30 protein-coding genes are annotated in these 43,788 nt (G+C 39.8%); 5 read left to right on the forward strand and 25 right to left on the reverse strand.

Annotation, left to right across the window (positions count from 1 at the left end):
* Positions 1–800: 800 nt before the first annotated feature.
* From RM368_RS28270 to hepC, 10 genes are all read right to left on the reverse strand, one after another.
* Positions 801–1,790, reverse strand: coding sequence for an adenosine kinase (locus RM368_RS28270; RefSeq protein ID WP_322697129.1), 990 nt, complete (start codon positions 1,788–1,790; stop codon positions 801–803).
* Between the two features lie 151 nt (positions 1,791–1,941).
* Positions 1,942–3,591 carry a GMC family oxidoreductase gene (locus RM368_RS28275; RefSeq protein WP_322697130.1) on the reverse strand — a complete coding sequence of 550 codons (1,650 nt, stop codon included), beginning with the start codon at positions 3,589–3,591 and terminating at the stop codon, positions 1,942–1,944.
* 137 nt (positions 3,592–3,728) lie between these two features.
* Positions 3,729–4,862 carry a glycosyltransferase family 4 protein gene (locus RM368_RS28280; protein WP_322697131.1) on the reverse strand — a complete coding sequence of 378 codons (1,134 nt, stop codon included), beginning with the start codon at positions 4,860–4,862 and terminating at the stop codon, positions 3,729–3,731.
* Between the two features lie 449 nt (positions 4,863–5,311).
* Positions 5,312–6,781: an O-antigen ligase domain-containing protein gene (locus tag RM368_RS28285; protein WP_322697132.1), complete on the reverse strand. Its 1,470-nt coding sequence runs from the start codon at positions 6,779–6,781 to the stop codon at positions 5,312–5,314.
* Positions 6,782–6,892: 111 nt separating this feature from the next.
* A complete protein-coding gene (locus RM368_RS28290) occupies positions 6,893–7,825 on the reverse strand; it encodes a glycosyltransferase family 2 protein (RefSeq protein WP_322697133.1) in 933 nt (310 codons plus the stop codon).
* Positions 7,743–8,945 carry a glycosyltransferase family 4 protein gene (locus RM368_RS28295; RefSeq protein ID WP_322697134.1) on the reverse strand — a complete coding sequence of 401 codons (1,203 nt, stop codon included), beginning with the start codon at positions 8,943–8,945 and terminating at the stop codon, positions 7,743–7,745. Before RM368_RS28295 ends, RM368_RS28290 begins: the two co-directional genes overlap by 83 nt.
* 232 nt (positions 8,946–9,177) lie before the next feature.
* Entirely contained in the window at positions 9,178–10,170 is a 993-nt protein-coding gene (locus RM368_RS28300; RefSeq protein WP_322697135.1) for a glycosyltransferase family 2 protein, read from the reverse strand.
* A gap of 62 nt (positions 10,171–10,232) precedes the next feature.
* Positions 10,233–11,393: a glycosyltransferase family 4 protein gene (locus RM368_RS28305; RefSeq protein ID WP_322697136.1), complete on the reverse strand. Its 1,161-nt coding sequence runs from the start codon at positions 11,391–11,393 to the stop codon at positions 10,233–10,235.
* Positions 11,394–11,721: 328 nt separating this feature from the next.
* Positions 11,722–13,572 (reverse strand): heterocyst formation ABC transporter subunit HepA, encoded by a 1,851-nt coding sequence (hepA, locus tag RM368_RS28310; protein ID WP_322697137.1) that lies wholly within the window; start codon positions 13,570–13,572, stop codon positions 11,722–11,724.
* Between the two features lie 114 nt (positions 13,573–13,686).
* Positions 13,687–14,406, reverse strand: a complete 720-nt coding sequence (hepC, locus tag RM368_RS28315) for a heterocyst development glycosyltransferase HepC (RefSeq protein ID WP_322697138.1) — start codon at positions 14,404–14,406, stop codon at positions 13,687–13,689.
* An 825-nt stretch (positions 14,407–15,231) separates the two neighbouring features.
* Here hepC and RM368_RS28320 point away from each other — a divergent pair.
* Positions 15,232–16,869 carry a DUF6745 domain-containing protein gene (locus RM368_RS28320; protein ID WP_322697139.1) on the forward strand — a complete coding sequence of 546 codons (1,638 nt, stop codon included), beginning with the start codon at positions 15,232–15,234 and terminating at the stop codon, positions 16,867–16,869.
* A gap of 191 nt (positions 16,870–17,060) precedes the next feature.
* Here the strand turns inward: RM368_RS28320 and RM368_RS28325 are convergent, their stop codons facing one another.
* The 14 genes from RM368_RS28325 to RM368_RS28390 form a co-directional block, all read right to left on the reverse strand.
* Complete coding sequence (locus RM368_RS28325; protein ID WP_322697140.1) at positions 17,061–19,289, reverse strand: polysaccharide biosynthesis tyrosine autokinase; 2,229 nt, start codon at positions 19,287–19,289, stop codon at positions 17,061–17,063.
* A 295-nt stretch (positions 19,290–19,584) separates the two neighbouring features.
* Positions 19,585–20,685, reverse strand: coding sequence for a glycosyltransferase (locus tag RM368_RS28330; RefSeq protein ID WP_322697141.1), 1,101 nt, complete (start codon positions 20,683–20,685; stop codon positions 19,585–19,587).
* Positions 20,686–20,983: 298 nt separating this feature from the next.
* Positions 20,984–22,297, reverse strand: coding sequence for an NAD(P)H-dependent oxidoreductase (locus RM368_RS28335; protein ID WP_322697142.1), 1,314 nt, complete (start codon positions 22,295–22,297; stop codon positions 20,984–20,986).
* A 358-nt stretch (positions 22,298–22,655) separates the two neighbouring features.
* Entirely contained in the window at positions 22,656–23,213 is a 558-nt protein-coding gene (gene rfbC, locus RM368_RS28340) for a dTDP-4-dehydrorhamnose 3,5-epimerase (RefSeq protein ID WP_322697143.1), read from the reverse strand.
* 90 nt (positions 23,214–23,303) lie between these two features.
* On the reverse strand, positions 23,304–24,149 hold the full coding sequence (locus tag RM368_RS28345) for a phytanoyl-CoA dioxygenase family protein (RefSeq protein WP_322697144.1): 846 nt from the start codon (positions 24,147–24,149) through the stop codon (positions 23,304–23,306).
* Positions 24,150–24,170: 21 nt separating this feature from the next.
* A complete protein-coding gene (locus RM368_RS28350) occupies positions 24,171–25,013 on the reverse strand; it encodes a phytanoyl-CoA dioxygenase (protein ID WP_322697145.1) in 843 nt (280 codons plus the stop codon).
* A gap of 50 nt (positions 25,014–25,063) precedes the next feature.
* Positions 25,064–26,071 carry a glycosyltransferase gene (locus tag RM368_RS28355; protein WP_322697146.1) on the reverse strand — a complete coding sequence of 336 codons (1,008 nt, stop codon included), beginning with the start codon at positions 26,069–26,071 and terminating at the stop codon, positions 25,064–25,066.
* Positions 26,072–26,176: 105 nt separating this feature from the next.
* A complete protein-coding gene (locus RM368_RS28360) occupies positions 26,177–27,169 on the reverse strand; it encodes a glycosyltransferase family 2 protein (protein WP_322697147.1) in 993 nt (330 codons plus the stop codon).
* A 218-nt stretch (positions 27,170–27,387) separates the two neighbouring features.
* A complete protein-coding gene (locus RM368_RS28365) occupies positions 27,388–28,416 on the reverse strand; it encodes an SDR family oxidoreductase (RefSeq protein WP_322697148.1) in 1,029 nt (342 codons plus the stop codon).
* Between the two features lie 666 nt (positions 28,417–29,082).
* The gene (gene lhgO / locus RM368_RS28370) at positions 29,083–30,297 is read right to left on the reverse strand and encodes an L-2-hydroxyglutarate oxidase (protein ID WP_322697149.1); all 1,215 of its coding nucleotides are present in this window, start codon (positions 30,295–30,297) and stop codon (positions 29,083–29,085) included.
* Positions 30,298–30,413: 116 nt separating this feature from the next.
* Complete coding sequence (gene rfbF / locus RM368_RS28375) at positions 30,414–31,187, reverse strand: glucose-1-phosphate cytidylyltransferase (protein ID WP_094351583.1); 774 nt, start codon at positions 31,185–31,187, stop codon at positions 30,414–30,416.
* Positions 31,188–31,514: 327 nt separating this feature from the next.
* Positions 31,515–33,680, reverse strand: a complete 2,166-nt coding sequence (locus RM368_RS28380; protein WP_322697150.1) for a tetratricopeptide repeat protein — start codon at positions 33,678–33,680, stop codon at positions 31,515–31,517.
* Between the two features lie 58 nt (positions 33,681–33,738).
* Positions 33,739–34,521 (reverse strand): PP2C family serine/threonine-protein phosphatase, encoded by a 783-nt coding sequence (locus RM368_RS28385; protein ID WP_322697151.1) that lies wholly within the window; start codon positions 34,519–34,521, stop codon positions 33,739–33,741.
* Positions 34,522–34,571: 50 nt separating this feature from the next.
* Entirely contained in the window at positions 34,572–35,246 is a 675-nt protein-coding gene (locus tag RM368_RS28390; protein WP_292862202.1) for a vWA domain-containing protein, read from the reverse strand.
* A 746-nt stretch (positions 35,247–35,992) separates the two neighbouring features.
* On the opposite strand from RM368_RS28390, the gene RM368_RS28395 reads away from it, so the two are divergent.
* Positions 35,993–37,378, forward strand: coding sequence for a response regulator (locus tag RM368_RS28395; protein ID WP_322697152.1), 1,386 nt, complete (start codon positions 35,993–35,995; stop codon positions 37,376–37,378).
* Between the two features lie 334 nt (positions 37,379–37,712).
* Here the strand turns inward: RM368_RS28395 and RM368_RS28400 are convergent, their stop codons facing one another.
* Positions 37,713–38,882, reverse strand: coding sequence for a hypothetical protein (locus RM368_RS28400; RefSeq protein ID WP_322697153.1), 1,170 nt, complete (start codon positions 38,880–38,882; stop codon positions 37,713–37,715).
* Positions 38,883–40,058: 1,176 nt separating this feature from the next.
* On the opposite strand from RM368_RS28400, the gene RM368_RS28405 reads away from it, so the two are divergent.
* The 3 genes from RM368_RS28405 (at position 40,059) to RM368_RS28415 (ending at position 43,720) form a co-directional block, all read left to right on the forward strand.
* The gene (locus RM368_RS28405) at positions 40,059–40,556 is read left to right on the forward strand and encodes a hypothetical protein (RefSeq protein WP_322697154.1); all 498 of its coding nucleotides are present in this window, start codon (positions 40,059–40,061) and stop codon (positions 40,554–40,556) included.
* Between the two features lie 324 nt (positions 40,557–40,880).
* Entirely contained in the window at positions 40,881–43,331 is a 2,451-nt protein-coding gene (gene pheT, locus RM368_RS28410) for a phenylalanine--tRNA ligase subunit beta (RefSeq protein WP_322697155.1), read from the forward strand.
* Positions 43,332–43,450: 119 nt separating this feature from the next.
* Entirely contained in the window at positions 43,451–43,720 is a 270-nt protein-coding gene (locus RM368_RS28415) for a YciI family protein (RefSeq protein WP_289799149.1), read from the forward strand.
* Positions 43,721–43,788: the final 68 nt, after the last annotated feature.

A 43,788-nucleotide genomic window follows, 5' to 3' on the forward strand; every position in this document is an offset into this window, starting at 1 on the left:
CTGACTCTATTACATCCCTACCTCACTTTAAAAGATGTTGGTAATGACAAGCTTTCAAGGGTAGGTTTTTTAGAATCTCGAAAATAGTTGAGAAAATTCTCAACTGTTTAACGTAGTTTGGTCGTTTCAGGATTTCAGCGTTGGCTAAAATAGTTAAAAAATGACCAAATACAAAATACCTACCCTTGTAATATCATGTCCGGTTGAAGACTTATCATTTAGAGGGCAGGGGGCAGGGGGCAGGGGGAAAGAGACTTTTGGGATTTTTGCACAGATACAGTAATCATAAGTGATTAGCCGGACATAATATAAGCCCTAATACCATTTCTTTGTGAGGCTGCGCTAAATTCTCTTGGCTTCTTTCTTTGCGTTCTTTGCGCCCTTTGCGGTTCGTTTCTTATTTAGTTTGGCGCATCTTCATACAGAATTGGTATAACCCCTTCTTTCCAAAGCTGCGGTGTATACACAAGTGTTGGTGCGGTGTATCTATCCCGCCTCGGAATAAATTCCGAGTCTCATAACCAAAGTCCTCTTTTAGAGGACTAAACTAAATTTCTTGTTTAGTCCTCTAAAAGAGGATTGTTAGCTATCAGCCCAGAACTTTAGTTCCGGGCGGGATATTTGCTCAGTGTGGGACTTTCACTTGAACAGAAATATTGGGTGGGTAGGATTTTTAGAGATGTGTGTACACCGTAGCTTTCAAGGGGGGGAAATAGTCTCTTAAAGCCCCCCAATACATCGGGGGGTTGGGGGGGTAATATCAAAATTTAATATGCTATACGATACTTTTCAAACATCCTCTAAGCAATAACTAATGCTTTTAACTCCTCAGTTTTTAATCTTGGCCCATAGCATGTAACAATCTTAGAAGCTGCGGCCGATGCTAATTTTCCGGCTTCTTCATAGCTCATACCTTGGGTAATTCCATAGAGGAAAGCTCCTGCATACATATCTCCTGCTCCGACTGTATCTACAGCTTTTACTTGAGGTGCAGCGATTTCGATTAATTTCTGACCGTCAAATACTACTGAACCCTTGGAACCGCGAGTAATGGCAAATTTCTTACTCAGGGTTTTTAGTTTGTCTACAGCTACTTGAAAATCTTCTGTATCTGCTAGTTCTAATGCTTCACTTTCATTAGCAAAAATCAAGTCTAAACCAGGTCCAATGATTTCTAATAAACCATCTTTAAAAAATTTCACCATGTTGTAATCAGATAGAGACATGGTAGTTTTTACTCCCGCTTTTTCAGCTATTTCTCTAGCCTTTATAGCTGCTTCTTTTCCTGTAGGAGAAGCCACTAAATATCCTTCTATATATAGATATTCTGAATCAGCGATCGCTGATGATACTAATTCTTGTGTAGAAAATTCTCCAGTAATTCCCAAAAATGTATTCATGGTGCGATCTGCATCGGGAGTTACTAACACCAAACATTTACCTGTAATTCCTGATTGGCGATCGCCATTTTTTAAGTTGGTATCTACCTGAGAGTTGACTAAATCTTCTATGTAAAAGTCTCCAAATTCATCATTAGCTACTTTGCAGGAATAAAAAGTTTTTCCTCCTAGTTGACTAATTGCCACTATTGTGTTTGCTGCTGACCCTCCACAACTCTTATGGCAATCAAGATTTTTGAGATTTTCCAAAATATGATTTTGACTGTCTTCATCTAGAAGTGTCATTACACCTTTATCAATTTTTAGCTTTTGTAGTAACTCTGAAGATACTTCGTATTCTATATCTACTAAAGCATTACCTACACCATAAACATCATATTTCTTGCCCATTGTTGATCTCCGAGAATAATTTCTATCTGACTTGAACAGAACTGATAATAACAGATAGGCAACTCCTGGTATAGTTGCTTTATACTGGAGTTTAAACTAAAAGCAAGCGATCGCTACATCTAAAACGTGACGATTTTACACAAAATTATACTTAGTGAGACAATTCAGCTTTCAGATGGTCAGCCAATCGAATTGCCAAGGCGATAATGGTCAGCGTCGGATTAGCATAGCCTCCTGTAGGGAAAACAGAGCTACCTGCTATAAATAAATTAGAGATGCCGTGAACTTGACAATTTGCATCGACTACTCCTTGTTTGGGATCGTGATGCATACGTGTTGTTCCCATATTATGATGGGTACTCAGCGAAGCAACTGGACGATCGCCATCCAATTCAATCTGCAACTCACCCAGTCCGGCGCTAGCAAACTCTTGTGCAAATACTAACTGCGATCGCTTGACACTGCAAATATCTATTTCGCTCCAATAATTCATTAATTTTGCTTGCGGACAACCCAGTTTATCTAGTTGATTACTGAGTGTTACCCGATTATTTGGATTTGGTGTTTGTTCAGTTTGGCTGAGAACTTCAAACTTTGTATATTTCTGTTCATTACCTTCACGCTCAGACCATCCTCCATGACTTAAATCAGGAAATAAATATTCTTTTTTAAGATTATATTTATACCAATCACTTACTAAATCATCAATATTAGTTATGACATTTTGCAAATGCTGAGAAATATTTTTAGGTAACTGTCTTTGTCGAACTGAAGAGAACAAAATTTTTGCAGAAGCCTTTGCCGCCGATCTATACCTTTCATCTCTGGGATATAACAATGCGGTCATATTTAGTAATTTATCGCGGCGCATTACTTGTTCCGTCAAAGCAAATTTTCCCATGACTGTGACATTATTCACCCGGCGTAAGTCATACAAAGCCATCGAATTAAAGATTTTGCGATTTTGAGGAACAAGCATACCACAACGGATAAATGGATGATCCATAAAGAATCTACCCACTAAATCATGTTGATTGCCTAATCCATTCTTTTGAATTTTGTTTGATAGTAATAACAAACGCGCGTTTTCAATCCCACCTGCGGCTAAAATAAATACTTTTGCAACAACCCAAAATTTATTACCAGATAAACAAGCAACTTGCACGCGGTTCACTGTTTGAGTTGTTTCGTCTGCCTCAATTTCTACCACATTGGCGTTGAGGAATGTAGTTATATTAGGAGATTGATTGATTTGATGGCGATATTCATTAGTGAAAATATCGCGCGGGCCAAACTGAAACATACTGGTAGTAACTCGGTCACTTGTGAAATGTATCCGAGGAGATTGAGCATTTTCCCAAGCCTCAGCTTCATAAGCAAAAGAACCGAGTTTACAGACTGCTTGAGCGCGCTCATAAAATGGATTGAGGTGAGATTTACTAAAAGGCCAACCACTGTATGGAACCCAATCTCGTTTTTCAAAATCTATTGCGTCTAATGGCACGTGCCTTAGACCAAGTTGATTTTTATTAATTTCAATATTCCAGACATTAGCCATGCCACCAAATTGACGATGACGCATATCTTGTAAGGGTGGAAAAGGATCTCCAACCGTTTCACCTTCACCAAAAGATGCAGTTTCTTGATTAAATTCCAAATCACCACTTTCTAGTAAGCACACTTGAAAGTCTTGCCCAATTAATTCTCGTGCAAGTGTAATTCCTGCTGGGCCAGCACCAACTATACAAACTTCCGTATTGATAATTTCATCTATTGGTAATTTGCGGCTATCAATCAACATTGATTTAATTCCTTTTGCATAAATATTTTTTATATTGGGCAGATGCATAGAGGGTATTAATTATGAGGTGTAAATGTGTTTGTAGTAAGGACTTTAGTCCGGAATTTTTCAGCACTAAAGTCCTTACTACAAACCTCTCAAAACTTTTGTGATAGAGGGCTAGGCATTACAGAACGAATTGCATTAATAAAATTTTGGGCATAATTCTGCGTTGAAAAATCGAGAGCGCGTTGTCTAGCAGCTATTCCTGCACTCTGGGCAAATTCTTGTTCGTCAAGATAGCGGAGAATTGCGATCGCTAATTTATCCGCATCGCCGTAAGGTGTTAATAGTCCATTCATGCCATCGGTAATAATCTCTGTCGGCCCGCCTGCACTACCAGCAATTACAGGTTTACCCAGCGCCATCGCCTCAATAATCACAATCCCAAAGGGTTCTTTATCTGATGCATGAACAAATACATCCATTGCCTGCACCCATTCCGGAATATTACGCTGTAGTCCAGCCATAATTACTTGGTCTTTCAAGCCCAAGGCAGTGATTTCACCTTTTAAGAAGTCCTCATAATCTGGTTCCAAATCGTGCTTACCGCCAACCACTAAACAATGAGCATCAGGATACTTCTGTAAAATTTTGGGCATTGCTTGCACCAATACGTGCATTCCCTTCCATCGTTGCAATCGTCCCACAATTCCAATCAAAGGCCCGTGTAAAGGTAAGCCTAATTTTCGCCGTGCTTCTTCAGGAGTTGGTAAAGCATTCGGCTCAAATCGGTCTAATGCGACACCAGGATAAACCAAAGGTGTTGGTCTGTGGGGCCAAATTTCTGCCTGTGCTTGCTTGCCATCTTGCGAAAGAGTGATAATTGCCCGCGCTGGAATTAAAGTTGCAATTCGTACCAACCAAGTTTGATCGCTAGGTACTTCTAGTTGATACCACACAGCAGGCAAGCCCGCCAACATTGCCGCCAAACCTCCAGATATATGCGTGATCCACATCCAATTGACAATTATATCTGCACGTTCGCGGCGTGCGATCGCAGCTATCCGCAAAACAGCGCCAATAAAACGGTGGATTTGGCGTAAACGTCCACTTTCTACAACTCGCGCATCAATACCGAGAGACTTTACTTGTTCCACCATCGGGCCGGATTCTAAAAATATTACCAGCCACTCAACACCAGCATTACGTCCCTGCTGCACCAAATCCCAAAGCATCATTTCACCACCGCCTCGTTGCTCGGCCAGTGGCATAACAATAATTACTTTCATAATCTATAACAGTCCTATTTAAGTTGTAAAATTTCTCGAAACAGAATTCAGGAATCAGGAGTCATACCAATTCAAAATTCAAAATTCAAAATTAAGAAAATGAGAATTAGCATAGGTTTTATGGTTTGCATCTGTATCATATTTTTTGTGAATTGATCTCAGAATGAATTCTTAGAGGATATCTGAAAAGTATCAAATATTTATTGATCCCCCCTAACCCCCTTAAAAAAGGGGGGAATAAGAGTCTTAAAGTCCCCCTTTTTAAGGGGGATTTAGGGGGATCTCCAAGGGTTAGATGTATATAAAATAAATTTTCAGACATCCTCTTAAGGAAAATTGGATAACGCAAAGTTAGCTAGTCTGCAAACGTCTGAATCCTCCACTCATTTATTCAGAATTCTGTTAGCGGTAGCGGGGCGTTTAGCCCATTCTCAATTGTGCATTCTTCTTCAAAAGATTCTCGATTTCTTAGAGAAGTTAGAAATATTGGAGAACATCTGAGGATTGCTATAGTACTTATGTCCTGCCATAGCCATAGCTAAAAATCCCCAAAGAATCATCCCTGATACGCTCAACATCCCGCTACCGATAACTAACTGTGAAGCAGAACTGATCCCAATGGCGCGGGCAGCACTGACAAAACTATCGAAACGACCTTCACCATAACTGCTAACAGTAATAATCAAAAAGATTAATCCACCCATATAAAATATGCCTCCAAACCAACCAAGGGTGAAAAACATATCTAAAATGCCGCTATCAATTACCACTACTTCAATTTGACCAGTTTTTTCGTTGACCTTCCAAATATTTCCTAAGCCGTTACCTAGACCATTAGAAAGGGCTAAACCAAGATTTCTATCGTAAGTTCCCGATCTATCTTTGAAGCTGCCATCTTCTTGAATGTTAGAAAAAGTTTCAAAACGCGCTGCTACTACTCCAGCAATTGGTTCGATAGTTGTCAATGGCACAACACAAATAGCCATAACCACAATTATGGTAATTAAGCGCATTTGAATTTTGGCTTTGACTGAACCCATAATCATAATTATTCCAAATAACCAGCCTCCCCAATTAGTACGTGCTTGTGTTAATAGAAAAGATAAGTAACCAACAGCTGAAGCCGGAAAAATTAAGCTTCCTGAACCGGTCAATAATAACAATAACCCAGCTTGCATAACAGAACCAAAGGGGCCGACTGAGTGTAATGTACTCCAGACGCGCATCCCGAAAGGTACAGGGTTTCCAGAACTCATGAATAATTTTGATTGGATGAGCCAGTACCTATCCCACTCAGGAGCTACCACAAATTGATATACACCATAAGTTCCTAAAATCAACACAGACCAGAGAAATGTTCGCTGAATATTCTGGCGATAGCTGGGATAATCTCGCCAGTTGATAAATAAGTGAAAAGCGAAAATAATTGGACTGAGCCAATCCAACAACCCGCGTGCTACAGGAATAGGTGGGTTGTAAATTAGACCGATGAGAAAACCATAAAAAACTCCGATAAAAGCCAAAACAAACGGCAAACCCCCTTGGCGAGAAGCGCGGGGAAAGTGTCGCAAAAATGTTGCTATAGTAATAAACACCACTAAGTAGGGTGCTATGAGCATTTGACGGCTAGCATCCCAGCCTACGCGATAATCAACTAAGCGAGTCGCTAAGGGTGTGAGAAACCAAATCCACCAGGTAAAGCCAATGTAGAGAATGGGATGCCGCAAGTATAAAAATAAGGCTACTACTAAAGCTGTCGCTGGGAAAATTAGGCGCAATCCGGCAGTAACACCACCAAAATAGCAAACTACAGTTAGTAATATAAAGCCTGCGATCGCCATCCAACCCTGTAGCGATCGCTCTTCGGGAGAATAGTTTTCTTGTAAAAAACTATTGAAAAGTATCTGCTTAGAATTCATTCAATTTTAGATGTACATATAAATAAGTTCAACTCGTTCCCAGGCTCTAGCCTGGGAATGAAGTCATTCGAGGCTCTGCCTCATTTTGAATTTTGAATACTTCGACTACGCTCAGTACAAGTTTTGAATTTTGAATTGTTTATATCCTTGCCAACGCCCACGCCAAGATGCTAATAACTTTTTCCCCGCCAACTGCCCTTGACTAGGTAAAAATCTCAGCCATTGTACCAAGCCCAAACTATCGCACGTACCCACGAATACTGCCCATAATAAAAATACAATCCGGCGGAAAAATGACAAATGCTCTAATAAAACTAAGGTTTCATTATGGACTAAATTAATAAAGGCAATTTCATTAAAGTTATTTCGCTGATCTTCATCAAAACGTTGGGCTGGATAATGATCTACAGCAACGTTAGGATCGTAAATTATCTTCCAACCAGCCCGCTTTAATGCCAGGGTGAATGCCATTTCAAAGTGTACTTGCGCTCCAGTACCGCGCATCCGCTCGTCAAAGCGCAGTTGTCCGATAGCTTGGGTACGAAAACTCATGTTCACGCCCTTGAGAATATCGACTTCGCGGGGTTCTCCCACTCCCAGGTGATGGTTGCCAATGACTCGCCCAAACCACTGCAACTGTCCCACTACTGGGCGGGATTCGTCTTCTAATTTGCTGCCGTGATATATCCAATCACGCCCTCCCAGTCCGCCGAGGCGACTATCAGAGGTAAAGTAAGCTGCAATCCGCTCTAACCAATCGGGATGAGGTGCGGCATCATCATCAGTAATGGAGACAATATCGCCCTCCACTGCTGCTAATCCGGCGTTGAGGGCTGCTACTACCCCTGGTTGTGTCACTTTCACGGGATGCAGTGGCAAGTTGTGCGCTGTGTATTGCGCCAGAAATTGCCAAGTTTCTGCATCCGTATCGCGGACAACCACGATCGCTTGATCGACTGGTTTAGTTTGCTCCTGTAGCGCCAAAAGGCAGCGTGAGAGGTCTTGTGGACGGCGATAAGTCGGTATCAGAACGGTGTTCCGCATTCTTGCTTAACTCCTCGAATAAATCCACATAAGTTTGTGCCATAGTAGTCCAGCTGTGTTGTTCTGCCACAGAACGAGCTGTTTGACTCATCTGTTGCATCAGGGCAGAATCGCTTACCAAGGACATCATCGCCACAGCCAAAGCATCGATATCATTTGAGTCGGTTAAGACGATGCCACATTCTGGTGTCACCAACTCTGCACCCCCGGTAGCTGTGGCAGTAATTACTGGTAGTCCTGAAGAAAGTGCTTCTAACAATACGAGGCTACAAGCTTCATATCGGGAAGGAAAAATAAATAAATCTACTGACCGCATAATTTCGGGGATATCGCGGCGAAATCCGACAAAATGCACGCGATTGTTTAACCCCAAGGATGCCGCTAGTTGTGGGAAGGGACTACCTTCGATATGACCTACCACCGCCAAATGTAAATTGGGAACTTTCACCAAGGCGTGTAGTACTGTATCTAAATTCTTTCTGGGTGTGCGAATATCTCCAGCAAACAAGGCTAGGGTGACATTCTCCGGTAAACCTAATTTTTGGCGATTGCTTTGGCCAGGGGTAAACTCTTCTAAGTCAACGCCATTAACAATTACTTTAATCCGAGAACGCGGTACACCAATGTTGACTAATTCTTGGGCTACCTTTTCAGATACAGCCACAACAACCTGTGCTTTTTGGAAAGCTTGTTTTTCCCAACGGGCATTAAAAGCCGTAAATAACCACTGGTAAAAACCATATAAATCGCGGCGGTTGCGAGAAATATGAACAGGCGATCGCAACCATGAACTGTGGACAAAATGTACAGCATTTACATCAGCCGCAGCCAGATTAATTGCTCCATTGACTTTAACTAAATCAATGTCAGAGCGATGTTTACGCAACCAATCTGCACTTTTTTGGGCAAATATGAAATTACGCACAAATTCTGTAGGATAGTCTTTGACTGGAATTTTAATCCAATTAACTTGGCTATTTTCTTCTAGTTCTGGTGCAACTTCACTAGCTAATAATGTCAATTGATGACCGCGACGAATTGCTTCCTTAGCAACCTCATAATTTACCCGTCCTTGACCATCACCTTTTTTGATTTTATGAGTAACAATACAAAGTTTCATCCACTATCTTCCTTAAGGATAAAAAGCTTCACGCAGAGACAGAGGTGCAGAGAAATAATTTAAAAATAATCTTCTTTTCTTCCCTTTGCGCTCTTTAGTCATTTGTCCGTTGTAGTCACAAATGACATAGACGCGCCAGCGGCTTCCCGCAGGTTAGGACAAATGACCAAGGACGACCATAACAAAAACTTTCACAATCTCATTTAGGATTGCTATAAGAGATATTGAGGGATTATTTCGATATTCCGATTAACTTAGTTGCGAGAAATTGCGGCGTAAAACTAAGACTAAGTGCTGCCATAGTTCGCACATTAAATTTTTGTTGATTCAGCGCTTGCCAAAAATAAGGACGTGCTGCGGCTATCTGTTCGCTTCGTAGCAAACCAATTCCCAAAGTAGTATTAGCTTCTAACCATTTCTGCTGAAAATGAGTTCTAAATTCCTGTAACCGAGGGTCTTCTATAAATACTTGATAGCAAAACATTTCGCTTTTTGCTTTGCGAATTTTTGCTTGTACATCTCGACTACCACTGAGCATAGTATCAGTTTGCTCATGGGCGCGATATCGCGTCAATTTTTCAGGACAATAGTAAGCGCCATAACCAGATATACAAAATAGATAGGTTAAATATAAATCCCACATTCCACCTACTTCTGAGGGAATACTATACCAATCCACCAAATTATTGCGAATCACGCAAGATGCAGCAGTAGGTATACTTTTATCTACTAACCCAATTTTGGAAAAAGGTTTATAAATTCCTTTTGCTAGTTTGTCTCGCTTGTAAGCGCGTGTGTTTTCTTCAGTACCAGCATGATTAATTATGCCATTAGCATCTATAATATATTGATCGCAAAAAGCAAGAATTAAATCAGAATTTGCTTCTAATGGTGGTACAAGCTTTGCTAAAAAGTCTTCATGCCAAATATCATCATCATGTAGACTAGCAACATATTTACCTTGCGCCATACTAAAGCCATACTGCTGATTAGCTAACATTCCCACATTTTGCGGATGCTGCCAAAATTTGATGCGTGAATCACCAAAAGATGCGACAATTGCTTGAGGATTTTCTGTACTACAATTATCAGAAATAATAATTTCAATATTTTGATAAGTTTGTTTTATTGCACTTGCGATCGCTTGCTTGAGATAGTCTGGTCGATTATAGGTGGGGATAACAACACTAACTAAAGGTTGTTGACATTCTTGATGTAATGACATATTTTTTCCTTGATATTTTCTAAGTAAAAGATGCACTATTTGATCTTTTTAACAAATTCAGCTTATTTAACTGGAGAGATACTACATAGTTTGTTCGCTTGGGAAGGGAATTCAGCTATTGTTTTTGCATAAATTGTGCGGAGATTATTTACATGAGCAGCCATTGTAAATTCCTTCATCAATAAAGTATGACCTTGCTCACCCATGTAGCGGCTTTTTTGATAATCTCTAGACAATTCATTAATAGCATCAGCCAGCTTTTGGATATTATTGCTGGGAACAAGAATACCCGTTTCTCTATCTCGTAAATGTTCTGGAATCCCCCCGACTGCACTACCAATTACAGGACGACAACGAGAGTATGCTTCCAAAGTTACAAGACCAGCAGGTTCAGGCCAAACACTAGGAAAGATGACTGCAAAACACTGTTGATAAAGCTTATCTAATTTATCTGAATCGCACCAACCATGCCAAGTGATTCGCTGATTCAATCCGAGTGTGCTTGCTAATTTTTCTAATCGCGGTCGTTCCCAACCTTCACCTGCAATATCAAGTTGAATTTTTGGGTCTGTATGTATTAAGGTTTTGAGTAGCCATTCCAGACCTTTATCAGAAACAATTCGTCCAGCAAACAAAATTCGATGATTTTGATGTACTTCCAAGCTTAGGGGTGAACTTGCTGTTTCTGGTATAGAGATTCCACAATGTAGTGTTATAACTTGTTCGGGGGATACACCGTTTTGAATTAACTCTTGTCGCACATATTCGCTATTTGCAATGAAAGTAATTTTTAGCCTTTTCAAGACATCTAAAAATTGATGAGTAGTTTGAAGTTCTCTAAGAGTTCTTAAAGGTCTACGGCTACCACATTTATCTGCTAATTTACCCCAGGTACATCCTAAGTAAGAAAAGTTGCGATCGCAGATTGTCCGTTGCTCTGCTAAATACTTTGTGCCACTAGGGCAGTAAAATGAGTGATTATGAACGCTGAAGATAGCAGGACATTCCCCTGTAAGCTGCAATAGCAAATCTGGACTGTGGATGTGCAACAGTTTGAACTGTTTTTGATCGATATTTTTAAGTGATTTTATCACGCGATCGCTAACATTATGTGGTCGATGTGCAAACAGAGAAGCTAAATAAGTTTCAACACCTCCACTCCCACCGACACCAAAACTTGAGCATTGATAGATTAGGTCTCGATCAAAGATTTCCTGGAACATATTTTCTATGATTTTTAAGTATATAGGACGAATTTTAATAACTTATCTATAGGAATAATAAATTTACAAAAACTTATTATTTTACTATTAGTTTGGCAAAATTATTAATACATACAGCAAATGGCAAGTAAGTTAGGTACAAAATTCAGGACTGATTTATCAGATATAAACAGTGTTTACCTCTGTCCTCCTGCCTCCTGGCTCCTGCCTCAAAACCCGTAACTTTGTACTTCATGCAAATGAAAATTGCTGTATTTAGTGATTAACGGCTGTAAAGATATACAGCCGATGAAGATGTTGTAATTACTTTGGTAATTAGATGTTCTTTCTAATCTGGCTGCCTTAGTTCATATTGCATTTGATGATATTTCCAAAGCTTCCCTTTTAGTTCCAATAGTTCTTGATACTTACCTTGCTCTACTATCCGTCCCTGTTCTAAAACTACAACTTTATCTGCTTTAGAAATAGTAGAAAGACGGTGAGCGATCGCAATTACTGTTTTACCCACAGATAGCTTTTCTAATGAATCTTGAATTAAGCGCTCAGATAGCGAATCTAAGGCGCTAGTTGCTTCATCCAAAATTAAAATTTCTGGGTTCCGCAGTAAAGCTCGTGCAATCGCAATTCGCTGTCTTTGTCCTCCAGATAATCTAACACCCCGATCTCCTAATTGGGTATCAAAACCTTCGGGCATTTCCAAAATAAATTCTAGTGCATTTGCTAGTTTAGCGGCTTCTTGAATTTCCTCATTCGTCGCTTCTGGAGTTCCGTAAGCAATATTCTGCCAAACATTAGTATTGAAAATAAAAGTATCCTGACTGACAACAGCTATTTTGCGACGGAGAGAGTTAATTTCAAACTGGCGTATATCCATTTCATCAATGTAAATATACCCATCTGTAGCATTATAAAAGCGGGGAATTAAATCAGCAAGAGTTGTTTTACCAGCACCAGATGCTCCGACTAATGCCGTCATTTTTCCCTTTTCAATTGTCAGGGTAATATTATGCAGCACTAGATTTTCATCATCATAACCAAAATCCACAGATACTAAATCTATTGATCTCTTTAATCCCTGAAACTTAACTCTGCCATTTTGAAAGTAATATTTTTCATCACTTGTCAACAGATTTTTAATATTGTCTGCTGAACCATGTAAAGTGCTAAGATATGCTCTCGTGCCATTAATATCTTGAACAAATGGAATAAAACGAAAGAGTACAAAGAAAAAGGTTAGCAAAGAAGCAACTTGTAGCGTTCCATTAGTGACAAGACTAGTGAATGCCAAAATAATCATTCCAATCAATACCGTAGTCGCTACCGCTTCGGCAATTGGCTTCACAAGTGTCCAGGTAAATACAACTTTTGTTGTACTAGTTATTACCTTATCGCTAGCTTTATAGTAACGCTGACGCTCAAATTCTTGAGTACCACAAGAATGAACAGTGCGAATGCCATTAATAAATTCTATGGCTGTTGAGGTAAAATTAGCATTAGCAGTTGTCATGCCAAAACTTGATTCTCTAACTCTGGCATTTAGATTTGACAAGCCCACACCTAAAAGTGTAAATAGCAATGCTGATATTATCGTCAATTGCCATGAGATCAAAAACATTGATATTAAGTAGACAAAGGTTGTGAGTCCTCTAGTTACTAAAAAAGCTCCGCCACTAAAACCTTGTCTGATCCTTTCAATCTCTGTCGTAATTGTGTTAATTAGTTCGCCAGAACGAGTTTTACTGAAGTAACTTAGTGATAATGATTGTAACTGTTCAAAAATTTGCTTGCGTAAGCGATCGGCAAGATGTAGTTGAGATAATTCAGTATAGACTTGAGAAAAATAATTGAAGGTCGCACGTAACCAAGTACTCAATAAAATCAGCAAAGATACGCGATATAAACGATTAATTGCTGATGTTTTAGCTCCCAAAATCCAAAGATCGAACCATTGTATTCCTGTTTGGACAGGTTGAGCATTGGGACTAGTTAAGCTTTGCAAAAAGGAAAGTAAAAAACCAATACTTACACCTTCAAAAGTTGCCGCCAAAATTGAGAAAATCAGAGCTAAAATTGCAATTTTGCGAAAGTGTTTAAATTCTCGCAATATCAAATAGTTGTCCTGCCAAAAGCTGCTAGCTTTCAGCAGATTACTCAGTGGTTGAGGAAGCTGTAAATTCATGAATTTTATAATAATAGTTTGGCAAGGTAGATAGACCGCTACAAATGCTACGTAAGCAATTTTTGCTTTAGCGTCTGTGCGGTAGGTGAAATCATCAATTACCGCACAGATAAATTAGAGTGTTTGGCTATCCAGATGTAATAGATGAGACTGTGCCTCTACTTCCCAGGAAGCTGTAATTTCTGGTAATTTATTTAGCTGTACTGCATCTTCCAAAGTCCAACAACGAGATCCGGTTAAACTCATATCACCCCGTAGCACGTTAAATAACTGTGGCAGATTGTCGAGATTGTATTTACCCATCCAACGCCCTAGCGATGTGGTATTGTGAGTGCAAAAACTCATCGCTTGAAAGAATTTACCTCGTTCCCCAACACGCCATTCATGACAAAAAATTGACCCTGGTGAGTAAACCTGCATTAATCCAATCAATCCCAACATGACTGGACTTACTAATAGCAGCAATACGAAAGCAGCAATCCAATCAATTACTCGCTGCAATTGTCTCAAGGGTTGGTTAGAAAGTTTTTTGCCAGCGGGTATGCTTAGGAATATTGGTTTTTGAGCTGCTTGACATGCATCTGCCCAAAATTTGAGTAAAGTCTCACCCAATTTTGGATCTATGCTGACCAAACTTACTGAAGAATGTTGTAAGCATTCTACTAGCGATCGCTTATTATCTAATGAAGCCAGATATGGTTGTTTCACTCCTCCAAGCGGCTTCACCAACAGCTTACCCCGTCGCCACAGGAGTGTGCAGTACCCACGATTATCTTGGTGTGACTGGGTTACATCATATAAATTCTCTAGAGTTGGAATTATTGAAGTTGTCATAATGTCTTTGGGTTTATACAAAAGTGAATTACTGAGGCGTTATCAAAGGCTATCAATGCCAAAGACCCAAATCCGAATCTTGTTGTAAGTCCAAAAAGTTGGAGATAATTGAGGGCAAAAATATGCTATAGTATTTGCCGCTCAGCCAAGTATGTATTGCGTAGAATTCTGCTGGTGTAGAGATTTACAAATTAGACAGATACTAATTACATAGGTAGCAATCCTAAATGAGATTGTGAAAATTTTTATTATGGTCGTCCTTAGTCATGTGTCCTACCCTACGGGAAGCAGCTGCTGCGTCTATGTAATTGCAAATAACAAAGGACAAATGACAAATGACTAATGACAGCCAACTCCAAAAATATTTCACAAATGATTTAGGACTGTACTATTAACATTCATGGGCAAATCTTGATTTTCCGGAAACTACTGACAGTAGAGAAGTGTAGAGAGAAATTAGCCATGAATCTATATCTACGTTTAATTACGCTGAGGTGTTCATTGTCTCGATAGATTTGAAAAACCAGTCTGCTCTTGTCTTCTAGCCTTTATGAAGGTGCTTTAATCTCTAGAATATAAGACTCTGTAGAAATAGCGATCGCTCAAATAACTTCTTTATTTATTCTTTAAAGAGTCAGTGATTTCTCTGAAAATCTGTAAAGATAGCATAAATATACTGAAATTTTCCTGATAGCAACAAAATTCAATTTGGTTCATCAAAACTTAGGGTGGCATAGCTATGCTACCCTACTATGTATTACATTTAAACCACAATCACTACTGAGATTTATTAAACTTAGTTTATATAACTTTCTTTAGACAAAAATGAGCTTTACTCGTCCTACAGTTGAGCAACTTGCTTTAGTTTCAAACTACAAAGAAAAGTGGAGAGCTATTGCTACCAATACAAATAGAATCGATTCTGATAAAGTAACAACAGTAATTCATCAGATATATCAATTACTTAATGTGAATGCTCCTTTATTGCGATTCACAAATAGCCCGTATAGTGCTATTTTAATATTGAAAGAATTGATTGAAAGTCGGAATTACGCTCCGCTCAATAATTTAAGTCAGCAAATTCACAAACATCTTAAGGGAGAACTAACCTTTCAACTAACTGGACATTCAGATGTAAGAGTATATCCAGCAGGACTTACTGAATATCCAAACCAGGCGCTGAGTTCTCAGTTACGCAACCAGTTAAATTATTTATTGATAAGAGAAGTATGGTTACAGTTAGGCAAACAACCAGAAATATGGACAACTTTACAAACCCAATCTTGGTATTATCACTATAGTTCTGATTTTTATATTGCTCCTGAATCGTGGGCATGTGACGGCTGTTATCTTGATTGGTTGAGTAATTGTCTAAATTGGAAACATAGCCAGAAACACTGGGAACTCTTTGAAGCTTTATTAATACAGTGTGGTTGGATTTTCCCATTTCAAGAAATTTGTATTGTTTGCGATCGCCCCATACGCATTCTTTTTGATACTGAAAAACACTTACATGCAGAGGGAGAACCTGCACTGGAATTTTTGGATGGGTTGCGGGTATACGCTCATCATGGAATCAAATTACCAAAACAGTATGGAATGCTTCTGCCAAATCAATGGAAAGCTCAATGGTATCAAGCAGAAAAAGATTTCTCTGTTAGAAAACTACTTTTGCAGAATCTTCCAGTCCACTTGCTCGATCAAAATTGGCTTTTATGGGAACCAGATAGAGATTTGAAGAAGCTACTGGTTCAAAAGTTAGGTATCCAGGTTCAAACTCTTACTAACGATCAAGTAACTATTTTGGAAGCTTATCGTAGGCAATGGCGAGAAGTAGCACTTCAACTTGCTCCTATTGATCGTCAGAAAACTACCTTGGCAATTGAGCAGTTCTATACTGTTAACAATTTACCATACACATACACCCCTGAAATTATATTTGCTGATGGGCTATACACTGCTCGAAGACTAGTAAAACAAAAATGTCGTGGACAAATATCAAGCAGTCATTTGTATAGATATCATAGAGAGGAGTATCCAAACCTCATTCTTATCGATAAACTTTGGAGAGCAATAGCTGGACAACTGAGTGATAGTGTCTTGAAACAACTTTGCAACACCCTTATCTGCAAGCGTTCTTGGAGTTTAGAACCCTCTTCTGGCTGGATTAAATATGAGGAATTAACTGTCTGGTGTAGTCTATTTGATTTTTGTATCTCCGTTCTCGGATGTGTTCATGACTCAAATTTGTGGTCAATTCTGCAAGCAGTTGTTACAGAATGTGGTTGGTTCTTGCCATTTAAACGTACTTGTATTGTTTGTGAGCGTCCGATCAAATTATCTGTAGATGATCAAGATCGACTTCATGCTGAGAATGAACCCGCTATTGTTTACGCAGATGGTTACAGACTCAGAGCACGTCACGGACTGCACCCCAAAAAGTATTTCCAAACCCGTCAATAAGGTTTTTCGTTTATCAGGTTGCTAATTTGACTATTTGAAATTAGGTTTTTTTGGCACATAATCTAGAAAATACGGTTTATACATGAACATAAATAAGAACTAAACAATGAGTTATTCTCATTTCCTAAACAAGGGGCTTAAGCCCCTTGTTTAGCTAAGATGGTAGCTGAATTTACGCCTTGCGGTACTAGCTACTTCTCTACAGCTTGTCGCAGAGCCAATTGCTGTTGTTTGATATTGGGTACGTAATTACTACTATTTGATACCCCATTAGCTACAACCCCAATCAGATTTAACTTACTCAGCATAGCTGTCGCTTGATTAAGCTGACTTCGCGTCACAATACCAATGCTTGCCACCATAATCACACTACGACAAGATGATGCAGTAAGCATGGCATCCACCAAACCAAGAACTGGGGGCGCATCTATCAGAACTAAATCATAATTTTCCTCAAATGCTGCCATTAATTGCATCATCCGCGGAGAACTCAACAGATTAGCTGGGTCGTTAGGTTTGGGGCCAGCAGTCAAAATATCGATGTAGGCGGAACCTGAGTATTGAAGATTAATTTGATTGGGTAGAGTTGTATCACTCGCCAATAAAGTTGAAAGTCCCTGCTCATTGGGAAGATTCAGTTGATAGTGCAAACTGGGATCGCGTAAGTTGGCATCAATCAGCAGTACTCTTTTGTGTAAACGAGCAGCACTCATTGCCAAACCCAACGCCAAAGCTGATTTACCTTCATCGGCTAAAGCTGAGGTAATCATCAAAGATTTTAAATTAGTAACAGTATTTAAAAGTTCGATGTTTTTGTAAATCAGATCCAGCGATTCCCAACGCGGTGGAGATTGCAATACCTGAATTGTCCAAGGAGCAAGAACTTCTGGCTTGCCAAAAGGCAACTTGATCGTTGATTCTCTAGGTTTGGCTGGCGGTAACTTGGGAGTTGTTCCCAACAACGGCATGGCCATTTGCTTCTCTAACTCAGCAGTGGTGTGAACTGCATCATCAGCCGATTCGCGGATAAAGGCAGCAATACCTCCTAACATTAACCCAACCACAGCACCTAAGAGCAAATTCTGTTGGAGATTGGGGCCTAATTGTGCGCCTTTTTGGGGATCTTCTACCACTTCCCAATTAAATCCACCCTTGGAAAGTTCTTGCCGTAATTGTTGTTCTGCTCTTAAAAGCTGCTCTAATCTTTCACGACTAAATTGCAACTGCGGTAGCATCCGATTGTAATAAGCCAACAGAGGCGGGAAGCGTTTGATTTCCAAACGCAACTCGTTTTCTTTCTGAGCCAAACTTTGATCGCGAGCAGTTAATGCAACTATAGTTGTCTGCGTTTCTACTAACTGACCAGCAAGGCTGAGATCGATTTGGCCTAGCTGCCCTTTTTCGAGAAGAGAATCTCCAGAAGTGAACGCACCAGCAGATTTTCCGCCTAAAGTTCTTCCTACTTCTTGTTGCAATAATTCCTTTTGGCCCTGAAGCTGTTCTTTGAGCTTTTGCACACTCGGAGTTTGATCTGTAAAGCGTAAGCGTTCTTGTGCTAGTGCCAATTCGCTTTTTTGGATTTCGTTTAATAAGCCTTGATAGCGAGTAGACTGACTCAAACGAGAAGCAACTAGAGCATTTTGGGGAGAACGGTTAAGTTGTTCTTCTAAAGATTTTTGGCGTGCTAAAGCTTCCCCATACTGAGCGCGAGTTGTCTGTCTTTCTTGGGAAAGATTGTTCAAAGCTGTTTCAATCGCTTTCGCCTGTGACTCTGGATCGATTAAGTTCTGATTTCTGCGAAACCTTTGTAAATTTGTCTCAGATGCGTTTACTTCTTCACTAGCTTTACTTAACTGTTCCCTAATGATTTGCAGACCTTTTTGTAAACGCGAACTCTGTTGTTGTTTGTTATATTCCAGATAAACTTGGCGAATTGCATCTAGAACTTTTTGGGTTTTTTCAGGATCTCCAGCAGTGTATTCAACTTGAAAAATTTTAGTAGCGACATTATCTTCTTTGCTCCTAATTTGTGTTAAGACCAAAGAAGCTTTAATTTCTGCTGAAGTTATATCTGGATACTTAGATTGAAGTTTATCAACTGCTTTTTGGATGAGTCCCGAACTTTGCATCAAGTTAAGCTGAGTGGCAGTATCTATGACCACATTAGAGTCAGTAAACTGATTGTCTACCGCCGCACCACCTTCCGTTTTACCTTGATAGTTAGGTTCTACTAGCAGTTGCATAGAACTTTTATAAGTAGGTTTTGTTTTTACAGTTACTATGCTGGCAATTGCAATAGAACTAATTAATACTGCTAAGAACCAAGGAAATCGCCGCACAAATACGGCAAACATTTGTCCGTAACTTGGTTCATTTTCAGAAGTTGGAGCTAGATGAGGATTTAGACTAGTTTGAACCACTTTTATATCCTTGTCTTCAAGACTTACGCTAAGAGATTCTCCGAAAAATACCTATTTTTTTACGAATTGCTAATCAGGAGAGAGCAAATAAATAGGTAATCTGATAGTGGAAAGAGATTCAGAAATCAAATTGCAACGCCAGAGCCATTATTTGTTGAGATACCACCTCTACCAATAACACGGTCTAAATTAGTCCGATATCAAAAGTTTTTTATCTACTTTGAAAGTAAAGTATGTACCAAAAAACAATAACTAATGACTAATGACTAATGACTAATGACCAATGACTACTCAATCAAATGAATAATTGCTGCACACCACAAGCTTGATTAATAATTTGCTCAACCTTGCCAAAGAATGCATTTTCTGAAAAATTTGCTACTGCATGATTACGGATGCGATCGTAATCCCAAGAAATGCCGTTAGCTTCTTGTAAGGCAACTTGGAGAGATTCGGGTGTTTGTCTTTTGAAAAAGACTCCTGTTTCACCTGGAATTTGAGTATCTAATACTCCACCTGCTCCATAAGCAATGACTGGTGTACCGCTTGCATTAGCCTCGACTGGAACCAATCCGTAATCTTCTAAGGCTGCGACAATAATCGACTTGGCTTTGGAAAACAAGTCTTTGCGGGTTCTATCACTTACGTGTCCCAAGAACACAATATTTTGTAATGCTTTGGATTTTAACCGTGCTAATTCTGGCCCGTCACCAGATATTAATAGCCGCCACCCCAACCAATTAAAAGCTTCGACTATTATATCAAGTCGCTTATAACCGATCATCCGAGCAGAGGCCAGATAATATTCATCTTTTATATCAGAAAAAACAAATTTACTAGTATCAATTGGATAGTTCACCATCATTGCCTGTTTGCCATAAATTTTTGCAATTCGGCGGGCAACAACACTAGAATTAGCAATGTAAAGGTCAGGCTCCTGTGCATATTTCAAGTCTACTTTTCTCATGACTTGAAATATTTGTTCGATTAAAGGAGCAAAATATCTATAGTCTCCGTACTCTCTTAAATAAGTTGCTGTATCCCATAAGAAACGGGTAACGTTATGACAAAAACAAATATGGTGGGCATTGGGATTTTTTCGCACTGCTTTGGCGAAGCTGGTGCTACTACTAATAATTAAATCGTAGTCTTGCAAATCCAAGGCACGAAAGGCAGGAAAATATAAAGGAGCCATCGACCTGAAATATTTTGCTGCACCAGGAATCTTTTGTAAGAAGGTTGTATTAACTATGCGATCGCCTAAATCGATCGTTTTTTGAGGATCGTACAAAGATGTGAAAATATCTGCTTCAGGATAGCGCTTACAAAGCAGTTCAAACACACGCTCTGCCCCACCTCGCTGGGTTAAATAATCATGGACGAGAGCAATTTTCATGAAATTTGACCTAAAGTTTCGATCGGGTTTGTTGAAACGCTCCCCAGCAAGTTACTATCAACAACTTTAGTGTCCCGCAGTATAGCTTTCTATCCTCTTGATGAAATTTTGGCGACAAACATATAGGGGCTTCGGAGATCCCCCCAACCCCCCTTTTTAAGGGGGGCTTTTTGTAATTTTACCCCCTTTTTAAGGGGGTCGCCGCAGGCGGGGGGATCTTATCCGAAACGTATTAAGGGCGTACAGCTGTACGCCCCTACAGCCAATTCATTTGTGGCAAATGTTTTGAGAACCGATATTATCCAACTGCTACTAAGATTTTTTCTGGAGCGAAATAGGCATTTTGCTCGGCTCGTAATTGGTCGCAAAGTCTGCCTTCAGGTAATTCTACATCCTCATAAGTGAGGACTCGATCTTTAGAAATATCTCGTTTGAGGCGGCACCCTTCAGCTAAACCCATTGGTAGAAGATTTTGCTGTTGGACGATATCGGAATTTTCACATTGTCCGTAGGTCATGTAGTAGCCGATGCCATCTAAGGTTTCTCCTGCTTTCAGGTCGATTTTGGCGGTGGTGACAACATCTACTAACGGGCCTGCTAGTGGAGACATCACAGCATCAGCAAATAAAACAGCACGCGCTATGGACAAGGGAACTTCAAAATGACAGAGGTGATAAGGAGTATAGAAGCTGTAAAGTGGGCCTTCGCCTAATTTATATAAGTTGAGATAGTGGCGTTGCTTGGGGTCGTCGTGAGTGGCAAATACATATACGCCTGGGCCTGGTTTTGCTCCAACTACATAATCGACGATGCCGCCCAGTTCTTTGAGTTGTTCAACATCATATAACTGGGTCATTTCATCGACATGACCACTGAAGTCATATCCCAACATTCCCCGTTTGGCGACTTTCATGCCTGTGGCATTGGCAACGATCGCTTGCTCGAAGGAAATTTTGCTTCCGTCGGCGAAGCTAGTCACCATGTGGGGCTTTTGACCCCAACGTTTAGCAAATCCTTCCTGGGTGGTGGGATTGCGATAGGGGTCTTGAAGTCCTTTGATGTTACCGCACAATAAGGGAGTTAAACCAATACTTTTTACAAAGCGATAAAGGTTCATTTGCACCCCTGGCTGATCGCCATCACAAGCGCTGAGAATCACGCCTGCTTTGTCGGCATACACTTTCAGGATGGGGCCAATGGTGCCATCGAGTTCGGCATTCATCATGATCGTATGTTTGCGGTGGGCGATCGCTTCCATAACGATCTCAGCGCCAAATTCCACTGCACCCGTGACTTCGATTAATGCATCGATGCCTTCAGCCCGACACAGTAACTTAGCGTCTTCTGTGACTGCATACTTACCGTTAGCGATCGCATCTTCTAATTCGCTGATAGTTGCAACAACTTGAATATCTTCAATTCCTGCTTCCGAATAAGCTTGTTTAGCTGCACCAATCTGACGATTAGAGATAGCAACTAACTCCATTCCTGGCACTGAATTGACAATTTGGTTGGCAATTCCTCGACCCATAAAACCAGCACCAATCATTCCCACCTTGATAGGATTTCCTGCTGCTGCACGGGCTTGTAAGGCGCGATCGATAATAATCATGAACTAAACTCCTTTTTGGAACTGTTTGTTGTGTTACAAATTCTCGATAATTTTGCACTTAATAATTTTTTACAGATCAATATTAAGTACATTTTCATAGAAATTATCATTAATGATAGCTACTAACTGGTTGCTTGCTAGATGCTATAACAGCAGTTTGTTTTTCCGGCTATGATTTTTGATAATTTGCTTCACAGTATTTCTGTAAGCTTGGGCAAACTTTTCTTATTGATTTGCTCTTGCATATTCCCTCCCCCTGCCTCTATGGCGATGGTATATTTTTTGGAAGTACCTTACCTCATACAGAGGAGCCAGTGTGTTGTACGAAAAACACCTGGCACAGAGAAATAGTCTATAGTTATCTGGAAGCTGTACCGCCAACAGTCATCATTCTCAACAAAGGCCAATTTAAATCTTTCTCGGAGATTTCGGTTACATCTAGAGGCCAATCAATGTTAAAAAATGGGTCGTCATAGCGTAAACCTCTTTCATATCCTGGGGTGTAAAATTCACCCACTTGATATACAACTTCAGTCTCATCGGTGAGCGCTTGATAGCCATGAGCAAACATTTCTGGAACATACAAAGCGCGGCGATTTTCTGGGGTTAGCTCTACACCAATATGTGATAAAAAGCTAGGAGATTCAGGACGCATATCAATAATTACGTCGTAGATTGCTCCTTTAGTACAGCGAATTAATTTGGTTTCTGCTGCTGGCAGAATTTGATAGTGCATTCCCCGAATAGTGCCTTTTTTGTAATTAAAAGACAGGTTACATTGGGCAACTGTTGGCTTTAATCCATGTGCTGCAAATTCTTGAGCGCAGAAAGACCGAGCGAAAAAACCACGGTGGTCTGGCTTTTCTTCTAAATCAATGATGAATGCGTCTTTGAGTGCAGTTGAAGTGAAGATCATGAATGAATAACCGTGAAAGGAATATTGAGGACGACAAAACTTGTTACAAACCTCATCAAAAATAGTTTTGAGTGGTTTTTAGATTAACAATTAGCTTGCTTGGACTGAACTATATGGCGCTAACTTTGGTTGGGGAAAAGTATTGTCTCGATATTGAGTACAAACTTCTGGACGATCGGGAGAAGTAGATGTGTAGCACGAGAATAAAGTTAACCTATCTTCAGTGCGTGATGTACCGTGATGTATGGCTTTTTTGGGATCGACAATAATGACTGTTCCTGCCGATCCTGTACAAGATTTCCAAGCCTCTTTCGGGATAATTTCATTTAGTTCTTCATCGGTGATGCCTAAATGACCAGATTGCCAAAGCTTGTAGTAAGTACGGTAATAGGTTAATTTAAATAAAGAGGTTAAAGAGGCTGGGATATATTCAAATGGCCCGTGCTTTTCTTCAACATCATTTAAGTAAATAATGATTTTGATCATGCGGCGGTCTTCTGCATCTTTATGCCATAGTTGTGTACCAAATTGATTTTTATTAGGGAAATCTTTGCGGAGATGTACACCATGAAAAATGATTGGCAGACCAACATAGTTTTCAATGATGTTTAAGAGCCTTTTTTCGTTTCCCCAAGTAGCAAATTCAGTTAAATATGTAACTGTGTAAACTTGGGGAAATTTTTCCTTTGAATCGTCATGATTACCAGATTCCATTTGGGACGAATAACCATAAGCTGCCTTGAGCAATTCTGGTGTTGAATCAAATCCCAATTCAGCAAGTGTGGTAATATGAATACCATCACATTTAAGGTCATCAAGAATTTTGCGATCGCTTGCTTCTAGTGCAGGCAAATTAGCAACGTGTTTTAAAAGTGCTAATCTGTAAACTAACTCAGATCCCAGTGAAGATATTTTGCGTTTAATCTTGAGCAGCATAACATGACTACCTTTAATAGACTATCGGCTATTTTCTACTTGTTGCATTAACTCTGCTCTGGGATAAGTATCATCCCAGTATTGGGTGCAGAGTTCTGGTCTTTCAGGAGGGTTGGCGGTGTAACAAAAGAATAGTGTTGAGCGTTCTTCTGTGCGAACTGTGCCGTGATGCAAAGCATTTTTCGTATCTACAATAATCACAGTACCTGCTGGGCCTGGGCAGGATTTCCAAGCTGATTTGAGGATGACTGGTTTCACTTCTTCATCGTCGATGCCCATATAGCCTGATTTCCAAAGTTTGTAGTAAAGCTGAATATAATTCCAACTAAACAAGGAAGTTAAAGAGCGGGGAATGTATTCAAAAGGCCCAGTTTTTTCTTCAACATCATTCAAGTAAATAAAGATTTTGATAATCCGACGATCTTCAGCATCGCTGTGCCATAGTAGTGTGCCAAACTGATGTTTGCTAGGGAAATCTTTACGTAAATGTACACCGTGAAAAGCAATAGGCAGACCAATATAATTTTCGATGATATTGAGAAGTCTTTTCTCCATTCCCCAGGCATAAAACTCTGGTAAACCTGTAACTGTGTAAATTTGTGGCAACTTTTCATCTAGATGGTCGTTGTTGGGATTTTCCATCTGAGACAATTGCTGGTAAGCAGCTTTGAGCAATTCAGAGCTAGAGTTGAAGCCTAAATCTGCCAGGGTTGTGACACAAACACCGTCTTTTTTGAGAGCCTTGAGAATGTTGCGATCGCGCCCTTCCAATGTTGGTAGATTTCTGCTATGCTTCCAACGAGCTACATAATATTCAAAGTCAGCAGATAGCGTAGATAATTTGCGTTTAATTAGATTAAACATCTGGTAAGCTCTTTCTATTTTCAATGTCGATTTATCAGTAAATTATTAGCTTATGGCTTATAGTTACGTATTTCTTGAGCGGGTATTTCACTTGATTCGGCTAAACTAAATTCTTTAGAAATCATCACGTCAAAAGCACATAAACCGACTAAAGCCAAAAATGGGACTACTGTCTTAATGGCAGACATAGGCCATCTTCTTAAAGCACCTAAGAAAACTTTCAAGTTGACTTCTTTACCGTTCTGCAAAAGCATCCGCCGACAAAACTGCTTAGAATATCCACTCTGCTCCAATTTCAAAATTACTTCAGGTATGTGTTTGTATTGCATTAACAGTGCAGATTTTGGTTCTTTCTGCCAATAACTCACACCCACGACACATTCTAAATAAGTATCTTTCGTGACAATTACACGACCATTAGAGGCACAATACCCAGCTAAATATGCTAAAGATATCCAATTATTCTCAGCATCTTGCCAATTTTGTAGAGCGCGTTTCACTAAATCAGTGCGGTAGATTGTCGCAGTCAGAAAAATGACTGCACCAACACTTTTTGAGAAACAATGTTCAAATATAGCTTTACCATCACCATCACCATCTTCACTATCTATATCAAACCAGCGATTACCAACAATTGTTGGTGGATGAACTGGTTCACCAGTAATTTGGTTCCGACCGGAAAAGTTGAGAAACAACAATGATAAATCTTCATATTGCTTAAGTTTGCTAATTACATAAGCAATAGCTCTATCTTGGATTGGGTCATCATCGCCAATTGTCCAAACATATTTTGTTGTAGTAGAATTTAGGCAATACATAATATTTTTGACAACACCTAAATTTTGAGGATTTTTATTTGATTTGAATGGAATACTGCTAAGTATTATTTGCCATTTTTTAATCACATCCTGAGTATTGTCTGTTGAACAATTATCAGAAACTAAAATTTCACAATCATCTTCAAAACCTTTGATAGCTTGAGCTAGCCATGCTAACTGTTTATCCAGTAATTCAGCACGATTATAAGTCGGTATAGCAATGGTCAGTAATTTCTGCATAGTAAAAATAGTAGTTAAGAAATTGATATATGAATGCTTACAGGCTAGTACAGCACAGCGTAAATAAACCACCCATTTCAAATCAATGAAACGCTTACACTATATTCATTTTGAATTTTGAATGTTGAATTTTGAATTCCGCCTTGCGCTACTAGTCTCTAGCTGTTTGGGTGGAAAAAGAATTGCCCAAGCTGATATGCTTAACAAACGTAGGTAAGGAATAAATATCTTGATTGTCAAGAAAGGCCAACGTTTCAAAGCACCTAATAGGATTTTCAAGTCAGTTTTTTGATGGAAATTCTGCCAAATCATTTCCTGACAAAATTTATGAGGATATCCTACTTTTAGGAGTTTTATATAAACTTCAGGTATGTAGGCATATCGCATTTTAAAATTCCATGTCGGGTCGAGATCCAAAAGACTAGCGCCCATAGTACATTCTAAATAAGTGTCTTTAGTAACGATGACACTCCCATGAGCAGCACAAAATGCAGTCCAATATGCTTGAGATGCCCAATTATTAGTAGCAGACGGCCATTTTTGTAAAGCGCGTTGCACTAGATTTGTGCGATAAATTGCTGCTGATATAAAAAGTACACCACCAAAATTTTCATTCAGATAACTTTGAAATATAGTTTTACCATCAACTTTTAGTTCGTCGTTATCGCTATTCAACCAGCGTTCGACAACAAGTTGACCTGTTTGTTTTTGACGACCAGAGAAGTTTAAAAACATTAGTGCTAAATCTGAATGTTTTTTTAGTGTTGTTAACACATAATCTAGAGTTTTATCTTGAATTGGATCGTCATCACCAATTGTCCAAACATATTTACTAGTTGGAGCTTTTAAGCAACAAGCAATATTACTCATTACACCAATATTTTCAGTGTTTCTATTTGATGTAAATGTGACATTACTAAGAATTGTTTGCCACTTTTTAATAACTTCTTGAGTATTATCTGTAGAACAATTATCAGAAATAAAGATTTCACAGTCAGACTCAAACCCTTTAATAGATTTGGCTAACCAAGTAAGTTGTTTATCTAAAATCTGGGCACGATTGAATGTAGGAATTGCGATAGTCAGCAATTTATTCATCTTCTGCTTTGTTTCTTTAGCTTTTTCTCAAAATTTAGAGATGCAGTCTAGCGGCAATTTATTTAGCTTTCAGATGGCTAACTTGTTTACTAATGCTGAGGTGAACGCCATAAACAACTCGCTGATTGCAAATAACTTGATGGATAGAATAAGCCCGAATCAAATAGTATTGATTCGGAAGCTTAGATTGTTTTTCCGTTGCAGCTAGGCAACTTGAGCTATTTTTTATTCCAGAAGAAATCTTTGTCAATTTGCTCTGTCCGAATTAGATACTCTAGCTGTTTTAAACGAGTAAATCCTCTAAACAAGAAAGTATCTTCAGCCATGTGTATTTGACTGAATAAATCAAATAGCTGCTGGGCACCAAGTCGGGCATTCCAATCACATTTAAATCCAGGTAGGATTGTGTTGATTTTCTCGAAGGATACGCGATAGCTGCGGTTATCTGCGCCGTTGTCACCAAAGGACAATTTGCAATCTGGGAAAACATCAGCAATAATTTCCGCGATTTCTTTAACGCGATAATTATTTGCTGTATCTCCCACGTTGAAGATTTGGTTATGTACAATGTCTCGTGGTGCTTCTAAGGTGCAAACTATTGCTTTGCAAATATCTAATGCGTGGACTAATGGCCGCCAAGGTGTGCCATCACTAATCATTTTGATTTCTTTGCTAGTCCATGCCAACCCTGCTAAGTTGTTTAAAACAATATCAAAGCGCATTCTGGGAGAAGCACCAAAGGCTGTCGCATTCCGCATAAAGGTGGGAGAGAAGTCATCGTCAGCAAGTGGTGCGACATCTCTTTCTACAAGAGTTTTACATTCTGCGTAGGCTGTTTGAGGATTAACTGCGGATTTTTCTGTGACATCACCTGCGGTAGCAACACCGTAGACACTGCACGAAGACATATATACGAAGCGACGCACACCCATAGCCTTAGCTAGACTAGCCAGACGAACTGAACCTACATGATTAATTTCGTAGGTAATATTAGGTGCTAATTGTCCGGCTGGGTCGTTAGAGAGTTCCGCCATGTGAACTATGGCTTCAATACCTTCCAAATCATCAGGGGTGATGTTGCGGATATCTTTGTTAAGGGTTTTGGGTGTGACTCCACTAGGGTTGTACAGCCAACCAACTTTATAGAAGCCGGTATCTAGACCAATAACTTCATGTCCTCGTTCGATTAACAAAGGGGGTAATAACGAACCTAGATAGCCTTCTGTGCCAGTTACTAATATTTTCATTGTGGTTAATTCCTTTGTATTGTGTTGATGAGTTAAATTCTTCGTTTAGCTGGACGCACAGATGTACGCCCTAGTAGTCTGCCAACCCAAAATTGTTAGGTGAGGGCTGGGAAAAGGGGAAAGGTTAAAGGTTAAAGGTTAAAGGTTAAAGGAGTAAACATCTTTTCCCTTTTCCCTTTGCCCTTTACCCCGCCAAGGAAACTTGGCGAACTACTAGAGTGTGTTGCATCTAGAAGGGAACCGCTATATTTTTCGTTTGTAGGCAATAACTTGACCTCTCTCCTAAAAGGAGAGAGGCTTTGAATCTTACCCCAATTTGAAAAATGATTGCGACAAATGGAAAACTGAAACACTTATCCAATGGATGTTTCACAATCCAAAATCTAAAATCTAAAATCTAAAATCCAAAATGGTATTACCCCTTTTCTTTAGGTTGGAGGTCATTGAACTCAACCCAGAAGCGCTATATATAAAGTTATTACATAGTTTGCTGACTAACCCATTGGGTAGCAGCACTTTATAGCGGTTCTGAATTGATGCACGACACTTTTTTTAGTTGTGGGATGGCTATCTTAACCGTCCCTTGTATTTCGAGGCAAAGAAAGATGCCTACTATACAAGATTCATCCCTTACTTCAGCAGTCCCGGAAATAACAACTATGCTATCTATGCAGTGACTACACTCTCTAGATGTGAAAGTTGGGGAATTTCTGCCACAAGTGCTTTGCCGATTTCTAGAGAGGATGTAGCAGCAGGAGAAGGAGCATTGCAAACATGAATTGAGTTTTGACCGGAAACAATCAAAAAGTCGTCTACGAGCTTGCCATCGTTCATTAAGGCTTGAGCGCGGACTCCTGCATGGGTGGGAACTAAATCTTCTGCTTGCACTTCGGGAATTAGTTTTTGTAAACTTCTAGTGAAGGCTGCTTTGCTAAAGGAACGAATGATTTCTTGAATGCCTTCATCAGCGTGTTTGGTTGCCAATTTCCAGAAACCGGGATAGGTGATGACTTCTAGGAAATCTCGTAAGTCAAAGTCGGTTTTTTTGTAACCTTCGCGTTTGAGCGATAGAACGGCGTTTGGCCCTGCATGGACGCTACCATCAATCATCCGGGTAAAGTGGACACCCAAGAAGGGGAAATCTGGATTGGGTACTGGATAAATTAATGTCTTGACTAGATAGCGTTTTTCTGGGGTGAGTTCGTAATATTCTCCCCGGAATGGGACAATTTTTGCTTGGGGTTCAACTTGACCTAGTTTGGCGGTGCGATCGCTATGCAATCCAGTACAATTAATTACAAAGCGGGTTTCAAAGCTACCTTTGTTTGTTTGCAATACCTGATTTTTACCACTTGGAGAGATTTTCAGAACTTTCGTATTCAGGTGCAAATCCCCACCCTGCTGTTGAATTAGCTGGGCATATTTCAAACAAACTTGCTTGTAATTAACAATGCCAGTTGAAAATACCCGAATTCCGCCTACACATCTTACGTGAGGTTCAATTTCCTTGACTTCTTCAGGACTAATTCTCTGGACTTCTATGCCATTGTCTAAGCCGCGTTGGTAGAGATTTTCTAAGCGTGGTAGTTCTTGTTCTTCAGTTGCAACAATTACCTTACCACAAACTTCATGGTCAATTCCATGCTCTTGGCAGAATTCTACCATTGAACGAGAACCATCACGACAAAATTTAGCTTTGAAACTCCCTGGCTTGTAGTAAATACCAGAATGAATTACCCCGCTATTATTACCAGTTTGGTGAAATGCCCATTGACTCTCTTTTTCTAGTACTAAAATCCGGGCATTGGGATAGCGTTTTCCTAAAGCCAACGCTGTCGAGAGTCCAACTATTCCCCCACCTATAATCGCAAAATCATACATTAGTATTATCGTACTTCAAATTACAGTAAATTTATAAAGTTATTTGTCATTTGTCACTTGTCATTTGTCATTTGTTATTTGACTCCTGACTCATAACTCATAACTCCTAACTCTTCTTACCATACCTTCCAAGGAGCCTGATTGTTTTTCCACAGCCCTTCGAGATAGTTTTTATCGCGTAAAGTATCCATTGGTTGCCAAAACCCATCATGCCTGAAAGCTGATAGCTGTTCCATATCAGCTAGCTTTTCTAATGGCTCTTGTTCCCATACTGTAGAGTCATCAGCAATTAAGTTGATTACTTCTGGTTCTAACACAAAATAACCGCCATTAATCCAAGCTCCATCACCTTCGGGTTTTTCCCGAAAGCTAGTGATTTTGGTTTGCTCATATCCTAAAGAAATAGCACCAAAACGTCCAGCTGGCTGAACGGCTGTGAGTGTTCCTAAGCTATTTTGTTCTTTATGAAATTTAACTAGCTCGGTGATATTAATATTACTGACACCATCGCCATAAGTAAAGCAAAAAGTTTCATTACCAAGATGTTCGCTGATTCGCTTTAAGCGTCCGCCTGTCATTGTATTATCACCCGTATTTACTAAGGTGACACGCCAGGGTTCTGCATAACCAGAATGCACGTTCATCTGGTTAAAGCGCATATCAAAAGTAACATCTGACATGTGTAAGAAGTAATTAGCAAAATACTCTTTAATTATGTAACCTTTGTAACCACAACAAATAATAAAGTCATTAATGCCGTGAGCAGAGTAAGTTTTCATTATGTGCCAAAGAATTGGCTTACCACCAATCTCAACCATCGGCTTGGGTCTAACACTGGTTTCTTCACTGAGGCGTGTACCAAGACCTCCAGCCAAAATCACCGCTTTCATGCAATTACCTCGGAGATTTGTAGGGATATGATTATTCGACTTTTTCGAGATGAAGAGGATGCACTTCAAGGGAGAGAAATGTATTTCTGATTTCTGTTTCTCCGTCAATAATCTAACTGTAATTTCCGATGAAATTATAAAGGTAAGATAAATTAAAATCTTTTCAATATAAAAGCTCTATGAATATCTATAAATACAGAAATAAATTACTCAATGAAATAAAAATATTACCCATAAAATAACTAGGATTAGCTGGCGCTAACCCTAGTTATACTTGATTTTTTCAATCAAAACAAATAATATGTTAGTAACAAAAACTACTTGTTTTTAATTAGTTTTTTCTACATTACTTGAGCCTTGGAATAAAGGGTCACATTTGTTTTCGATGACTACACACATATTACTGAGTGCTTGTTGATAATTATCCATATCATCTTGATCGAGAAATATTTTGGCAGCTGTCTGTATATCTTCGACAGCTTTCGCTTGATTTTTGTTAGATTCACTACCGCCATATTGTGCCAGTTCATAGCGAACCATACCTCGTTTGAGATATGCTTTTGCTAGTTTGGGGCTTAGGGCTAATGCTTCGTTAAAGTCAGCGATCGCTTGATTATATTCTTGCTGATAATTGCTGCTATATTGAGCAATTTGATAATAAACAACACCTCGCTGGAAGTAAGCTTCGGCTTTGGAGATATTACGTTTTATTGCCTGAGTAAAATCTGCGATCGCTTTTTTGTAGGTTTGTTGAGATTCACCGCTGTATTTAGCCATTTGAGCGCGGACAATCCCCCGTCGGACATAAGCTTCAATTTCATTATTATCCAGACCAATGGCTCGATTATAGTCTGCGATCGCTAGATTATATTCTTTATCGGGATCGTTGCTATATTCGGCGAGCATATAGCGGGCATTGCCTCGATTTACCAGAGCTTTGATTTGATTGGGATTGATTTTCAGAGCTTGGCTATAATCTGTAACTGCGCCTTCGTAGTCTTTCAAGTTATAGCGGGCATTACCACGATTGACAATTGCTCTAGCATGTGTCGGTTCTTGTTCAATTGCTTGGCTAAAATTGGCAATTGCTTTGTCATAGTCTCGCTCTTTATAAGCAATATAACCTTGCTGATAAGAATCAGCGAAGCTGAGTTTATTATTTGGCTGGGAAGACTGGATTGTTTGTTGGGTGTAAGCATTTTGGGAAACTAATGGCTGAGTAAATTTAATCATTACGTCTGCATATCCCAATAAACCAAAACCTAGCAAACAACAAATAATCGGGTATAACTTTGACTTTTTGGAAGGTTTATATGAACCACTGGGAGTCATTGGCTGCCAGTAATTAACTAGCTGCTGCGGTGACATGACTCGCTGGGGAAAATGCGGTGTCTGATTGTAGCGTTTTCTCGCTTTGACTCGCGGTTGGAGATGTTCTCTAGCTTCTATAGCCCGATGTGATGGGAAGGGGTCGCGTCCGCCTAATCGCACTGTACGTTCGCACCACGGACAGCTACGCATGTGGTTGTTGTAGCGATGCTGGGGATTTGTTGTACAGGTAATCAGCGACTCTTCGGCTTCAGCGATGGCTGAGAGCCAAGTCTGGGCACTGGGGCGTAGTTGGGGGTTGTTATGACCCTCTTCAAAACAACGGACAAATAATTCCTGTAAGCTGGGATGGAGAATTTCCCAAGGGGGTGCAATAGGTGTCGGCAGGTAGGGTACGTAACGCTTTTGGCTGTAAGTAAAATGACCCGACGCAATGCGGGCTTCGTAAGGTGGTGGCTCAATCGCACCTTGAAAAATCCCCGAAAATGGGTGAGTGCCTTCCATTAAGAGTTGAAATACTAGCACCCCTAACCCAAATAAATCGTGAGAGATTTCGCGATCGTGCTGGGCAAAAGTTTTATTTTGTAGTTCTGGTGGAGTAAACTCTGGTTTACCTACTGGGCAACGATAAACAACATTGCTGTTTGGGTCGGTTACTTGGAAAGAGTCTGTGTCTATCAAAGTCACCAGTGCTGTATCGCTGACGAGGATATTAGACTCGTTCACATCACCAATGCAATATCCACTAGCGTGCAAAGCGGCAAAAGCTGCCGCCAAGTTTCGAGCCGTGCGGAGCAGGTACTGATAGTTGAATAAAGGGCAATGTTGCCGACGAGTTCTGGGGTTGTAAAAATCGATGATTGGACGCATCCCCTGGATACGTGGCATCAAAAACCCCAGGATGCTATTTTTGCCATCTGCTGCCCGCAATAAATCCTCTGGCCAAGCGATAGAGATATGCCCTAAACTCGCCGTCGGGTTTTCTGGCGGGTTAACAAGCATCGCCTGGAGTTTCTCTGCATGGGCAGTGGTTGGCTTGTGGTAAATCTTCGCCACCAAATCGTTATCGGATGGCACTGCATAAACACAAGCTTCACCGCCACGTCCCAAACTGACATTGAGACTGAGGATTTCTTTTTTGGGGGAACAACGTAGTACCTGCATAATGAAATTACCGCTAACGGAAGTTATTGTAAGATGTAGAAACCTGTAGATTTGTTGCTCATGAGTCGTTGAATGCAGCTATAATGAGTGTTAAATCATCATCAGTGCGTTGTGTAATCCGCTCTGAGCGTAAAAATTTTACCAATTGCTCCTTCGCTTCTGTCTTATCCTCGGTATTGGCGACAAATTCAAACAGCGGAAAAAAGAATGGTTTGTGAGGTTCGCCAACAACCATATTCAAAGCCAGCATTTGTAATCCGTCGGTGATGATACCAACATTTACTATGTCTGTACGCCATAATCTCATTTGTGCTGTATCTAAGGCATTGGGCGAAGTTAAAAAAGTCGTTTCGTTAATGTATTCACCACTGTCAGGCATAGTTAGTGCCAACAGATTGCCCAAACGATCTTTTGCCACTGCCAAACCATCACCTATCTGAACTACAGCTACAACTTCTGGTGTGGCAACCAGCATAATTAAGGTAGTTGCTAAATCTTGAGGCTGTTTGTCACAAGTAGTCGCTTCATCCTCCACAGCTTTTTTGGCGGCGAATATGGCATCATTTAAGAGCGATCGCACCAATGTATCATCAGTCAAACTTCTTCGGGTCAGCCCTTTGGTAGAAATGTTTTCTATTGCTGTCTCCACAGCAATCATCGCTCCCACTTTCCCAAGGCTAGCAGAACCCGCGCCATCTGCTGCGGCCGCCACTAAAACATGATCTGACAATATCTGCCAGTGATGAGCATCCTGACATAATTGATTGTTTTTTAAGTGACTTGTACCACATACAGATGCAGCCACAATCCGCCATTGAGCAATCTGTTTTGATATGTTCATAAATTTTTTTCAAGCAGCTAGCTGGGTAAACATCAAGCTGCGATTTTTCATTAAACAGTCCCCCAACCAATCGGCGGTAGTGCTACCTGTTCGTCTACTTGGGAATGAGAAACAGCCGACATACTAGTTGACAGCCAGACAAACATCTCGATAAAATTTAATCCTTTAAGCTTTAAAGGAGTACGTACAGTTATTTGATTTAAACGCGTCATATTCGCATTTTCTACCCCAACTGTAAAAAATGCTACCCGCTTGTTCGCCTCGTCTCCCTGTAGGCGATGGGATGCTTGCTCTACCACTTGCTCTAACTCACCTTGGGGTTCTCCATCGGTAATCATAAATACCCAAGGACGATAGTAAGCAATCCCGTTGGCACGATACTGAGATTTCCGCTCTTGAATTATGTCCAAAGCTTTATGAATTCCCGCACCCATTGTTGTCAAGCCTTGGGCTGTCAAAATCGGTGGATTGAATTGATCGGCAGTCACAAAGTCTTGTACTACATTGATATTACTATCAAAAGTGACGATCGCTACTTCCACCCGTCTCGCGGCTAAGGAATTTTTGACTAGTTCATCCTTTAAGCTTAGTAAACCTTGATTTAAAGCTTCAATTGGCTCTCCTTGCATCGACCCAGATGTGTCTAATAAAAGTACACAAGGACAACGGGGTTCTGGGTTCTCAGCAAATTCTACTACTTCATCAAGTCTTAATGTATCATGCATAACTTTTTGTGTTATGTTAAAGTTCAAAGCTTTATTTCCCTTTGCTCAGAGTATATAGTTCCAATCGCCGAGGCGACTACAGAATATAGTATCTATTGGTAGATGCTCTAATCTTTATTAAACAAATTATTTTCATGAAGTTCTCTATATATTTAAGATGAACTTGAGTACAGCTTAGTTTAGCAAAAAAGAGTTTATCAAAACCCAGCATTACCTGTTGTAATGTATCTACCAAAAATTTATATCCATTAACCCTACAGTACAATAAATACGTAAACTTTTTTAGATAAGTTTTTAAAGATTTTATGTAGAAGAATCGTTTCTTTAAGGAAAAGTAATTAACCATAATTAAGTTCGTTAACTTTAGAAGTATACCAGTGTAACTACGCAAACTTGGAATTAAATGTACTTCTTGAAGTGAGTGGGCATAAAGAAACGTCATTATTAAGGTCTTCATTCAAGAGTTGTCAGTAATTAGTAAAATCCAGAATTAACCAATATCCACTGAGAATCTCGCTATGATAGATGCTTACCTTTATTCATACCTACTTGCTTTTTGAGATAGATTAAGTAAAATGTGCTAAATGTAACAAGCTACCTAAAATCTTACAATTTTTAATATATGTACATATTTTCAAATAAATAATTTGTAGTTAGAAAAATATTACAAAGAAGAGAATACTTTATAGCTCATATTTTCAATCTACAAATGTTCGCTTGTTGATTCCGCAAAAAACTTGAAAAATATGAATAACTCAGGTACATTCACCAAACTACGTCCTCTAAGTTTGTTAAGACAATTATCCAATTGTTCCGACAGTACTTGTTTACAAGTATTGAGTAACTCAGTTTCTTGGTCGATTTACTTAGAACAGGGCAAAATAACTTACGCTACCCATTCCGTGGAACCGTTCGATCGACTAGAACGCCATTTGCGACGCCTCAGCCAGCAAATTCCACTGCTGACTAATGAGGTTCGCCATCAAGTACGGCTGATGTTTGAACCTGACTCACACAGTCAGTTAATCAAAGATGACACTAATTCAAGAAGCCACCCTCCTGAGTATCAGGCTATATCCTGGCTTGTTAGTCAACAACATCTACATTCTACACAAGCAGCAGTACTGGTTCAAGAATTAGTTAAAGAGGTAATTGAATCATTTTTGCTCATCAAAGAAGGTACTTATGAATTGACAGAATCACTTGATAAAATGCCAAAAATTTGTCGGCTAGGTGTCGAAAAAATTCTAGATTATTGCCAATTAAGATTACAGAATTGGCAGGCTTTTATACCTAAAATTTCTTCTGCATATCAACGTCCATATCTATTGATTAATAGCAAGTTTGATGACCAAGATTTACCAAATCTACAGCCAGATTTAGTTAACTGGATGAAGGGTTTTAGCTTGTGTCATCTGGCTGTAATTTTGAATCAAGATGAAATTCAATTAGCTCGCAATTTATACCCTTACATCCTTAAGGGTGCGATTATCCTTCATGAACCCGATCCACCTTATGATAAATTACCAAGGATTTTTGAGGAGCAATCGCTTTTCTCAAAATTGATTTCAGGGTTAGTTGACACAAAACAAGAACTAAGTAACACTGTCAATTCTTACCAAAATATTCCTGAAGAGAAAATAGTGCCTGTTCAACGATTACCACAGATTTCTACTCCTTCCAAAGAAAACTTTCAGGAACCAACAATATCAAATAACATAAATTCTGCTTCCCCAATAGTAACGGCTGCTACTGTAACAGTAAAAAAAGTCCACAAAATCGTTTCTGTAGATGATAGCCCTACAATTCTTAAAGAAATCAGTTATTTCTTAGAAAATGAAAATTTTTCTGTAGTGACTATTAACGATCCAGTGAAAGCAGTTTTGTCAATTATAAGGCACAAACCAGACTTAATTTTGTTGGATTTAAACATGCTAGGAATTGATGGCTATGAGTTGTGCCGGATTATACGAAATAATTCACTATTTCAAAATACTCCTATTATCTTTGTCACTGGGAATAAAGGAATCGTAGACAAAGTAAAAGCGAAATTAGTTGGGGCGTCTGGATATCTGACTAAACCGTTTACTCGCGCCGAATTACTGAAAATAGTCTTTATGCATTTGACTTAAATTAACTACCTTACCCATTACATTTTTAAGAGTAATACTTGTGGATTAATTACAGATTAGACTTACGCAAAAAGTGCTAAAAAGCTTAATTTATCGAACTGCCAAGAACGCCAATAACGTCAAGAATCGTAGAGTTTGCGTAAGTCCTAACAGATTGAAATTCTTGAAGTACTAGAAGGTTGATTCTTGCGCCGCTCAATGAGAGCAATGTCAACTACAAAGCTTAACCCAGAAGTATTGTATTCAAAATGTAATCAACTCAAGTTGGTAAAAAGAACCATTGCCACAATAGACAGGCTTACCGATGCAACAGATCCCTTTCTGCTACAAACTTTTAGGCTATGGTAGAGAAATCATAATTTGGGTTGTTGTAGCCTGGATTTGATATGGCGGATGTTACAAGGTCAGAACTACTGAGTAAACTGCTGACATCAGTTCCTATATTTTGGCTAGGTTTAGTACTACCTAGCGATATCAGTTCGCCACTAACAGAGAAATTCCAGCCTTCATTACCAACGAGTGTTTTGTCATCACCACTAGCTTCAATCCGGTTTCCCAGGAGATTGCTGTTAGTTACATTGGCAGTGTTGCCACTACCAAGGATATCGTTTTTACTACCAGGTAGTGTATTGGCGTTACCAAGGATGTCGTTGTTATTGCCTAAGTTCCAGTTACCGTTACCGTTGGTTGTATTCTCGTTACCAAAGCCCCAGTTGCCATTACCTTCGGTTTTACCGCCATCACCGTAGTTCCAGTTTCCGTTACCGTTGGTTGTGTTACCGCTACCAAAATTCCAGTTACCATTACCATCGGTTGTGTTGTTACTACCATATAGCCAGTTACCGTTACCTTGGCCACTGTTATCGGTAGTATTTGCACCATCTAATTTTTGAATATCAGATATCCAGTTGTCACTCTTATAAGGTACAGGTTGACCGTTGCCAGTTTCAGGTAGGTTGCTACCACTTTCCTTGGAGGGTGGAGTGTTGCCAAATGGTAAGTTACCAGGAAGGTTGCCGCTACCACCAGATGCGCCACCAGCAAAGGGGTTGCCGCTAGCACCAGATGCATTACCACTAGATGCGCCACCAGCAGATGCGTTACCACCAGATGCGCCACCAGCAAAGGGGTTGTCGCTACCACCACCTAATGCACTAATATCATCCCCAAGGACTCCGATGAGTTGATTGAATGGATTATTAGTATCAGTTAAAGCCCGCTCGTCAAGTGGTCGCTCGTAATTATATTTGTACTTTCCATCTTCACTGGTTGTGGATGAGTTACCACCACCGATGAAGGAAGCGAAAGGATTACTACCGCTAGCAGCGCCACCAAAGCCATCGCTACCGGAGGCACTGCCACCAAAGCCACCGCTACTATCTAAACTGCTGCCATCGCTAGACTGCCATTTGCCATCACTGAAAGAAAAATTGCCATTACCAGTTAAATTGTTGCTAGTACTTTGTGACCCAGTAGTTTGATTGCTATTGCCAGAAGTTGCCATTAGAATTAAACTCCTATTACTCAAGCTTAAATACCTCTATCAAGAGGAATATCAACGACATGAATGAAAGCATTTTTTTACTTTTATTTTCCATAAAAAATACTAATAAAAACAGCAATCACCGCATTTAGTAAAAGTGTACATAATCATATTTATATTTAAAATGAACAAAATTTCGATTGTATTGCCGATTTTTTAGATTGGATTGTCTATTCTTTCGATCTTGTTGAGGTAGATTTCAGAAAAATGTCTGATAATCCTTATGTTGAAAGCTTTAGAGGTAGTTTATACATTGATTTTTCGGCACAAACAGGGCAAATTTACCTTTTTGGAGTTTTACAAGATAATGTAATGTAATTACACTACAAAAAAGAGTTAAGTGTGATTTTTGTAGTTTATTGAGTGAGAAGATATTATTTGTGAGGTTTTATCGAGTTTTAAAGATTAAAGTTCTGCGATCGCTAGAGCAAATGCATATAAATTACTCGCGATCGCAACCAATTTTATGAACCAACGAAAAACTCAGCATTTCTCATTTGATTTATTTTTCAAGTCTCAAAGCCATATCTCTGATGAGCTACGCCTTGTGAAATTGTAGTCATTGCTCATCTCAAAAAGCTGGGCTTGTTGAGAATAGAGAAAAAATAATGTCCCTTTTACATAATGTAATAATTGCTAAACTATGGACTAATAGTGCTAGAAAGTAAAACTAGGTGAATCTTCAAGATAAGTAAGTCGGGGAGAATAAACATAACTATATTAAGAAATATAAACACATTTGAAACCCTTACAAATGACCAATGACAAATACTTCGACTTCGCTCAGTACAAGTGACAAATGACGATTATTGCTAGTTAGCTTTATTTGTATCGTTCTACTTAAATTCAGCAAAAAATTCCTTGCAAAGCACTGTTGAAGTTTTTGAAATCAGAAAAAAACTTGTGTATTTAGATTGCTGGTTTTATGGTATTTTGACTTAAGCATGAGAAACCAAATGGCTCTCACTCGTAATGGTTATGCAAGAAGCGATGTCTACGACGGGTTGCGCCAACGCATAAAGGTTAACTAATTGCGTTTTGTGTTTTGAAGCTTCACTCTAGCAGAAAAAAATAATTTATCAGCCTGGTTTCTGGTTAAACTAATAATAAAAATTCCTGACTCTGGAGTATAAAAAAATGAAAAGTGTAGTAAGCGCAGCAGTTATATTAACATTGATTGGTGGAGCAAATTGTCTTCCTAGCTATGGAATATCATCAAATATCAAGCCTTCAAGCATAGAAGTTAAATCAATTGCTCAAGGTAATCATCAACAATTGATGACTAAAGTTGGAACTACTTTAAATACTCCATTTTATCTGAGATATGGAAGGACAGCTTACCTCCCCACTGAAAATATTGAAATCAAATTTTCACAAGTTATCCAGGATTCTCGGTGTCCTTCTGATGTAACTTGTATTTGGCAAGGGCAAGTTATTATTGGATTAGACATCATAAAAAATGGTCAGCAAGTTTCAACATTAACGCTAACCCTGATACCAGGTCGTGATGCTTTACCAATTCAATTTTTAGATAAGTATTCGGTGAAATTGATCGAGGTTTCCCCGTACCCAAATAGCAAAAAGGCGATCGCACTCAAAGACTACATTGCTAAAATTGTTGTTAGTAAAAATTAGATGACTAAGTAATTTGTAATTCGTAATTCGTAATTCGTAATACTCGCCTTTGGCGAGAAGCAAGCTACGTAATTCGTAATTCGTAATTAAAAAAGTTAGACTGAATCTGGATTTTCAGCTTTACATCTCTAGCCTGATTTTGGATAATCGGTATTTCTTGCCTGCGTAGATATATTCTCAGTATTGACTTATTTTTACATTGCCTGTCTAACGTAGTAGGATTGTTCAAGTGAAAGGGTGTGCCTTGCGGGGCGAGTAGCCATCGATCGCTAGCAGGCACCCTAAAATAAGAGCAAAAGACGATTCCTAAAACAAGCACACTCCATGCGTATTTCTCTAAATTGGCTGCGCGAACTAGTAGAGATAAAACTTAGTCCAGAAGAATTAGCCGAAACCCTGACAATGGCGGGGTTTGAGGTTGAAGAGATTGAAGACCGCCGCACTTGGGCAAATGGCGTAGTGATTGGCAAAGTGCTTGAGCGTCAACCCCATCCCAACGCCGATAAATTGAGTGTTTGCCAAGTGGATATCGGTACAGGTGAAACTTTAAATATTGTCTGTGGCGCTGCCAATGTGAAGGCAGATATCTATGTCCCAGTGGCAACTACGGGTACTTACTTACCCAACATCGATTTAAAAATTAAACCTGCAAAACTACGTGGTGTCCCATCTCAGGGCATGATTTGTTCTTTAAAGGAACTCGGTTTGCCCACCGATGTAGACGGAATTCATATTTTTACCCAAGAAAATTTACCATTGGGTAGTGATGTCCGACCGTTGTTGGGTTTAGATGATGTAATTTTAGACCTGACTGCAACTGCCAATCGCGCTGATGCTCTGAGTATGGTAGGTGTAGCCAGAGAAGTAGCAGCTTTAATGGGTGGAAAGTTGAGCATTCCTGAACCTGCTGAAGTCTCTATTCCCAAAAATGCCGGAAATTTAGCTTTAAAAATTGCCGATACCCAAGCTTGTCCTGCATACATCGGTACGGTAATTGAACAGGTGAAAATTGCTCCATCTCCCGAATGGCTGCAACAGCGTTTGCGGGCGGCTGGGGTACGTCCCATCAGTAATGTGGTAGACATTACTAACTACGTTTTGTTGGAATGGGGACAACCACTACACGCTTTTGATGGCGATCGCCTAAAATCTGTTGCAGGTAGTGAAAATTTAAGCATCGGCGTTCGCTTCGTCAATAATGGAGAATCCCTCAAAACCCTGGATGGACAAACTCGCAGCCTCGCAACCCAAAATTTGTTAATCACCGCTAACGAAAAACCCGTTGCCCTGGCGGGAGTCATGGGTGGAGAAGAAACAGAAGTCCATCAAGGTACTCAAAGCCTAGTTTTAGAAGCAGCTTTATTTGATTCCGTGGCAATTCGCCGTTCTTCGAGGAGTGTAGGGTTAAGAAGTGAGGCTTCTGGCAGATACGAACGGGGAGTTAATCGGGCTGAGTTGGAAATAGCCAATCGCCGCGCCTTATCCTTAATTAGCGAATTAGCGAGTGGAATTATAGTCCAGCAAGAAATTGCCGACACCCGCCCCGATCCGTCTACCTGGAGTCGTTCTATCGCCCTGCGCTTAGAGCGAGTTAATCAAATATTGGGGCCGATAGATTTAGGAGAAGATACAGGCGAACTGCAAAAACAAGATGTTGAGCGCATCCTGACTGCATTGGGATGTCATTTAACTTCTTCAGGAGAAGATAGCAGCCATCAACCTACGTGGTCTGTTTCCGTACCACCCTATCGTTACCGCGACTTAGAGCGCGAAATTGATTTAATTGAAGAAATCGCCCGTCTCTATGGTTACAACAAATTCTGCGATACTCTACCAGAAAAAGCGGAAGCTGGTTATCTGCCTTTAGATGAGGAAGTGATTCGCAAATTACGAGCTTTCCTCCGGGCTGAAGGATTGACAGAATTAATTCACTATTCTTTAGTCAAACCAGGAGAAGACAGAAATATAGTCCTGTCCAATCCCTTATTTGTCGAATATTCAGCGCTGCGAACCGATTTGATCTCTGGGTTAATTGATGCCTTTCAATACAATTTAGAGCAGGGAAATGGCGCCCTTAACGGGTTTGAAATCGGGCAAATTTTCTGGCAAGAAGAAGACGGTTTGCAAGAAACAGAAGCCCTAGCGGGAATTATGGGAGGGGATATTTCCCTTGGCAAATGGTCAAAAAGTGGACGTGAAGAACCCATCACCTGGTTTGAAGCCAAAGGCATTTTAGAAAGTGTATTTCGGCAACTTAGCTTACAGGTAGAATATCAACCCGATTGCCGCGACGATCGCTTACATCCAGGACGCACTGCCTCCCTGTGGATTCGGGGTAACAGACTAGGGATTTTTGGGCAACTCCATCCCCAACTGCGACGAGAAAAAGGTTTACCAGATTCCGTTTATGTCTTTCAGTTGGATCTAAATGTGCTTTTAGATTCTCTGGGAGAAGATGAAATTCTCGTCTCCACATTCCAGCCTTATTCTACATATCCAGCGAGCGATCGCGACATCGCCTTTTTCGCACCCGTAAAAATTTCAGTTGTCGAAATTGAAAAAGTAATTACCAAAGCTGGTAAAGATTTGCTCGAATCGGTGGAATTATTTGATGAATATCGTGGTGAAAACGTCCCCCAAGGACAGCGGAGTTTAGCATTCCGCTTAATTTATCGGGCTAGCGATCGCACTCTGACTGAGGCTGAAGTCGAACCAGTACATAATAAAGTCCGCGAAGCCTTGGTAGAAAAATTCGGCGTCAACTTGAGAAGTTAGTCATTTGTCACTTGTCGTTTGTCATTTGCTAGGAGTGAGAAATTAATCATTTCTTACTCCCCGATGCACTGGTTGCAAAATCTAAAATCCAAAATATAAAATCCAAAATAGTCTTAGCTATGCCTAAATATGTACTCTGGGGAACTTACTGCGAAGACGTTATCGAAAAACGCGCCCCCTATCGTCAAGCTCATTTAGACGGATTAGCAAAACAGAAAGAATCCGGTGTACTCATTACAATCGGCCCTACCAAGGATGTCACAAAAGTTTTTGGGATTTACGAAGCCGAAGATGAAGCCACTGTGCGCCAGTTAATTGAAAACGATCCTTACTGGAAAAATGGCATCTGGACTGAATATTCAGTCAAAGAATGGATTCAGGCTTTATAAATTAAGTTTGGGGCTTGAGGGGGCGACAATACTCGTTAAAGTACCACAGGTAAAGGATTTGAAGTAAC

The organism is Nostoc sp. DedSLP03 (assembly GCF_034530815.1).
In the GTDB taxonomy this organism is placed as follows: domain Bacteria; phylum Cyanobacteriota; class Cyanobacteriia; order Cyanobacteriales; family Nostocaceae; genus Nostoc.

Excerpts from the sequence above, each read along its gene's own strand:
- RM368_RS28270 (WP_322697129.1), bottom strand. The coding sequence starts at position 1,790 with ATGGGCAAGAAATATGATGTTTATGGTGTAGGTAATGCTTTAGTAGAT.
- RM368_RS28275 (WP_322697130.1), bottom strand. The coding sequence starts at position 3,591 with ATGTTGATTGATAGCCGCAAATTACCAATAGATGAAATTATCAATACG.
- RM368_RS28280 (WP_322697131.1), bottom strand. The coding sequence starts at position 4,862 with ATGAAAGTAATTATTGTTATGCCACTGGCCGAGCAACGAGGCGGTGGT.
- RM368_RS28285 (WP_322697132.1), bottom strand. The coding sequence starts at position 6,781 with ATGAATTCTAAGCAGATACTTTTCAATAGTTTTTTACAAGAAAACTAT.
- RM368_RS28290 (WP_322697133.1), bottom strand. The coding sequence starts at position 7,825 with ATGCGGAACACCGTTCTGATACCGACTTATCGCCGTCCACAAGACCTC.
- RM368_RS28295 (WP_322697134.1), bottom strand. The coding sequence starts at position 8,945 with ATGAAACTTTGTATTGTTACTCATAAAATCAAAAAAGGTGATGGTCAA.
- RM368_RS28300 (WP_322697135.1), bottom strand. The coding sequence starts at position 10,170 with ATGTCATTACATCAAGAATGTCAACAACCTTTAGTTAGTGTTGTTATC.
- RM368_RS28305 (WP_322697136.1), bottom strand. The coding sequence starts at position 11,393 with ATGTTCCAGGAAATCTTTGATCGAGACCTAATCTATCAATGCTCAAGT.
- hepA (WP_322697137.1), bottom strand. The coding sequence starts at position 13,572 with ATGAATTTACAGCTTCCTCAACCACTGAGTAATCTGCTGAAAGCTAGC.
- hepC (WP_322697138.1), bottom strand. The coding sequence starts at position 14,406 with ATGACAACTTCAATAATTCCAACTCTAGAGAATTTATATGATGTAACC.
- RM368_RS28320 (WP_322697139.1), top strand. The coding sequence starts at position 15,232 with ATGAGCTTTACTCGTCCTACAGTTGAGCAACTTGCTTTAGTTTCAAAC.
- RM368_RS28330 (WP_322697141.1), bottom strand. The coding sequence starts at position 20,685 with ATGAAAATTGCTCTCGTCCATGATTATTTAACCCAGCGAGGTGGGGCA.
- RM368_RS28335 (WP_322697142.1), bottom strand. The coding sequence starts at position 22,297 with ATGATTATTATCGATCGCGCCTTACAAGCCCGTGCAGCAGCAGGAAAT.
- rfbC (WP_322697143.1), bottom strand. The coding sequence starts at position 23,213 with ATGATCTTCACTTCAACTGCACTCAAAGACGCATTCATCATTGATTTA.
- RM368_RS28345 (WP_322697144.1), bottom strand. The coding sequence starts at position 24,149 with ATGCTGCTCAAGATTAAACGCAAAATATCTTCACTGGGATCTGAGTTA.
- RM368_RS28350 (WP_322697145.1), bottom strand. The coding sequence starts at position 25,013 with ATGTTTAATCTAATTAAACGCAAATTATCTACGCTATCTGCTGACTTT.
- RM368_RS28355 (WP_322697146.1), bottom strand. The coding sequence starts at position 26,071 with ATGCAGAAATTACTGACCATTGCTATACCGACTTATAATCGTGCTGAA.
- RM368_RS28360 (WP_322697147.1), bottom strand. The coding sequence starts at position 27,169 with ATGAATAAATTGCTGACTATCGCAATTCCTACATTCAATCGTGCCCAG.
- RM368_RS28365 (WP_322697148.1), bottom strand. The coding sequence starts at position 28,416 with ATGAAAATATTAGTAACTGGCACAGAAGGCTATCTAGGTTCGTTATTA.
- lhgO (WP_322697149.1), bottom strand. The coding sequence starts at position 30,297 with ATGTATGATTTTGCGATTATAGGTGGGGGAATAGTTGGACTCTCGACA.
- rfbF (WP_094351583.1), bottom strand. The coding sequence starts at position 31,187 with ATGAAAGCGGTGATTTTGGCTGGAGGTCTTGGTACACGCCTCAGTGAA.
- RM368_RS28380 (WP_322697150.1), bottom strand. The coding sequence starts at position 33,680 with ATGCAGGTACTACGTTGTTCCCCCAAAAAAGAAATCCTCAGTCTCAAT.
- RM368_RS28385 (WP_322697151.1), bottom strand. The coding sequence starts at position 34,521 with ATGAACATATCAAAACAGATTGCTCAATGGCGGATTGTGGCTGCATCT.
- RM368_RS28390 (WP_292862202.1), bottom strand. The coding sequence starts at position 35,246 with ATGCATGATACATTAAGACTTGATGAAGTAGTAGAATTTGCTGAGAAC.
- RM368_RS28395 (WP_322697152.1), top strand. The coding sequence starts at position 35,993 with ATGAATAACTCAGGTACATTCACCAAACTACGTCCTCTAAGTTTGTTA.
- RM368_RS28400 (WP_322697153.1), bottom strand. The coding sequence starts at position 38,882 with ATGGCAACTTCTGGCAATAGCAATCAAACTACTGGGTCACAAAGTACT.
- RM368_RS28405 (WP_322697154.1), top strand. The coding sequence starts at position 40,059 with ATGAAAAGTGTAGTAAGCGCAGCAGTTATATTAACATTGATTGGTGGA.
- pheT (WP_322697155.1), top strand. The coding sequence starts at position 40,881 with ATGCGTATTTCTCTAAATTGGCTGCGCGAACTAGTAGAGATAAAACTT.
- RM368_RS28415 (WP_289799149.1), top strand. The coding sequence starts at position 43,451 with ATGCCTAAATATGTACTCTGGGGAACTTACTGCGAAGACGTTATCGAA.